Source organism: Alsobacter sp. R-9, from assembly GCF_054612375.1.
Genome location: NZ_JBTSWJ010000007.1, coordinates 147648 through 202948, shown reverse-complemented (window position 1 = coordinate 202948; position 55301 = coordinate 147648). Strand labels below are relative to the sequence as shown.

Sequence of the window (55301 nt, the reverse complement as noted above, 5' to 3'; positions counted from 1 at the left end):
GCGCCGAGCAGCTGGATGCCTCGGCGGCGCAGCTTGCGGCGGCCGGGCTCGACGTGCGGACCCGCGCCTTCGACCTCGCCGATCCCGACGCCTGCGTCGAGGCCATCGCCGCGATCGGTGCCGCTGAGGGACGCCTCGATATCCTCGTCAACAACGCGGGCATCAACGCGTGGGAGCCGCTGGCGCAGGCGACGACCGCCACCTGGGACCGGGTGATGAACACCAACGTGCGCGGCACCTACCTGCTGGCGCGCGAAGCCGCGCGGCTGATGATGCCGCGCCGCTACGGGCGCATCGTCAACGTCGGCTCTGCACTCGCCGTCGTGGGGCGGGAGAACATCGCCGCCTACGTCGCCAGCAAGCATGGCCTCGCGGGGATGACCCGGGCCATCGCAGCCGAAATGGGCCCGCACGGCATCACCTGCAACATGCTGGCGCCCGGCTACTTCGACACCGAGATCAACGCGCCGATCCTAGCGCGGCCCGGCTACGAGCGCGGCGTGTCGAATCGCATCCCGCTGCGCCGGTGGGGCCGGCCCGAGGAGGTGGGCGGCGTCGTCGCCTTCATGGTCTCGGGCGCGTCGAGCTACATGAACGGCCACGTCCTGATGGTGGACGGCGGCCTCACGGAAACCTTCGTCCTGCCGGTGGACACGATCGAGGAGAAGCGCTGATGGCGGACCGGGAAGTCGCCCTCGTCACCGGAGCCGCCCGCGGCATCGGCCTCGCCACCACCCGTCGGCTGCTGGAGGACGGGTTCCACGTCGTCATGGTGGATCGCAACGCCGAGACGCTGGAGACGGCCGCGAGGACGCTGGAACGCGACAGCAACGCCGTGCAACACCGCGCGCTGTCGATCACCGACCGGCCGGCGGTCGCCGAGCTCATGGCCTCGCTGCCGCGGCTCGACGTGCTGGTCAACAACGCTGCGATCTTCTGGGACGGCAAGTTCGACGCCGCGACGGAGAGCGACTTCCAGCAGATGTACGAGGTAAACGTCGTCGGCTCGTTCGTCATGGCGCAGGAGGCGATCAAGGTGATGGGCCGCGGCGGGCGGATCATCAACGTCGCCTCGCGCGCGTACCTCGCCGGCTACGCGCACGCGCCGTACATCACGTCCAAGGCTGGCGTCATCGGCCTGACCCGCGGCATGGCCATCGACCTCGCCGAGCGCGGCATCATGGTCAACGCGATTGCGCCGGGCCTGATCGAGACGGAGATGTTCCGCTCGCTCACCCCGGAACGTCAGCAGGAGCTCATCGCCAAGCAGCCGACGAAGGCCGTGGGCCAGCCCGAGGACATCGCCAACGGAATCGCCTTCTTCGCTAGCCCCCGCACGCGCAACGTCACCGGCCAGATCCTGACGCTGGACGGCGGAAGGTCGATGGGGATCGCGGTGTACTGAGGCTTGGGGATCGCCCAGCCGTTCGGCATTCGTCCCACGGGCCAGCCGAGTTCAGATCCGGATCGTCTCAGGCCCCCACCCCTAACCCCTCCCCGCAAGGGGGGGGGGCGCCAGTGTCGGCGACGGGTGCTCGCAACCCGACGCGGGTGGGCGATCCGGGTTCCTTGGCGTCCTGGCCGCCGCAACCTCTCCAACACCCCTCCCCCTTGTGGGGAGGGGTCGGGGGTGGGGTCCACAAGTCCTGGAAATCACGCCGCGCTTGCGCCGTCCCGCGTCTCCACGCCGAGGTAGAAGCGGCGGATGTCGCTGTCGGCGGAGAGCTGCTCGGTCGTGCCCTCCAGCACCGTGCGGCCGTTCTCGATGACGTAGCCGTAGCTCGCGTAGCGCAGCGCCATGACGGCGTTCTGCTCGACGAGGAGGATGGAGACCTTCTTCTCGCGGTTGATGCGGCCGATGATCTCGAAGATCTCGCGCACGATCAGCGGCGCGAGGCCGAGAGAGGGTTCGTCCAGCAGGATCATCGCCGGGTCGGCGACGAGGGCGCGGCCGATCGCCAGCATCTGCTGCTCGCCGCCCGAGAGGTAGCCTGCCGCCTGGTTACGCCGCTGGGAGAGGATCGGGAAGTAGTTGTAGACCTCGTCGAAGGCCTCCTTGCGCGAGCGCGCGGTCCGCTGCGCGAAGGTGGCGGCTACGAGGTTCTCCTCCACCGTCATCTCCTGAAAGACGTGGCGGCCCTCGCGGACGTGGAAGATGCCCCGCCGCACCACGTGGTGCGGCGGGATGTCGAGGATGCTCTCGCCCCCGAGGGTGATGGAGCCCCGGGTAACGCGGCCGTTCTCGAGCGGGAGGAAGTTGGAGATCGCCTTCAGCGTCGTCGTCTTGCCGGCGCCGTTGGCGCCGAGGAGCGCGACGATGCTGCCCTCCGGCACCGTGAGGCTGAGGCTCGCCAACGCCTGGATGACGCCCTGGTAGACGACTTCCAGATCCCTGACCTCAAGAGCGGCCGCCATGCCAGCCCGCCCTCAGCCGACCTGCAGCCAGTCCGTGACGTTGGTCACGAACTCGGCCTGGCCGGGGTTGAAGCGGATGACACGGCCGAGGCCGATCTGCTGGCCCATCATGCTGACCGGCACGTCGATGAGGCCGCCGGTGTCCCAGTTCTTCACGCTGCGCATCGCCTCGGCGAGGTTGTCACCGTTGATCGGCTTTCCGGCGTCGATGACCATCTCGAAGGCCTTCGTCGCCATCATGCCGCTGATCCAGGCGTCGAGGAACCCGAGGCGCACGTAGCCGCCCCACTTGGGATCCTTCTTGCGCAGGATCTCGCCGATGGTCTGCATCATCGGGCCGGCGGGCTTGTTCGTGTCGTCGTTCCAAACCTTGATGCCGATGAGGCCCTTCGACACATCCTTCATCTCGGCGACCTTGGCCCGCTCGCTCTGCCAGATCGTGCCGAGGAACGTGACGTCGTCCATGCCGTAGTCGCGCACGAGGCGCACGATCTCGGGCCACACGGCGAAGGAGTAGCCGTGGTGGATGACGTGCGTCGGCTTCGCCTGGCGGATGGCGAGCGCGAAGGCGCTGACGTCCGTCTCGACGAACTTGGTCTGCTGGACGAGCGCGACGTCGATGCCGGCTTCCTTGGCCGCCTTCACCGCGTCGTCGATGCCGTCGCGGCCCATCGCGGTGCTGGAGTGCACGACGACGAGCTTCGCCGGCTTGCCGGAGGCCTTGATGAACTGCACCAGCATCTTCAGCTGGGCGCCGTAGGTGGCGCCGGGGATGAAGTGGTACGGGTAGTTCTTCGCGTCCGCGAGCTCGGTGGCGAACGAACCCGACGTCATGAAGATCTTCGTGGTGGCGTTGTTCTCGGGCGTGATCGCCTGGATCATCCCGGTGCTTTCGCCGAAGAGGTAGTCGATCCGCCCCTTGGCGAGTTCCTTCTTCACGTTGGCGACGGCGACGTCGACCTTGAAGGTGGAGTCGTTGATCGAGAGGTTGATCTTGCGGCCGCGGATGCCGCCCTTGGCGTTGATCCAGTCCGCATAGGCCTGGAAGCCATCGCCCTGGAACTTGCCACCTTCGGCCGCGGGGCCGGTGAGGTCGCAGTGGATGCTCCAGTTGAGGTCGCCAGACGACTGGGCCTGACCCGTGCGGATGGCGAAGGTGGAGACGGCCGCCGCAGCGCCCGTCGTCTTCAGGAATTTACGTCTGCTGAACATCGTTTCCTCCGTTTCCCGGGCGGACGTCCGTCGCCGCCGCCCTTGTCTTGGACGTATGCCGTCACCGGGGCCGGTGGCGGTGCTTTTCTTGGCGCAGGCGCGTCCACAGATGGGCGAGCCCGCGCGGTTCGAGGATCAGGAAGCCTATGATGAGAAGGCCGAAGATCGTCTCGCGCAGCGGCACGAGGATGCCGCCGAGATCGACGCCCACCGTCCCGCCGATGGCCAGCGCGCCCTCGCGCAGCGCCTCCGGCAGAAGCGTCATGAAGCATGCGCCGAGGATGGCGCCGCGCATCGACCCCATGCCGCCCACGATCACCGCCGACAGGAAGAACACCGAGAGCAGCAGGCCGAACTGCTCCGGGTTCACGAAGCGGTTGAAGTAGGCGAGCAGCCCGCCGGCGACGCCTGCGTAGAAGGAGCCGAGCGCGAAGGCCGCGAGCTTGTAGCCGACGATCTCGACGCCCAGCACCTGCGCCGTGAGGTCTCGCTCGCGGATCGCGACGAAGGCGCGGCCCACGCGCGAGTTGATGACGTTGGAGGCGAAGACGGTCATCGCGACCGTCACCGCGAGGATGAGGTAGTAGACCCGCGTCTCGGTGTTGAGCGAGAAGCCGAACACGCTCGCGGGCTGGACGCTGAGCCCGACGTCGCCGTTGGTGACGCTCTGCCAGTGCACGAAGACGAAGTTCAGGATGAACTGCGCCGCCAGCGTCGCGATGACGAGGTAGAGGCCGCGGATGCGCAGCGACGGCAGGCCGAAGCCGACGCCGATCACCGCCGCGGAGAGGCCCGCCAGAGGGATGGTGATCCAGAACGGCAGGCCGAGGTGGATCTGCGCCAGCGCCACCGTATAGGCGCCCACGCCGAGGAAGGCGGCATGGCCGAGCGACAGGAGCCCGGTGTACCCCATCATGATGTTGAGGCCGTGCGTCGCGATGATGTTGATGCCGAGGAGCCCGGCAAAGAACACCCAGTAGCGCGGCACGAAGAGCGGCAGGCACAGCAGCACGGCGAGGCCCACGGCGAGCGGGAGCCACCGGGTGCCCAACCCGGGAGACGTCATGGCGCGGGGCGGGGTGCCGGCTTCGGACGTCATCAGATCCTCTCGATCCCGGCCGTGCCGAAGAGGCCCGTCGGCCGCACGAGCAGCACCAGCAGGGCCAGGATGTAGGGGGTGATCTCGCGGAACTCGGTGCCGAGCACGAGGCCGGTGACGGCCTCGAGCCAGCCGATGATCACGCCGGCGACGAGCACGCCGCCGATGGAGTTCATGCCGCCGAGGATGATGACCGACAGCACGTTGAGGGCGACGAGGCCGAGGTGCGGCGTGAGCGTGTTCACGTTGGCCATCAGCACGCCGCTGATGCAGCCGGTGATGGCCGCGATGACCCAGGTGAAGGCAACGACGCGGCGGACGTCGATGCCCATCGAGGCGGCCGTGATCGTGTCCGCCGCCGCGGCGCGCAGCGCCACGCCGGCACGCGAGTAGCGCAGGTAGAGGATCAGCGCGACGACGATGCACACCGCGATGGCCGAGGCGCGAGCGGTCTTCCCGGGAATGAAGAGATCGCCGATCAGGACCGGGCTGCGAGCCAGGATGGCCGGGATCTGCAGGTCGTTGGGGCCCCACACCATGCCGACGACGCCGCGGATGACCGAACCGACGCCGAAGGTCACCATGACGATGGCGATGAAGGGCCGGCCCATCATGGGCCGCAGCGCGAACCGCTCGATCAGCAGGGCGATCGCGACAGACCCAGCGAGGGCAGCGACGAACCCGCCGAGGATGCCGAACGAAAAGGTGACCGCGGCCGTGTAGAAGAAGTAGGCGGAGAGCATCATCATCTCGCCCATCGCGAAGTTGAACGTCCGCGACGACTTGAAGATCACGACGATGCCCAGCGCGATGAGCGCGTAGACGCCACCCGACGCGATGCCGACGATCGAGTATTCGAGGAAGAACTGGAACCAGCCCACCGCCGCCCCCTATGCCGCCCGTGGGGCGTCTGCTTCCTCGGCACCGCCGAGATAGGCCTTGATGACGTCCGGGTTGCGCCGCACCTCGTCGGGCGAGCCGGAGGCGATCGGCTTGCCGAAGGACAGCACGACGACGTGATCGGAAATGCCCATCACCATGCCCATGTCGTGCTCGATGAGGAGGACCGTGGTGTTCCACGTGGCGCGGACGTTGGTGATGAACCGGCTCATGTCCTGCTTCTCCTCGCGGTTCATGCCGGCGACGGGTTCGTCGAGGAGCAGGATCTTGGGCCGCATCACGAGGGCACGCGCGAGCTCGACCCGCTTCTGCAGGCCATAGGCAAGATCCTCGACAGGGTTGTGCTGGACGTGGTCGAGTTCCAGCAGGCCGATGATGCTGCGCTGGATCTCCGCGTCGAGTTCGGCTTCCTCCCGCCGCGCCCGCGGCAGCCGGAAGCCATTGGAGATCACGCCGCCCGTGAGGCGGGTATGGGCGCCGAGCTTGACGTTGTCGAGCACCGTCATCCCGGCGAAGAGCGCGATGTTCTGGAAGGTGCGCGACATCCCGCGGTAGGCGCGGGCATGCGGCTTCAGTCCGCTGATGTCCTCGCCGTCGAGGATCACGCGCCCGCTCTGGGGGCGGTAGAAGCCGGAGACGACGTTGAAGAGGCTGGTCTTGCCGGCGCCGTTCGGGCCGATCACAGCGGTGATCTGGCCGGTCGCAGCCTCGAGGCTGACGCCGGTGAGAGCCTTCACGCCGCCGAAGGCGAGCTGGATGTCCTCGACCTTCAGCACGGCCGCGCCATCCCCTCGAGGAGCCAAGGCCGGATCGGCGTCGGCGGCGGCGCTTTTGCGGTCACCGGTTCCTCCCATGACGCGGGAATCCTTGGGATCCCCTGCTTGTCGAAAACTCTAACAGCTGTTCGAAAGTTTGTCATCACGCCCTCGCAGCCCTCCCTTGCACTCAGCGGCCGGTGAACACCGGCGGGCGCTTTTCGAGGAAGGCGCGCATCGCCTCCCGCTTGTCCTGCGTGTCGAAGAGGAGGTAGGCGGCACGCCGCTCCAATTGCAGCGCCACGTCGAGCGGCGCGTCGAGCCCGGCATGCGTCACCCGCTTGATCTCGGCGACGGCCAGCGGCGGCATCGCCGCTATCGTCGTGGCGATGCCGACGGCCTCTTCCACCACTCGCTCATCGGCGCAGACCTTGCTCACCAGTCCTGCCGCGAACGCCTCGGCGGCGGTGAGGCTGTCGCCGGTGAGCAGCATCAGCATCGCACGGTAACGCCCGACGGCACGGGCCAGGCGCTGCGTGCCGCCGGCCCCCGGCATGATGCCGAGCTTCACCTCCGGCTGGCCGAAGCGGGCGCTCTCTCCCGCGACGATGATGTCGGCGTGCATGGCGAGTTCGCAGCCGCCTCCCAGCGCGAGCCCTCCGACGGCCGCGACGATGGGCTTGGGACAGGACCGGATCGCGGCCCAGTTCGCCTCGTCGCCCCTCTGCATCATCTCGCCGGGGCCGATGTCGACCATCGATCGTATGTCGGCGCCCGCGGAGAAGGCTCTCGTGTCACCGGTCAGGACCACGGCGCGCACGGCCTCGTCGCTCGCAAAGCCGAGGAACGTCTCCCGCAGCGTGGCGCGAAGTTCCGGGCTCAGGGCGTTGCGCGCCTCCGGGCGGTTGAGCCGGACCAGCGCCACGCCCGGTGCCGGGACTTCGACGATGACGAGCGACATGGGCCTTCCCGCGCTGGCGCTTCCCGACCGGCGAGGCCTCGTCGGGCCTCTTCCCGATTCATTGTTGCCCGCAATTGTTTCGAACGCTAGTTAGAATATGCGCGGCGAACGGTCCTCACGGGTCCGGGGCCGGACAAGGAGCCAACGGAGCGAGCGATGGCGGGCGGCCTGGACTACCCCTGGACGACGCCGCCGGCCGCCGACGAGATGCGCGAGGTTGCGCCGGGCCTGCACTGGATCCGGCTGCCGCTGCCGTTCCGGCTCAATCACGTCAACGTCTGGGCCCTCGAGGAGCCCGACGGCTGGACCGTCATCGACACCGGCTGCGACACGTCCACGATCCGCGCGATCTGGGAGGCCCACTTCGCCGGCGGGCTTCGCGGGCGCCCGGTGCGACGCGTCGTCGCGACCCACGGGCACGTGGACCACATCGGACTGTCCGGGTGGATCGCCGGACGGCACGGCGCTGCCTTCGTGTCGACACTGACCGAGTGGCTGTGGGCACGGCTGGTGCACGAGCCGGCAGTGGCGGGATCGGAGGAGGCCCACCGCGACTACCTCGTGGCCAACGGCTTCTCGCCCGACGAGACGGCCCGGCAACTCGAGGGACGGCGGGGCTTCCTCGATCTCGCGGTGCCCCTCCCCGGCGCGGTTGACGAGTTGCGCCATGGCGCGACGATCCGGATGGGCGGCCGGGACTGGGAGATCATCGTGAGCGGCGGCCACGCCTTCGCGCACGCTGCCTTCCATGACCCACGGTCCGGCCTGCTCATCGCCGGCGACCAGTTGCTGCCGGAGATATCCCCGGTGGTGGCGATCTACGAGACGACGCCCCGCTCCGACCTGCTGGCCGACTTTCTCGGCAGCTTCCCAGCCTTCGCCCACGTTGCGTCTGACACCCTCGTGCTGCCTTCCCACGGCATGCCGTACCGCGGCATCCACGAACGCATCGTCGCGCTTCGCCAGCATCACGTGGAGCGTCTCGACCAGACCCTGGGGCTGTTCTCGGAGCCGCGGACCGCGCGGGAGGTGGCGGCGCTGATGTTCCCCCGCGTGCATGACGTCGACGGCATCGGCTTCGCCGTCGGCGAGGTGCTGGCCCATGTGAACCACCTCGTCGCGCGCGGTCGGATGCGACGTCTGTCGGGGTCGGACGGCGTCGACCGCTACGTCGCCTGATCACGGGGTCGTGGGCTGCCTTGCGAAGGGCACACTCCCGGAGTGGGATGGCGTTTTCCCAAGCCGGGAGAACACGATGACGGCGGGTGCCGCACCCATTCCCTTCGAGAAGCATCGCTTCGCGACCGCGTCGGGCTTCTACGACGCCTACCGCGTCCCCTATGACCCCGCCGTGCTCGCATGGGCGCTGGCGCGGACCGGCGTCGACGGGACGTCGCGCGTCCTCGACCTCGGCTGCGGACCGGGGACGCTGGCGATCCCGATCGCCAGGGTGGCGGGTGCGGTCACGGCTCTGGATCCCGAGCCCTCGATGCTGGCGCGCGGCCGGCAGCGCGCGGCCGAGGCCGGCGTCAGCGTGGACTTCGTGGAAGGCAGTTCGAACGACCTCTCAGTCGTGAGCGGGCCGTTCCGGCTCGTGACGATGGGACGCTCGTTCCACTGGATGGATCGCCCGGCAACCCTTGCCGCCCTCGACGCCCTCGTTCAGCCGGAAGGCGCGCTGGCGCTGTTCGCCACGACGTCACCACGCTCATCCCCGTGGTGGGAGGCCGCGCGGACTGTGGCCGAGCGCTACGCCAGCGACGGCATGGCCGCGTCGCGCTGGCGCCGCCAGCCCGGCTGGCAGCCGCACGAGGCCATGCTGCTCGCCTCGCCCTTCCGCCACGTCGAGCGCTACGGCATCGTCGGCACCGAACGGATCACCGTGGACCACGCCCTCGGCCGGCTGTTCTCGATGTCCTCGACGTCGCCCGGCCGCCTCGGCGATGCCCGCGAAGCCTTCGAGGTCGAAGCGCGCGAGGCGCTCGCGGCTCATGCCGTGGACGGCTGGCTGGAGGGAATTGTCGAGACGCAGGTGCTGCTCGCAACACGGGGGCAATAGCCGCGCCAGAGGACGCGGCCGGAGCGGGTTCTCCGACGCCGGCTCGCTCCTCAGATCCCCAGCTTCGCCTTCAGGATATCGTTGACGGCCTGCGGGTTGGCCTTGCCGCCGGACTGCTTCATCACCTGGCCGACGAACCAGCCGATCATCGTGGGCTTGGCCTTGGCCTGCTCCACCTTGTCCGGGTTGGCGGCGATGACGGCGTCCACGGCGGCCTCGATGGCGCCGGTGTCTGTCACCTGCTTCATGCCGCGGCTCTCGACGAGCTGGCGCGGGTCGCCGCCCTCGGTCCAGACGATCTCGAAGAGGTCCTTGGCGATCTTGCCGGAGATGGTCCCCTCGCCGATAAGGTCGACGATGGCGCCGAGCTGGGCAGCGGAGACGGGCGACGTCGTGACGTCCTTGCCCTCCTTGTTCAGCCGGCCGAACAGCTCGTTGATGACCCAGTTGGCCGCGGCCTTGCCGTCGCGCCCCTTGGCCACCACCTCGAAGTAGTCGGCCTGGTCGCGCTCCATCGCCAGCACGCCGGCGTCGTATGGCGTGACACCGTAGTCGGCGACGAAGCGGGCCCGCTTGGCGTCGGGCAGTTCCGGCAGGTGCGCCGCGAGGGCGTCGACATAGGCCTGGTCGAACTCTAGCGGCAGCAGGTCGGGATCCGGGAAATAGCGGTAGTCGTGCGCCTCTTCCTTGGAGCGCATCGAGCGCGTCTCGCCCTTGCCGGGGTCGAACAGGCGGGTCTCCTGCACGATGGACCCGCCGTCCTCGAGGATGCCGATCTGCCGGCGCGCCTCGTACTCGATCGCCTGGCCGATGAACCGGATCGAGTTGACGTTCTTGATCTCGCAGCGCGTGCCGAACGGCTCGCCGGGACGGCGCACGGAGACGTTGACGTCGGCGCGCAGCGATCCCTCCTCCATGTTGCCGTCGCAGGTGCCGAGGTAGCGCAGGATCTGGCGCAGCTTGGTGACGTACGCGCGCGCCTCCTCCGACGATCGCAGGTCCGGCTTCGAGACGATCTCCATCAGCGCCACGCCCGACCGGTTGAGGTCGACGAAGCTCATGGTGGGGTGCTGGTCGTGCAGCGACTTTCCGGCGTCCTGCTCGAGGTGCAGGCGCTCGATGCCGACGGTGATCTGCCCGCCGCTCTCCGGCAGGTCGACGATGACCTCGCCCTCGCCCACGATGGGGCTCTTGTACTGGCTGATCTGGTAGCCCTGCGGAAGGTCCGGGTAGAAGTAGTTCTTGCGGTCGAACACCGAGCGCAGGTTGATCTGCGCCTTCAGGCCGAGGCCGGTGCGGATGGCCTGCTTCACGCATTCCTCGTTGATGACGGGCAGCATGCCGGGCATGGCCGCGTCGACCAGCGAGACGTGGTCGTTGGGCTCGCCGCCGAAGGCGGTGGAGGCGCCGGAGAACAGCTTCGACTTCGAGGTGACCTGTGCATGGATCTCCATGCCGATGATCACCTCCCAGTCGCCCGTCGCGCCCTTGATGAGCTTCTTCGGGTCCATGGTGCGGCTGTCGACGATGGCGTTCATGGCAGGCTCCGGCAGCGGCGGCCCGTCCAGGCCGCGGTGGTGGCTTCGCTTTTGGGTCGTCCGCCGGACAGGGTCAAGTCCCCGGCCCGGTGCAGACCCGAGCGGCAGCGTCAGGCGATCTCGTCCCGCCGCGGACCGCCGGGCGTGCGGTAGAAGAACGGAACCGGAAGCAGGGGCGAGAAACCGGCGTCGAGGCGGGCCTGGAGTTCGGCGAGGATGACGCGCGTGATCGGCGGCATCTTCAGGCTCGGCGTGTCCTTGAGATCGATCCAGGTGAGTTCGACCAGTTCGGCCTCCGGGCTCACCACGCCATCGATCCGCTGCGCGATGGCGTCCGCGTCGGCGACGAAGAAGCGCGTGTCGAAGCGGCGGGGCCGGCCGGTCGGCGTGATCGCGCGGGCGATGAAATGCAGGTTCTCCAGCACCGGGTAGACGCCGTGCCCGGCAAAGCGCGCCCACGGCCCCTCCCCGGACATCTCAGGGGCGCCGTGGTCGCCCGTGCCGAGCAGGATGCCCGTCTCCTCGAAGGTTTCCCGGATTGCAGCCATGGCGAGCGCGCGCGCCCGCTGCGCGCTGGGGCGCTGCACGCGTTCCATCAGCCGGCGCTCGACGAGCCCGTCGAGGGCGCCGGCCGCCACCATGCTCCGGTCGCCGGGCTCGATGCGGCCGCCGGGGAACACGAAAAGGCCCGGCATGAACTTCAGGCCCTCGTGCCGGCGGCCCATCAGCACCTTTGGCTCGCGCCTGGCTCGGTCGAGGATGATGAGCGTCGCGGCGTCCTTGGGGCGCTGGTAAGGCGCCGCCTGCCCGGGCGGCATCGGCGCCATGATCTGGTCGAGGGAGTAGTTCATCGACCCGCTCATGCGTCCTCGGCCCTCGGGCGCAGGGCCGGCATGTCGTCCCCGTCCGGGTGCGTGCCGAAGCCGTGCATGCGGAAAGCCCATTGCAGCGCCACCACCGCGCCCTTGATGGGCCGGATCATCCCCAGCGAGAGCGCGATCGTCAGGCTGGGCCACAGCACGACGTGCCACCACAGCGGCCACTCGGCGTAGGTCTCGGCCGACAGCATCCCGCCGACGACGACATGGCCGACAATGGCGATGACGATGTAGGCGGGCAGGTCGTCGGCGCGGTGGTGGTGGAACTCCGTGCCGCAGCGGTCGCAGGACGGCGCCACCGCCAGGAACCCGGCGAACAGATGCCCTTCCCCGCAATGCGGGCAGCGCCCGAGGGCACCGCGGCGCATGGCCTGCCAGACGTCGCGCGGGGCGTCGGCCGGCGAGGATGGGGTGTGGGTGGTGACGATCGGCATGGTCTCAGCGTCCCTTGCGTGTCTGGCTGCGGCCCGGGCGGCCGGCGAAGCCGCCGTCCCCGCCGCGTGCGCCGTCGCGATTGCGCGGGCCGGTCTTGCCCGCCTTCCGGGCGGAGAATCCCCGCCGCCCTCGGGGCGTGGTGGTGGCGCCCTCCGACAGGAGCTCGAAGCGAAGCGCCCCGGCCAGCGGCGCGGCCTCGACGAGGCGCACCGTCGCGGCGTCGCCCAGCCGGTGGGTCTCGCCGGTCCGGTCGCCGACGAGGGCGTGGGCGGCCTCGTCGTAGCGGTAGTAGTCCGCCCCGATCGTCGAAGCGGGAATGAATCCGTCCGCTCCGGTCTCGTTCAGCCTGACGAACAGGCCGGCGCGGGTGACGCCGGTGATGCGCCCCTCGAACGTGGCGCCGATGCGGTCGGCGAGATGATGGGCAATGAGCCGGTCCACCGTCTCGCGCTCGGCCGCCATGGAGCGGCGCTCCGCCGCGGAGATCTTGGCGGCGATCTCGGGAAGCTCCGGGATGGTCGCGTCCGGAAGGCCGTCGGCGCCGAGCTTGAGGGCGCGGATCAGCGCCCGGTGGACGATGAGGTCGGCGTAGCGGCGGATCGGCGAGGTGAAGTGGGCGTAGCGGCGCAGGTTCAGGCCGAAGTGCCCGTAGTTCTCGGGCGAGTACTCCGCCTGCGCCTGCGTGCGCAGGATGACCTCGTTGATCAGCGGCTCGTGGGCGGCGCCGGCCACCCGCTCGAGGATGCGGTTGAAGAAGTCCGAGCGCAGCGCGCCCTTGGCCGTCATCTTGATCCCGACGGAGGCCAGCACCTCGCCGAGCCCGCGCAGCTTCTCCAGAGAAGGCTCGTCGTGCACGCGGTAGACGAGCGGTGTGCGGCGGTCCTCCAGTGTCTCGGCGGCGGCAACGTTGGCGAGGATCATGAACTCCTCGATCAGCCGGTGCGCGTCGAGCCGCTCGGGCACGATGACCCTGTCGACCGTGCCGTCCTTCTTCAGCAGGATCTTGCGCTCGGGAAGGTCGAGCTCCAGCGGCCCGCGCTCGTTGCGCGCCTTGCGGGCGCAGGCATAGGCGGCCCAGAGCGGGCGCAGGACCGGCTCAAGGAGCGGCCCCGTCGTGTCGTCGGGGTTGCCGTCTATGGCGGCCTGCGCCTGCTGGTAGGCGAGCTTCGCCGCCGATCGCATCAGGATGCGGTGGAAGCTGTGGCGACGCTTCGCGCCCTCCCGGTCCAGCACCATCCGGACGGCGAGCGCCGGGCGCTCCTCCAGCGGCCGCAGCGAGCACAGGTCGTTGGAGATGCGCTCGGGCAGCATCGGCACGACGCGGTCCGGGAAATAGGTCGAGTTTCCGCGCTCCTCCGCCTCCCGGTCGAGCGCGCTGCCTGGGGTGACGTAGGCGGCGACGTCGGCGATGGCGACGGTGACGACGAAGCCGCCCTCGTTCTTCGGGTCGTCGTCCGGCGCGGCATGGACCGCGTCATCGTGGTCCTTGGCGTCGGCCGGGTCGATGGTGACAAGCGGCAGCGTCCGCCAATCCTCCCGGCCGGCGGGCGTCGCGGGCCTGGCCCGTTCCGCTTCCGCCAGGGCGGCGGGAGGGAACTCCATGCGGATGCCGTGGGTGTGGATCGCGACGAGGCTGATCGCCTTCTCGCTCTTCAGCGACCCGAGCCGCTCGATCACCTTGCCGAGCGTGAGGCCGAAGCGGCCGCGCTTCGAGAGGCTCACCGAGACGAGGTCGCCGTCGGCGGCCCCCTGTTCGTCGCCGACGGGGATCGGAATCTCGCGGCCTAGCGACTTCTTGTCGACCGGGGCGATGGAGCCACCGCCGCCCGGCAGGGCGCGGAAGACGCCGACGATCTGCGCCTTCGAGCGGTCGAGCACCTTCACAACGCGGCCGGAATAGGCGGCGCCGCCCTCGCCCGCCTCCTCGACGCGCAGCAGAACGCGGTCGCCGACGCCGGGCACGACGAGGCCGGGGCGGGGTTTGCGGGGCAGGTGGACGGCAATGCGCGGAGGACGACCATGGGCCGCCTCGTCCCACTCGACCGGCGTGGCGACGAGATCACCGTCGCGGTCGCGGCCGGTGACGTCCGCGAGCACGACCGGCGGCAGCCCGCCCGACTTGTGCAGCACCTTCCCCTTGCGGGACAGGACGCCCTCCTCCTCGAGGTCGCGGATCATCCGCTTCAACGCGATGCGGGCGCCGCCCTTGATGCCGAAGGCGCGCGCGATCTCGCGCTTGCCAATCTCGCCGGGCTCGCTGCGGATGAATGCGAGGATCTCTTCGCGCGACGGCAGCGTGTCGCCGCCGTGCATGGCGTGGGGGTCCTTGGCCACGGGGTTCCTTTCCGTTCTCCCCTATGTGGCCTTTTTGGCAGCCTGTTTCCACCGGGAAGTGGGCCACGGGCGGCATCGTCCCGACTTGACCCACACGCTGCACGCATGACAACGCTGCGCGCCATGAGCAACGAAGTGGTCCCGATGTCCATCGTCCAGTCGATCCGCAAGCAGTTCGTGCCCATCCACCGCGAGGGCTGGCCCTTCATCGCGATCTTCGCGGTGATCGCGCTGCTCCTCGGCTGGATCGCCCAGCCGCTCGGCTGGATCGGCTGGATCCTCACCGCGTGGTGCGCCTACTTCTTCCGCGATCCACCGCGGACGGTGCCGGTGCGCGAGGGGCTGGTCATCTCGCCGGCGGACGGGCGCGTGTCTTCGATCCTCACCTGCGTGCCGCCGCCCGAGCTCGGACTGTCCGACACGCCGCTGACCCGGGTGTCGATCTTCATGAACGTGTTCGACTGCCACGTGAACCGGGCCCCGGTCGCCGGCAAGGTCACCGCCATTGCCTACCGGCCTGGCCTGTTCCTCAACGCCGAATTGCACAAGGCGAGCGAGGACAACGAGCGCAACGGGCTGGTGATCGAGACGATCGGTGGCCAGCGCTACGGCGTCGTGCAGATCGCCGGCCTCGTGGCCCGGCGCATCGTCCCGTTCGTGCGGCAGAACGACACGCTGGCCGTCGGCGAGCGGTTCGGCCTGATCCGCTTCGGATCGCGGGTGGACGTCTACCTGCCGGAGGGTGTGCAGCCGCTGGTCGGCGAGGGCCAGACGGCCGTCGCCGGCGAGACCGTGATCGCCGCCGATGCCCGCGCCGGCGATGCGCCCCGGTCGTTCAGGACGTTCTGACCGGACCGGCGCGGCGTCAGGCGAGGCCCCTCGCCTCGCGGATCGACAGGTCGAGGCAGCGCAGCAGCCCCGCGACGACGTCGATGGTCGGGGTCGGGACGCCGAGTTCCCGGCCGAAGGCCTGCAGTTGGCCGAGGATCGCCTCGGTCTCGAGCGGCCGTCCGGCCTCGACGTCCTGCAGCATCGAGGATTTCCCACCGACGCGGCCTTCCGGGCGGACCATGGCGGCCGGGTCGACGTCGGCGCGGATGTCGAGGCCCAGCGCAAGGCCGACGGCCGTCAGTTCCTCCACCATCCGCCGGCCGACGTCGGCAATGCCCGTCTCGGGGTGGTTGGTCCAGCCGGGAAGCCGCGTCAGCGCGCTGATCGGGTTGCCGGCGACGTTGCGGGCGAGCTTTACAAGCACCTCGCGGCGGATGTCCGGCGTCGCGAAGGCGTTCAGGCCGATCCGCTTCAGCAGGCTCGCCAGTGCTTCCACCCGATTGGAGATGCGGCCATCCGGTTCCCCGACCGGCCAGCGGTCGCCACCGCGGTGCAGGATGCGACCCGGCCGGTCCATCTGGTTTCCGGAATAGATCACGCCGCCGAGCACCCGCTCCGGCCCGACGTGGCGCCACAGCCCGCCGCCGGGGTCGACGGCCTCGAGCGGAGCGGGATCATCCTGCCCGACTCGCCACCACCACGGGATGCCGTTGGCGAAGAAAGCTGCGGTTCCGTCCGGCTTCAGGAGCCGCCCCAGCGCCGGCGCCGCGGCGGTGGCGTCGTGCGCCTTGAGGGTCACCACGACCACGTCCTGCGGAGGGAGCGACGACGGATCGTCGGTGGCGGCGGCAGGTCGGCCCCCGATCTCGGTCCCGCCGGAGGAAACCCAGATGCCGCTCTCCTGGATGGCGGCGAGATGGGCGCCGCGCGCGACGACGGACACGGTCGCGCCGCTGGAGGCCACCAGCCGCGCCGCCATGTGCCCTCCGACGGCACCCGCCCCGTAGATGCAGATTCTCATGCCCGTCCCCTGCGATGGACCGGCCGGCACACTAGCGCGGATGGCGTCCGTGTCGCCCCCGTTGTCGCGCTTGTGAGCGGAAGCGCCCGCTTCTATGCTCCGCCGCCACGATGGAACCCCGATGACGGACCTGTTTCCGCCCTTCCAGCCCGGCGACGAGCCGCGCAGGCGCCGCTTCAAGCCGGTGCCGATGCGGGTTCTGCTGCCCAACCTCGTCACCCTGCTGTCGCTGTGCGCAGGCCTCACCGCCATGCGCCTTGCCATCGAGGGTCCGGACAAGCTCGACCGGGCGGTCTATGCGATCCTGATCGCTGCCGTCCTCGACGGGCTCGACGGCCGCCTCGCCCGGCTCCTGAAGGGAACATCGCGCTTCGGCGCGGAGCTCGACTCGCTCGCTGACTTCGTCAGCTTCGGCGTGGCGCCGGCCTTCATCCTCTACACCTTCGGGCTGCACGACATCGCGTCGCTGGGCTGGATCGTGGCGCTGCTCTTCGCGATGGCCTGCGCGCTTCGGCTGGCGCGGTTCAACGTCATGATCGACGATCCGAACCGCCCGGAGTGGCAGAAGAACTTCTTCGTCGGAATCCCCGCCCCGGCCGGCGCGCTGGCGGCGCTGCTGCCCGTCTACCTGCACCTCGTCGGGTTCGAGCGGCCGACGGGCTTTGCAGTGATCGAGGCCGGCTACGTGCTCTTCATCGCCCTGATGATGGTGAGCCGGATTCCGACCTACGCGGGCAAGACGCTCGGCACGCGCGTCCCGCGCGAGTGGGTCATCCCGCTCCTGCTGGCAGTGGCGCTGGCGATCGCGGTGCTGGTCCTGCACACCTTCGTGATGCTCGCGGCGATCACGGCGATCTATCTGGCACTCATTCCCGTCGGGGTGTCGAAGTTCCGGGCGATGGAACGTGCCGACCGGAGGCGGCGCGCGGAACTCCATGCGGCCGGCGCGGCACCGGACACCACGTCGGAGAGTTCAACCAGCTGATAAGCGGCTCAGAGCCCGCCGAGCAGGCGGCTCGCGTTGGCGCGGACACGGGCCCTGACGGGGCGAGCGGCGGCTGCGGCGACGTCGGCGAGGCCCATCGCGAGACCATTCGGGCCCTTGATGTCGCCGAAGGCGATGCGGGTCCACATGATCATGGTGGCGATCTGGGCGGCGCCGACGCTCTCGATCACCGCCTCGACCTTCTCCACCACCATCCGGCGCGCCTCCTCCCGCTCGCGGGCCGTTCGAGCGCCATTGACGAGCATGGGTGTTCTGGCGGCGATGGTCACGGCGGCGGCGAACGTCGTCTCCATCGCGATGACGGAGAGTTCGGCTGCGCGCAGGCTCGGTGTGGTCATGGGGTCGGATCCGGGTCCCGACGTCAGGCGGACCCATCCAATCGACGATCGGGATGTTCCGTTCCCTTACTTTATGGTCGAAACGTTACGGCAGTGTCAAAGCCCATTCCCCGCCCGTAGAAATTCGACACCGCTCGGCGACAGCCTTCTGGAGAAATCGCTTCCCACCGCCTCGTGGCTTGATCTAGCGTCCGAGCGCCCGGAAGCGGCCGATTCAAGGCTTCCGGCGCCCGGCCGCGGGGCCGGACCGTCGATGCGGCCGCCCTGGAGGTTCCGTGCCCGCCGAGTCTGACTGGCGTCCCAAGCTCGTGCTCGCCTCGGCATCGCCGCGGCGCCTCGCCCTCCTGCAGCAGATCGGCCTGGAGCCCGACGCGCTCCTGCCGAGCGACCTGGACGAAAGCCCGCTGAAGAACGAGCGGCCCAAGGCTCTCGCAAGACGCCTCGGTCGCGAGAAGGCCGAGCGCGCGCTGGCCGTGCTGAAGACGCGGCCCGAGCTGGAAGGCGCCTTCATCGTCGCGGCCGATACCGTCGTGGCGCGCGGCAACCGAATCCTGCCCAAGGCAGAGCACGTCGAGGAGGCTGCCGCCTGCCTGCGGCTGCTCTCCGGCCGCCAGCACCGTGTGTACACGGGGCTCGCCGTCGTGACGCCGCGCGGCGCCATCCGCGAGCGGGTGATCGAGACACGCGTGGTGTTCAAGCACCTGTCGCGCCCGGAGATCGAAGCCTACCTCGCCTCGGGCGAATGGCGCGGCAAGGCGGGTGGCTACGCGATCCAGGGGCGGGCCGGCAGCTTCGTGACGAAGCTCGTGGGTTCCTACTCCAACGTCGTCGGCCTGCCGCTCTACGAGTGCCAGGCGCTGCTGGGGGGCGAGGGCTTCCCCATCCACCTGAACTGGCTCAACACGGTCTGACGCCGGCCCGGACGCGGGACGCCGGATCACGGAGGCCCTGCCGATGAACATCGCCCTCTGGATGGAGCGGGCCGGCCGCAGCGCCCCGGACCTGAAGGCTCTCGCCCAGGGGTCCGTCGCCACGGCGACCTATGGCGAACTCGCCGCCTTCACCGCCTGCCGCGCCGGCGCCCTGCGCGCCACCTATGGCCTCGCACCCGGCGAACGGGTGGCCATCGTTGCCGACAATGACGTCCGCTACGTGAAGGCGCTGTTCGCCATCTGGCATGCCGGCTGCGTCGCCGTGCCGGTGAACGCGAAGCTCCATCCGGCCGAGATCGCCTGGATCCTCGAGCATTCGGGAGCCCGCCTTGCGATCGTCTCGGAACGCCTCTCCGGCGCCGTCGGTGCCCACGCGCCTGCCGGGCTGGAGCACGTCATCGTCCTCGCTTCCCCTGAATGGGGACGCCTGTCCCGGCACGATCCGATCGCCGTGACGGAGCGTGCCCCCGCTGATCCGGCGTGGCTGTTCTACACATCCGGCACCACCGGCCGCCCGAAGGGCGCCGTGCTGACCCATGGGGCCTTGGCCGCGATGTCTCAGGCCTATGCGCTGGAGGTCGATCCCGTCATGCCGGGCGACGCGCTGCTGCACGCCGCGCCGATGAGCCACGGCTCGGGGCTCTACATGATGGCGACCGTGCTGCGGCTGGGGGTCAACGTGGTGCCCGAGAGCGGCGGCTTCGAGGCCGCCGAGGTGCTCTCCCTCTTCGGCGCGTGGCGCAACACCTCGATGTTTGCCGCACCGACCATGATCAGGCGCCTGGTCGAGGCGCCCGGCGCGTGCGATCCCTCGGCCATCCGCACCATCGTGTGGGGCGGCGCACCGATGTACGTCGAGGACGCGGTGCGGGCCATCGACCGCTTCGGCCCCCGCTTCGCGCAGATTTACGGCCAGGGCGAGAGCCCGATGACGATCACCGTCCTGTCGAAGTCCGAGATCGCCGACCGCGACCACCCGCTCTGGCTGCATCGGCTCGCCAGCGCCGGCCGGCCGTTCGGCTGCATCGAGGTGCGGATCGCGGACGGCGACGACAGTCCCCTCCCCGACGGCGAGACCGGCGAGATCCTGTGCCGCGGCCCGACGTTGATGGCGGGCTACTGGCGCAACGAGGAGGCCAGCGCCCGCACGCTCGCCGGCGGCTGGCTTCACACCGGGGACGTCGGCTCGCTCGACGCGCACGGCTACCTGACGCTGCGCGATCGCTCCAAGGACGTCATCATCTCGGGCGGATCGAACATCTACCCCCGCGAGGTCGAGGAGGTGCTGCTGCGCCACCCCGGCGTCCGGGAGGTCTCGGTCATCGGCCGCCCCGATCCCGAGTGGGGCGAGGCCGTCGTGGCCTACGTGGTCGGCGAGGCCGACCGGGCCGAGCTCGACGCGCTGTGCCTCGGGGCCATCGCACGCTTCAAGCGCCCGAAGGACTACGTGTTCATCGCGGCGCTGCCGAAGAACAACTACGGCAAGATCCTGAAGACGGAGCTGCGAGAACGGGACCGTCTGCGGTCGCAGCCGGGCTGAACGGACGGCCGGCGGGTCGGGGAGATCGGGAGAGATGGGGATGGCTGGGCGTCTGGCGGGGAAAACGGCACTGGTTCTGGGCGCGGGTTCGTCGGGGCCGGGCTGGGGCAACGGCAAGGCGACGGCCGTGACGTTCGCCCGCGAGGGAGCCCGGGTCGCCTGTGCCGACATCAACCCCGCCGCCGCCGAGGAGACAGCGGCCCTCATCCGGGCCGAGGGCGGCGAGGCCGTCGCGCTTGCGGTCGACGTTGCCCGCGAAGCGGATGTGCAGGCCTCCGTCGCGGCGACGCTCGCGGCCTACGGCCGCATCGACGTGCTGGACAACAATGTCGGGATCGCCGTCACCGGCGGGGTCGTCGAGCTCGACGAGGCCGAGTGGGACCGCGTCTTCGCGATCAACCTGAAGAGCTGCTTCCTCGCCATGAAGCACGTCATCCCGGTGATGGAGCGGCAGGGAGGCGGGTCGATCATCAACATCTCGTCGATTGCGTCGATCCGCTACACGGGCGTGCCCTACGCCACCTACTACGCGACCAAGGCGGCGATGAACCACCTCACGCGCACGACGGCGGTGCAGTACGCGGCGCGCAGGATCCGGGTGAACGCCGTGCTGCCGGGCCTGATGAAGACCCCCATGGTCGAGCGCTCTGCCGGACTGGCGGCCGTCTATGCCGACGGCGACGTCGAGGCGATGTGGCGGGCCCGCGACGCGCAGGTGCCCATGGGCCACATGGGCGATGCATGGGACGTCGCCAACGCCGCACTGTTCCTCGCCAGCGACGAGTCGCGCTACGTCACCGGCATCGAGCTCGTCGTGGACGGCGGCATCACGCTGAAGATGAGCTGAGCCCCCTTTCCTTCTCCCCGCACGCGGGGAGAAGGGAGAACACGCCACTGAGAGCACGAACCGGGCAAGCCCGGAGCGTGCGCGCCACCGTCTCCCAGCACGCGGGGAGAACGCGCGATCGGATCAGATCGTCTTCGCCGACATCTCGCGGGCGATGAAGTCCGCCTGGCGGATGGCGAGCGCCACGATCGTCAGCGTCGGGTTCTCCGCGCCGCCGGTGGTGAACTGGCTGCCGTCCGAGATGAACAGGTTCTTGATGTCGTGCGTCTGGCCGAACTTGTTGACGACGCCGTCCCGCGGCTTCTCGCTCATCCGGTTCGTGCCCAGGTTGTGGGTCGACGGATAGGGCGTGGTCGGGAAGGTCCGCGTCGAGCCGACCGCTTCGTACAGGGCCCGGCCGCGCCCGTAGGCGTGGTTGCGCATGGCGATGTCGTTGGCGTGGTCGTCGAAGTGGACGTTCGCCACCGGCATGCCGTGCTTGTCCTTGGCCTCGGACAGGCTGATCCGGTTCGTCTCCTGCGGCATGTCCTCGCCCACGATCCACATGCCCGCCATCCGGTCATAGCCGTCCAGCGCGCTGGTGAACTCACGGCCCCAGGCGCCGGGATCGAGGAAGGCGGCCATGAAGGGCAGGCCGAGGGCGAGCGTCTCCATCTCGTAGCCGCCGACGAAGCCGCGCTTGGGATCGTGCTTGGCCTCATCCTGGATGATGCCCGCCATGGTCGTGCCGCGGTAGAAGTGCACCGGGCGGTCGAAGATGGCGTACACCGACCCGGTCATGTGGCGCATGTAGTTGCGTCCGACCTGGCCGGAGGAGTTGGCGAGGCCGTTCGGGAACAGGTTCGACGCCGAGTTGAGCAGGATGCGCGGGCTCTCGATGGAGTTGCCGGCGACGGCGACGATGCGGGCCTTCTGGCGCTGCAGCTTGCCGTCCTTGTCGGCATAGACGACGCCCGTGACCTTGCCCGAGCCGTCATGCTCGATCTTCAGCACGTGGCTCTGGGGGCGCACCTCGAGCTTGCCGGTGGCCTCGCCCTTCGGGATCTCGGTGTAGAGGGTCGACCACTTGGCGCCCCACTTGCAGCCCTGGAAGCAGAACCCGGTCTGCTGGCAGGAGTTGCGGCCGTCGCGCTCCACCGAATTGATGGCCATGTGGCCGGTATTGCACTCCTTGTAGCCGAGCTTGTCGGCGCCGGCCTTCAGGATCTTGAAGTTGTTGTTGCCGGGCAACCCGGGGCGGTTGCCCGTGCGGGTGACGCCCATCTTCTCCTCGGCCTTCTCGTACCATGGCGCGAGTTCGGCGAGCGAGATCGGCCAGTCGAGCAGGTTGGCGCCGGGGACGCGCCCGTAGGCGGTGAGCGTCTTGAACTCGTGCTCCTGGAAGCGCAGGGACGCGCCGGCCCAGTGCGTCGTCGAGCCGCCAACCGCCTTCACGATCCACGCCGGGAGGTTGGCGAAGTCCTTCGCAACGCGCCACGAGCCGGAGGTCGTGCGCATGTCGGTCCAGGCGAGCTGCGTGAAGCTCGCCCACTCGTCGTTGATGAACTCGTCATACTCGTGCCGGGCGCCGGCCTCGAGGATGACCGTCTTGATGCCCTTCTGGGCGAGCTCGTTGCCCAGCGTGCCGCCGCCGGCGCCGGAGCCGATGATGACGACGACGCTGTCGTCGTTAAGGTCGAAAGTGGCCATGGGTGTCTCTCTCCGTCGTCACGGTCTGTCGTTGTCCGGGGTGATCCGCGCCGGAGTCGTCAGAGCCAGTCGATGTCGTTGAAGCCGCGGTTGATGTAGCCGCCCTTGGAGTAGGACTCGCCCTCGTATCCAAAGATCGGCCAGATCTCCTGCTGGTTGTACAAGCTGACCACCAGCCCGGACCGAACGGTCTGGAAGAAGCCGGTCTGCTCGAACTTGCGCAGGATCGCGACGCGCTGGGCTTCCCAGCCCACCGCGAGATAGCCGCCCTTGCCGGACGCAGCGTCGATGGCGGCGACACCGCCCTCGATCATGGCCTTGTAGTCGGCGTCCTTCGCCGCCTTCTCGTCGTGCCCCTTCACCGCGATCGCATAGAAGCGATCCGGCACCTTGTCGTGCGGGTAGATGTCCCGCGCGATCTGGATCAGCGTCGTCATGGTCTGCGGCTTCACCGCCTTCACTTCCATGCCCCATGCTTCCGCCGTGTTGAGCAGGGCGCCGGCGGAGGTGACGGTGATGGCCGCGACGAGCGCCGTCTCGGACGAGCGCCGCAGGAAGGCGCGCCGGCTCATCGCCGGCCGGCGCGGATGGGGATGCTTATGCTCGTGGTCGTGATGATGGTCGCTCATCGGATGGTCCTCAGGCGTTCCTCGAAGGGTGGGCAGCGGCGCGCGAAGCGCTCTTCTTGGGCCGCCTGCGGCGGCCGGCGCCAAATGGTCAGCGGAAACGGCCGTGCTTCTGCAGGACCTCGATCTTGTAGCCGTCGGGGTCCTGGACGAAGAAGAAGCGGGCCAGAAGCTGGCCGTCGCGGTTGAAGGCGACGATGTCGCGCGGGGCGAACCCGGCCGCCACGAAGCGCGCGTGCTCGGCGTCGAGGTCGTCGACGACGAAGGCCACGTGGCCGTAGCCGGTACCGAGGTCGTAGGGGGTCGTGGTGCCCTTGTTGATCGTCAGCTCGACCTCGAAGTCCACCTCGGCATTGCGCAGGTAGACGAGGGTGAAGCTGTCGAAGTCGAGCCGCTCGGCCACGTCGAGGCCGAATGCCGCCTTGTAGAAGGCGACCGACCGGGCCTCGTCGAGGACCCGGATCATCATGTGGATGGCCTTCGCCATAAATCGTCTCCCCGTGCCGACGGTTGGGTCGGATCGTGGAGGCAGGTTTACGCCGGCCGGAAAGGGGGCGGGTGTTATTCCGCTACTACAGAGTAGCTTTCTTCGTCAGGCCGCCTGACGGGCGTCGAGCTCGGGCCCGACGAGGCCATTCTCCAGCGCAACCAGGCAGATGCAGCGCAGGTGCGACGTGAAGTTCGGCGCCTCGCCGCGCAGGACGAGGATCTCCCGGTGGAGCGTCGAGACGAAGCGGGGAACGGTCAGCCCTTCGCGCCGGGCGAGCTGCTCGAGAATGCCCCAGAACACCTTTTCCAGGCGCAGGCTGGTGCTCTGGCCGTTGAGACGGATGGACCGCGTCTCGAAGGCGTAGGTCGCGGGGGCCTGGCTGGCGAACAGGTGACACATGGTGGTCTCCTCCCGGGATCGGTGCCGTAATGCGGCATCGTTGTTGCACAAAGTGTGGGCTCAAAAGCCCCCCTTGGCAACGCGGCATTTCTGCGTGTCGCAGCCGTGGAATCCGGCGTAAACGCCGCCGCCGGGAACAAGACTTGTTCCAGAAACGGCAACTGCGCCTTTCGGAGGGGATCGGCGCGTGGTCGGCCCGCGAGCCGGGGGCCTTACTGTGCCGGTGCGGGAGCGGGTTCCTCGGCCGCGCGGGCACGTTCCAGCGTCTCGCGGGCCTCGTCAGCCTCGCGCTGGCGGTTCCACAACGCCGCATAGACGCCGTCGTGCTCAAGCAACTCCGAGTGGGTGCCACGCTCGACGATGACGCCCTTGTCGAGGACGATGATCTCGTCGGCGTTGATGACCGTCGACAACCGGTGAGCGATCACAAGAGTGGTGCGGTCGCGCGAAATCCGCTCCAGCGCATCCTGGATGTCCTTCTCGGTGAAGCTGTCGAGCGCCGAGGTCGCCTCGTCGAGCACGAGGATGGGCGGACCCTTCAGAATGGTGCGGGCAATGGCCACGCGCTGCTTCTCGCCGCCCGAGAGCTTCAGGCCGCGCTCTCCCACGCTGGTCTCGTAGCCTTCCGGCAGGGACTTCACGAAGCGGTCGATCTGCGCCAGCGCAGCGGCCTCCTGCACTTCGGCCTCGGACGCCTCCCAGCGGCCGTAGCGGATGTTGTAGCCGATGGTATCGTTGAAGAGCACGGTGTCCTGCGGGACCATGCCGATGGCGGCGCGCAGCGAGCCCTGCTGGACGGCGGTGATATCCTGACCGTCGATCAGGATCCGCCCGCCCTGAGGCTCGTAGAAGCGGAAAAGAAGCCGGGAGATGGTCGACTTGCCGGCACCCGAGGGGCCGACGATGGCGACCGTGCGTCCGGCCGGCACCTCGAAGGTGACGCCGCGCAGGATCGGGCGCTCGGGCACGTAGTGGAAGCGCACGTCCTCGAAGCGGACGGTCCCGGCCGTGACGGCGAGGCGTGGGGCGCCCGGCTTGTCGGCGATCTCGGGCTCGCGGTCGAGGATGTCGAACATCTGCTCGATGTCGGTGACCGCCTGCTTGATCTCCCGGTACACCATGCCCATGAAGTTCAACGGCTGGTACAGCTGGATCAGCATGGCGTTGATCATCACCAGGTCGCCGACCGTCTGCGTCCCGGCCTGGATCCCCGGCACCACCATGACCATGCAGGCGGTGAGCCCGGCGGTGAAGATGACGGCCTGTCCGGCGTTCAGCACGGCGAGCGAGGTATAGGCCTTCACGCTGGCCGTCTCGAACCGCTCCATCGAGCGGTCGTAGCGGGATGCCTCGCGCTCCTCGGCACCGAAGTACTTGACCGTCTCGTAGTTGAGCAGGCTGTCGATCGCCTTGACGTTGGCGTCGGTGTCGCTCTCGTTCATCTTCCGGCGGATGCCGATGCGCCATTCCGTGGCCTTGGTCGTGTAGACCATGTAGGCGACGATCATGGCGACCGTGACCGCCGCGTAGCGCCAGTCGAACTGCCACACGAGCACGCCGAGGATCATCACGAACTCGACGATGGTCGGGAAGCCCTGCAGCATCGTCATGCGGACGATGGTCTCGATGCCGTTACGCCCGCGCTCGAGGACGCGGGTAAGACCGCCCGTCTTCTTCTCGAGGTGGAAGCGCAGCGACAGTTGGTGCATGTGCTCGAACACCTCGTAGGCGAGGCGTCGCACGGCATGCATGCCGACGGCGGCGAACATGGCGTCGCGCCACTGCGTGAGCAGTGCCATCGTGGCCCGCGCCGCTCCGTAGATCAGCACCAGCGCGACAGGCACCGCCGCCAGCGCTGTCAGCGGGACGTTGTCCCGGTCGGCGGGCACCAGGCTGTCGGTCACCCACTTGAAGGTGAAGGGCACCGCGAGCGTCACCACCTTCGCGACCAGGAGGATGACGGTGGCGAGCACGATGCGACGCCGGAGGTCGGCGCGGTCGACGGGCCAGAGATAGGGCCACAGCCCCTTGAGGGTCCCCGTCAGCGCCCCCTTCTCCGCACTGACGCGCCTAGTGGCGGGCTTGGGCGTCAGGGACCGGGGCAGACGGGAATCGACGTGGTTCATGATCAGCGGGCCGTTGCGAAGGTTGCCTATATAGGCGGCAAGACGACCCGTTGCACCCTCGTAAAACGCCGGTCCGGACTGCCGAAGGCATCAAGCCTTCGGGAGCGAACGTCCCGCGCGGCGCCTAGTTCGGCCGTTCGCCGGGCAGCACGAAGATCTGGCCGGGATAGATGCGTGCCGGATCACGGATCTGCTGCTGGTTGGCCTCGTAGATGACCGTGTAGCGCACGCCCTTGCCGTAGACGCGCTTCGAGATGCGCCACAGGCTGTCGCCGCGGGTAACCGTGGCGCTGCGGATCTCCGGCACGAGCACGTCGGCCGACGAGCCGGCGACAGGGGCACCGCCAGCGACGGCAACCTGGCCCTGCGCCGCCGGGCGAACGGCCGGAGCGCCAGCGGGGCCGGCAGGCTGCGCGGCCGGGGCCGGCAACCCGCTGGATGACGATGCGGCCGGAGCGGTGCCCTGCGCCGCCGGGGGGGTGGCCGTAGCCGATGCCACGGCCGGGCGAGCCGTGTACTGGAACGGCACCTCGGCGCGGGAGAGCACGGTCCCGTTCGCGGGATCGACATCGTCCAGCCGCACCCGGTAGGCCCCCTGCTCCAGCCCCTTGCCGATGGTGAAGGACCAGCGGCCATCGGCGCCGGCGACGGCCGTCGCAAGGAAGGTGTCGTTGATGTAGAGGCGCACGGTGGCGCCCGGGTTCGCCTGCCCGCTGGCGAAGAGCTTGCCTCCGTCCTCGGCCTCCACCGTGGTCACGACCACGCGGGGGCGAGGGCCGGACGGCGCGGGGGCGGCTGCGGTCGGTGCGGCCGCGGCGGGAGGCGTGGCCGGCGGGGTCGCGACGCTTTTCGGCGCGCTCAACAGGCGCGTCGGCGCGTCCGGTGAGGTCAGCGCCACGATCACCTCGCCCGATGGCGAAGTCGGCACGGCAACGGTGACGCTCTGGCGAGAGTTCGCGGTCTGGCCGTCGGGCAGGGTGATGGAGAGCGTCAGCTCGTGGTTGCCCGGAGGCAGCGGACGGGGAACGAGCGCAAACTGGCCCGATCCATCGGCCACGACCGTCTCGTACGGCTCCCCGTTGCGCAGAAGCGTGATCCGGGCGCCGGGCAGCGTGCGGCCGGCGACGACCGTGTCGCCGGTCGGCTCTACGCGCACGATGTCGAAGGCCGGCGGCGGCGGCGCGTCCTTCGCAGCCGGCGCTGGCGCAGTCGCGGGCGCGGCGGCGGTGGGAGCGGGCTGCGCCGGAACGGCAGCCTGCTGCGCGGGTGCCGGAGCCGAAGGGGCGGCGGGCGCGGTCGCGGGGGCAGCGGGAGCAGCGGTCTGAGGAACGGCGGGCGAGGCGGGCACGGACGGCGTGGCCGGGGCCGCGGGAACGGCGGCCTCCTTCGCGGGTTGCTGGACCGGCAGCCCATAGCGATGGACGGCCGTGCCGATCCCCACGAGACCCGCGATCAGGATCGCGATCTTCACCCACACCGACATGCAAGACGCCCTTCGCCAGCCCCCGGGGCCGTCCTGCGGCCCCTTATTGGTCCAGACAGCTATAGTACGTTGCGGCGCCATGGCAATCAGCCCGCTTAGGACTTCGTTAACCGCCGCCGGCGCGATTGACCGCCAGAGTGCCGCAGTGCAACAAAGCGGCATGACCGACCTTCGCTCCGTCTGCGTGTATTGCGGCTCCGGCTTCGGGGCCGATCCCGTGTTCGCCCGCGCGGCCACCGCGCTCGGCCGGCGCCTCGCCGAGGAGAACATCAACCTCGTCTACGGGGGCGGGAACGTCGGATTGATGGGCACCGTGGCCCGGGCCGTCCTCGACCATGGCGGGCATGTCACGGGCATCATCCCGGAGTTCCTGCGGGCGCGCGAGCTGATGATCGCCGACGCGCAGGAACTCGTGGTCGTCCCGGACATGCACACCCGCAAGCGGCTGATGTTCGAGAAGGCGGACGCCTTCGTGGCGCTGCCGGGCGGCATCGGGACGCTGGAGGAACTCGTCGAGCAGATGACGTGGGCGCAGCTCGGCCAGCACCGAAAGCCGATCCTCGTCGCCAACGTCGCGAAGTTCTGGGACCCGCTGCTCGGTCTGCTGCAGCACATGAAGACCGCCGGATTCGTCCGGGAGGGCTTCGAGGTCAACTTCCTGCTGGCCGACGACGTCGAGGCGATCGTGCCGATGCTCCGCTCGGCGATCCGCGGTCTCTCGGAAGCCGCCCTCGAGGGTGAGGTCGAAGACAACTTCTGAGAGGTGCCAGGGCGCCTTTCGCCCTCGCCTGCAGTTCATGCCGGCCTGTCGTGCGGCCGGGGCCCGCCGCCCCCCGGGAGGCGACGGACCCCTGCCATCCGCAGATCGTTCCTCAGGGCTTGGGCGCGGTCGTCGTCGTGCCCGTCGTGTCGGTGGAAGCGGGCGGCGCGGCGGGAGCGGCCGGCGCAGGCGTGCCGGGCGCCGCGGGACGAGCCGGAGCGCTCGTCGTCGCCGTCGAGCTGCCATTCACGTTCGAGGTGGTCGCCGTGCCGGTCGAGGCGTCGTATCCGCGCCACACGAAGAAGACGATGGCGATGACGGCGAGGATGCCGACGATGGCGCCGATGACACCCGTGTTGCTGGCTCCGCGGACGGCGCCGCTGCGATAGCCGTCGCCGGTCGTGGTGGTCCGGTAGTCGTTGTCGGCGACGCGGCGGGTCGGATCGTTCGGATCGTAGGTCATGGCCTCACTCCTGTTGCGGACGAGTGAGGACTGAACGCCATGCGGCGAAGGGAGTTCCTGCCAAGCTGCGGGATGCGGCTCCCGCCGCACCCGGATCAGGGGCGCGCGCCCGCCTTCAGGAGACGATAGGTGATCGAGTCCGTCAGCGCCTGGAAGGACGCGTCGATGATGTTCGGCGACACGCCGACGGTCGTCCAGCGGTCGCCGGCCCCGTCGCCGCTCTCGATCAGGACGCGGGTCACAGCGTCCGATCCACCCTGGAAGATGCGGACCTTGTAGTCCAGCAGCTCCAGCGGGGCGATGATCGACTGGTACTTGCCGAGGTCCTTGCGCAGCGCGAGGTCCAGCGCGTTGACGGGGCCATTGCCCTCGGCTGCCGAGATCAGCACCTCGTCTCCGACCCGCACCTTGACGATGGCCTCGGCCACCGTGACCAGCTCGCCGATGGCGTTGTAGCGGCGCTCGACGTTCACCTTGAACCGCTCGACCGTGTAGAACTCCGGGACCTCGCCCAGCACCCGCCGCGCCAGCAGGAAGAACGAAGCGTCGGCTGCCTCGTAGGCGTAGCCCATCGCCTCGCGATCCTTCACCTCGTCGAGCAGGCGCCCGAGGCGGGGATCGTTGCGGTCGACCGTGATGCCGACGCGCTCGAGTTCGGCGGCGATGTTCGACTTGCCCGCCTGGTCGGAGACCAGCACCAGCCTCCGGTTGCCGGTGGCCTCAGGAGGCACGTGCTCGTAAGTGCGGGGATCCTTCAGCACCGCCGAGGCATGAATGCCCGCCTTGGTGGCAAAGGCCGAGGCGCCCACGTAGGGAGCGTGGCGGTTCGGCGCCCGGTTCAGAAGCTCGTCGAGGGCCCGCGAGACGTGCGTCAGCGAGGCCAGCGCCTCGTCGCTCACGCCGGTCTCGAAGCGCCCTGCAAACTCGTCCTTCAGCTTCAATGTCGGAATGAGGGTGACGAGGTTGGCGTTGCCGCAACGCTCGCCGAGGCCATTGAGCGTCCCCTGGATCTGCCGGGCGCCGGCCCGCACCGCGGCGAGCGAGTTCGCCACGGCGTTGCCGGTGTCATCGTGGGCGTGGATGCCGAGTGCAATTCCAGGAACGCCGTCCCTCACCTCGGCGACGATGCGCTCCACCTCGTGAGGCAGCGTGCCGCCGTTGGTGTCGCACAACACCACCCAGCGCGCGCCCGCCTCGTGGGCGGCGCGAGCGCAGGCGAGCGCGTAGGCGGGGTTCGCCTTGTAGCCGTCGAAGAAATGCTCGCAGTCGACCATGGCCTCGCGCCCGGCGTCGCGCGCCGCCGCGACGCTTTCCCGGATGCCGTCCAGGTTCTCCTCAAGCGTGCAGCCCAGGGCGACATGCACATGGTAGTCCCAGGACTTGGCGACGAAGCAGATGGCGTCGCACGCCGCCTCGAGCAGGGCAGCGATGCCCGGATCGTTCGCGGCGGACCGGCCGGCGCGCTTCGTCATGCCGAAGGCAGTGAAGCGCGCCTTGCGCGTCTGCCGCTCCGCGAAGAAGGCCGTGTCGAGCGGGTTGGCGCCGGGGTAGCCGCCCTCCACGTAGTCGACGCCGAGGCGGTCGAGCATCCCGGCGATCTGGCGCTTGTCCTCCAGCGAGAAGTCGACCCCCGTGGTCTGCGCGCCGTCGCGGAGCGTCGTGTCGAAGAGGTAGAGGCGTTCGCGCGACATCAGACCAGTCCGTAGAGGCGCAGTGCCACCAGCACGGCGAAGGCGAGGAGAGCGAGCTTCACCACCATGAGGATGAGCAGCCGGCGGGGGCCGAAGGGCGTCTTGCCATCGCTCATGGGCGGCATCCGGTGTGCAGGGGGCGCCCTCTTTCCCGTGAAGTGCGGAGAGGCAGGCGCGATCCCTCCCTCGCCGTTCGGAGAGGAGGACGCCGCGCCTCTCCCTGCGTCATCCCCGGCGGCAGGCGGAGCCTGCCGGGAAGGGGATCCAGACGGTGCCGCCGGAAGGCTGGATCCCCTTCCCGGCGCTTCGCGCCGCCGGGGATGACGGGGACGGGATGGAAAGAAGGAAGACCCCTCATCCGCCTCGTCGGGGCACCTTCTCCCCGCGGGCGGGGAGAAGGGAGGGGAGCGCGCCCTCTCCCCTTGCAGGAGAGGGACAGGGTGAGAAGCGCGGTCATCGCTTCAGCTCCCACGTCGTGACGGGGTTGCCGGCGGCGTCCTTGCCGTCCTTGATGGCGACGCCCATGGCGGCGAGCTCGTCGCGCAGCCGGTCGGACTCGGCCCAGTTCCGCGCCGCGCGGGCGGCGGTGCGGGCGGCGAGAAGCCGTTCCACCTCTGCCGTGTCGACCGAGATGGCCAAGCCCCGCACGGCGGCGTCATGTCCTGCCAACGCGTCGGCGGTCGCCGTGAACCCTAGCAGGGCGAGGGTTGAAGCCCGGGCCGCCGGGTCCGCCTGGTGCAGCCGCGCGATGGCGAGCGGGGTGTTCAGGTCGTCCGCCAACGCGTCCAGCACGGTCTCGTCCGGCGTACCCGCCGGGCCCCCCTCCCCCTTCCAGCGCAGCAAGGTCGCCTCGGCCTCCTCCAGCGCCCGAAGCGTCCAGTCGATGGGCTGGCGGTAGTGGCTGCGCAGCATGGCGAGGCGCAGCACTTCACCGTGCCACGCCCGGCCGCCGAAGCGGTCGCTGGCCCACAGCTCGCGGATCGTGACGAAGTTGCCGAGGCTCTTCGACATTTTCTCGCCTTCCACCTGCAGGAAGCCGTTGTGCATCCACACGCGCGCCATGACGTCGTGGCCAAAGGCGCAGCGCGTCTGGGCGACCTCGTTCTCGTGGTGCGGGAAAACGAGGTCGATCCCGCCGCCGTGGATGTCGAACACCTCGCCGAGGTGCTTCCAGCTCATGGCGGAGCACTCGATATGCCATCCGGGGCGTCCCCTCCCCCACGGCGACACCCAGCCGGGCTCGTGGTTGGCGGAAGGCTTCCACAGCACGAAGTCCATCGGGTCGCGCTTGTACGGCGCCACGTCGACGCGGGCGCCGGCCTCCATCTCGTCGAGCGAACGACGCGAAAGACGGCCATAGTCAGGCATCGACGGCACGTTGAAGAGCACGTGGCCCTGCGCGGCATAGGCGTGGCCGGTCGCTATCAGGCGCTCGATGATCTCGATCATCTCCGAGATGTGCTCGGTGGCCCGCGGCTCGACCGTGGGCGCGAGGCAGCCCAGCGCCTTCACGTCCTCGGAGAAGATCGCCGCCGTGCCCTCGGTCAGCCGCCGGATCGCCGCGTTCAGCGGCTCGCCGGGAAAGTCCCGGGCGGCGCGTTCGTTGATCTTGTCGTCGACGTCCGTGATGTTGCGGACATAGGTGACATGGCCCGGCCCGTAGACATGGCGGAGCAGCCGGAACAGCACGTCGAAGACGATGACAGGCCGCGCATTGCCGATGTGGGCGAAGTCGTAGACCGTCGGCCCGCACACGTAGAGGCGCACGTTCCCCGGGTCGAGGGGGATGAAGTCTTCCTTCGTGCGCGACAGCGTATTGTAGAGCTTCAGCGACATGCGGTTCACCCTCGCCTGGCTGGCCGGGGATCCGCTCCGATCGAGTTCAGAGAAAGTCGGTTCCAGCCAGCGATAGCGCTAGCTGCAAATGTTGACGGTCCGGATAATGGCGGGGCCGGTCTTCGACATGGCGCGCACCATGCTCCGGTATCCCCCCACGGTCAAGGACACAGGCCGCTCCCACGCCCTCACCGGGGCCTGTCTGCGCCTCTTGCCATCAAGTGTGGCGCGATCTCCACAGCGGCCCCCGAACCGCCGCGGCAACGGTGCTCGCGGTTGAAGCGGCGTAACGGCCCGGGTAACACGGCGTCCCGCATGTGCGCCGGCGCACGGCGAATGGAAACCGAACCCTTATTCTCGCCATTAACCCGATCGTTACGAGACCCTGAACATTCTCGGTCAAGTTTTCGCCTCTCGCCGCCGGATCGCCCCATGACGACTCGCCTGACGATTGCCGCTGCTGCACTCCTCGCCAGCCTCGCCGCTGCCCCGGCGGTCGCCGCCGACCGGTCCTTCATCATCCCCGCCAACGACGGCTACGGCATCGCCGACTGTCTCGGCGAGGGCGGCCCGTGTGCCCGCGTCGTCGCCGATGCATGGTGCGCCGCCCAGGGCCTCGGCAAGGCTGTGACGTTCGGTCCCGCCGACGCCTCCGAGATGACCGCCTCCCTCAGGGGCGGCGCGCGTGCGTCCGTCCAGGCCTACACGGTCACCTGCAACGAATAAGCCCCGCGGGCGGACCGGCATCCGCCCGATGGCTGCAGCCGACGCCGGCCGGCCCTGCCCGCCGGCGTCGCCGTTTCCAGGTTCAGCCGCTGACGAAGTCGGCGCAGCGCTGCGCCTCGCCGGAGTTCCCCCAGGGCATCAGCGGGACGGCAGAGGTCGAGTTCTTCGGCGAACCCTCGATGATCCGGTCCGAATAGACCAGATATACCAGCACGTTGCGCTTCACGTCGCAGCCACGGACGATCTGCATCTTCTTGAAGAAGAGCGAGCGGGACTGGCGGAAGACGACGGTCCCCTGCTCGAACTTTTCCTTGATGCGGATGGGCCCGACCTGACGGCAGGCCAGCGACACGTCCGAGACCTCCTCGGCGACGCCCAGCATGCCCTTCACGCCGCCGCGCTCGGGCGCGGTGAAATAGCAGGCCACTCCCTCGACCCCTGGATCGTCGACGGCGTAGGTGACGAGCTTGTCGTCGGGCGTGAGCATCTTCCAGACGGTCGACTTCTTGAAGATCACGTCGGGTTCCTGCGCCTGGGCCGGCACAGCCGCCACCATGGCGGCGGCAGCGAGGATGGCGGCACACGCGGCGCGGATCGAGGTCGTCCTGGTCATCTGCGCATCTCCTTCGCTCCCCATATGGCCCCTCCTGCCGCCCCGCGCCAGTCGTGGAGGGTTAAGGCGGGGTCAACGCAGCCTCTTCGACACCAGAGGCTGCGTTAAGGCGAAAAGAAACTCAGCGGTTGTATCAAATGCTGCACAAGGGGTGTGCAGACGGAAATGCCGCACGTGTCCAGTGTCCTGTCGAAGTGGCGGCCCCCGCTTCGCGCGCTCAACCACAGTTCGACGTGGCTCGGCGTCGGGATCGTCGTGCTCATCTGGCTGAGCATGAGCTATCACCTGCGGGCCGACCTGCAGGCCACGCGGGACGGGGCCCAGAGAAACGCTCAGAACATCGCGCGTGCCGTGGAGGCCTTCACCAACCACGCCATCACCGAGATCGACCACATGCTGGTCTTTCTCCGCGCCGCCTACGAGCGCGATCCGGAGGCGTTCCGCCTTTCCGACTTCCTCCGCGACGGCAAGCTCGCGGGCGACCTCACGCTCCAGGTCGCGACGATCGACGCCAGCGGCTTCCTGTCCTCCTCGAACCTCGCGGGGGGGAGCCCGCGCGTCGACCTCTCCGACCGTGAGCACTTCCGCGTCCACACCGAGGGGCGCGGCGACTTCCTGTTCGTCAGCAAGCCGGTGTTCGGCCGCGTGTCCGGAAAGCCGTCCGTGCAGCTGACCCGGCCGCTGAGGGGGCCCGACGGGACCTTCGGGGGCGTGATCGTCGCCTCCATGGACCCGCTGCAGCTCTCCGAGTTCTACGACGCGATCGACTTCGGCAATGCGGCGGCCATCACGCTCATCGGCGCGGACGGCGTCGTCCGGGCGCTGGGCGGCCATGCGGCCGATCAGGAGGCTCTCGGCCACAACGTGGGCGATTTCCTCGGCCGCATGCAGCGCGAGCCGAAGGGCTACATCTACGACGCGACGGGCCCGACCGAGCGACTGATCGCCTGGAGCGCGGTCGACGATCAGCCCCTCTACGTCAAGGTGACGGTGCCGATGGACGGCGTTCTCGCGCCCTACAGGGCCAAGGTCGTCCGCTTCCGCGCCGCGGCCCTTGCGTTCTGCGGGCTGGTCCTGCTGTTCGTCGGGTACGGCGTCAGGCGCAATGCCCGCCTGCTGCAGGCCGAGGAGGCGCTCAGGCACAGCGAGGCCAACGCCCGCCGCACGTCACATGACCTGCAGGTGACCCTCGAGCACATGAGCCAGGGCATCATGATGGTCGACCGCGACGGCCAGGTGCAGGTCATGAACCGGCGTGCGACACGCCTCCTCGACTTGCCGGACGCTTTCGTCGACGAGCGCCCTCCGTTCGGCGCCATCCTGCGCTACCAGTGGGAGCGCGGCGAGTTCGGCTCGGGCGGCGAGCAACTCGACCCGAACGTCCGCGACTACATCCTGTCGGGCGGCCTTTCGAACAAGATGGAGGTCTACGAGCGGCGCCGGCCGAACGGCACCGTGCTCGAGGTGCGCAACACGCCGCTTCAGGACGGCGGCATCGTCCGCACCTACACCGACATCACCGAGCGGAGCAACACGGCGGCGGCCCTCGCTGCGGCGAGGGACGCGGCGGAGGCGGCCGGGCGGGCCCGCTCGTCCTTCCTCGCGATGATGAGCCACGAGATCCGCACGCCGCTCAACGGCATCATCGGCATGGCCGACCTGATCCTCGAGACCTCGCTGAACGAGGAGCAGCGGCGCTATGCGGGGACGCTTCGGACCTCGGCGGAACACCTCCTGCAGATCATCAACGACGTGCTCGACTTCTCGAAGCTCGAGGCGGACCGCGTCGAGTTCGAGGACGTCACGTTCGACCTCGAGGAGACGGTGGACGCCGTCCTGGACATCGTCGCGCCGAGGGCGGCGGAGAAAGGCCTGTTCGTCGGCGCCATCGTCGATCCCTCGCTTCCGACCCAGGTCAGCGGCGACCCGGCGGCGTTCCGGCAGATCCTGCTGAACCTGGCCGGCAACGCCGTGAAGTTCACCGCGAAGGGGCACGTCTCGATCACGGTCGAGCCGAGGCCGGGGGCACCGGCGGACGACCAGACGCACATCGTCGTGAAGGTCCGCGACACGGGAATCGGCATTCCCGAGTCGGCCATCGGGTCCCTGTTCCGCGAGTTCGCCCAGGTCGACGGGAGCATTTCACGCCGCTTCGGCGGCACGGGCCTCGGCCTCGCCATCTGCCGCCAGCTGGTCGAGCGCATGGGGGGCCGCATCGCCGTTTCCAGTGTCGAGGGCGAGGGCAGCACCTTCACCTTCGAGCTCGCCTTCAGGCGTGTCCCCGGCACCCAGCCCATCGGGCGCGAGGAGCTTGCCGACCGGCGCATCCTCGTCATGGCGACGGATCCGGTCGTCCGCGGGCACTATGTCCAGCTCCTGCACCGGCTGGGCGCCTGGATCGAGCCGACGGGGCGGGCCGCGGACGCCGTCGCCCGGCTCCGTCGTGCCGGAGCGAGGCCGTTCGATGCCGTCGTCGTCGACGAGGCGACCGGCGGGCAGGATTCCGCTGCCCTCGCCGAGGCCGTCCGGACGGATCTCCAGTTCGCCGGGCTCCGGCTCGTGCTGGCGACCAATGCGTCGCACAGGCTGGCGGAGGGGTCCATCCACCGCATGGCCTTCGACCGGGTGCTTGGAAAGCCGGTGCGCCGCAAGGAACTGGTCGACGCCCTGACCCAGCGCATCGAACCCACCCTCGACGACCGGCCCGACGAGGCCCAGAGCCCCGTTCCGGCGAGCAGTCGCGGCATGATCCTGCTGGCCGAGGACAACCCCACCAACCGGCTGGTCATCGGCACCCTGCTCCAGAAGCTCGGATACGCCTGCCACGCGGTGACGAACGGCATCGAGGCCGTGGAGGCCGTCCAGCGGTCCCGCTACGACCTCGTGCTGATGGACGTGATGATGCCCGACATGGACGGGTATGCGGCGACGAAGGCGATCCGCAAGCTCCCCGGCGAGACCGCGCGCATCCCGATCGTCGCCCTTACGGCCAACGTCCTGACATCCGACATCAAGGCCGCCCTGGCGGCAGGAATGGACGACTACGCCACCAAGCCGATCGGCCGGGACAGGCTCGAGCACGTCATCCAGAAGGCGCTGGACCGTTCGCGCCCCCGGCAGGAGCGCCCGCGCACCGACCCGGCCGCTCCGGCGCCGGTCGAGTTCGACGGGGGCATGCTGCAGACGCTGCTCGACGAGGTCGAGCCGGACAGCGCGCGGATGATCCTGGACGTCTTCATCGAGGACACCCGCGAGCGGCTCGCGGCGATGGCCGTGGCGACCGACCGCACCGCGACGGCCCGGCAGGCCCACGCCATCAAGTCCGCCGCGGCGACCTTCGGCCTGATGGCGGTGTCGGCGAAGGCCGCGGCCCTGGAACACTCCGCCTCCCACCTCGACGACGACGCCTTCGCCCGCGCCGTCTCCGACCTCACCCAGGCCTTCGAGACCGGCCTCACCCACCTCCCGCGAGCGGAGCGCCTGCCCGATGTCGCCTGAGCGCCTGCTCGCCGTCCCGCCGCTGGCCGAGAGACAGCCCGAACTGCTCGTCGTGGACGACGACCGCATGCAGCGCATGCTCATCGCCGAGACGGCCAAGCGGTGCGGCTACTCCGTCGCCCTCGCGGCCTCGCTCGGCGAGGCCGTCGAGAAGCTTTCCGAGCGGCGGTTCACCACGCTGGTCCTCGACCTGAGCCTCGGCGACCATGACGGGGTGGAAGTGATCCGGCACCTCGCCGGGACCTCGCAGCGGCCGACGGTCCTCGTCATCTCGGGCTTCGACGAGCGCATCCGGGACGCGGCCGTCCGCCTCGCCCGGGGCGTGGGGCTGGGCACGCTGGGGACGCTGCACAAGCCCCTCAGCCTCGGGGCCCTCCGCCAGCACCTCATCGACGCCGCGACCATGCAGCCCGGCGCCCTCGGGCGCGCCGACTCGGGGGTGGCCGTGACGGCGGACGAGGTCGCCGAGGCGATCGAGACCGGGGCGATCCGCCCCGTCTACCAGCCCAAGGTGGACTTGCGGACCGGGCGCATCGTCGGCGTGGAGACGCTGGCGCGCTGGGAAAGCGAGGTCCACGGGACCGTGCCGCCCGACGTCTTCGTGCCCGTGGCGGAGGACGCGGGGCTCGCCGGCGCCCTGACCCGGCTGATGATGGCGGTCGCCATCCGGGACGCCGGAGTCTGGCGCGCCACCGCGTCCGACGTCGGCGTGGCGGTCAACGTGCCGCCGAGCGCCCTCGACGACGTGGCGTGGCCGGACCTCGTGGAGGTGCAGCTCTGGCAGGCAAGTCTGCCGCCCGAGGTGCTGACGGTCGAGATCACCGAGTCGACGGCGATGTCGGACAACGCGCTCGTCTCCGACGTCCTCACGCGCTTGCGCATCAAGGGCGTCAACCTGTCGCTCGACGACTTCGGCACGGGCTACTCCTCGCTGCGGACCCTCCTGAGCCTTCCGTTCAGCGAGCTCAAGCTCGACCGCTCCTTCGTCCAGCGCTGCGACCAGGATGCCTATGCCTGGAAGATCGTCCGCGCGAGCCTGTCGCTCGCTCACGAATTCGGGATGCGGACGGTGGCCGAGGGCGTCGAGACTGCCGCGGTTGCGGCCCTGCTCGCGGACGCGGACTGCGACGTGGCGCAGGGCTACTTCTTCAGCCGCCCCCTGTCGCTGGGGGATCTTGTCGCCCGCCTCGCGGAAGGACCGGCCGGCGTTCCCGGCGACCCACTTCCGCGTGTATCGGTCGCCTGACGGGCGATCTGGCCGAATCCCATCGGTTTCCTTAGATTTGTCGCGATCTGGCACCAGTCGTGGTGCGGAACCGCGCGCCTTCCTCCGTGTTCCACGGTGGCGGCGCGCGGACGAGGGCCGGTCTGCCGGATTCGGGGAGTGCATGAGAATCCTCAGGGGCGGATGGCTTGCGATCGCGATCATGGCGGCCTCGGCCGGAGCCGCGGCGGCGCAGAGCGCCTATTGCGACCGGTTGCGCGGCGACATCGCGGCGCTGGAGAGGGCCGGCGGCGGCCGCTCGCCGCAGATGGCGGCGGAGTTGCGCCGGCAGCAGTTGGAACTCGACCGGACCGTTTCTTATGCGCGGTCGATCGGCTGTCAGCGTCAGCGGTTCCTCATGTTCGGCGAACCGCCGCCGCCCCAGTGCGGGCCGCTGCAGGCCCAGATCAACCGGATGGAATCCAACCTCGCGGCCTTGGAAAGCCAGGCTGACCGCTACGCGGGCGGGGCCATCGAGGCGCAGCGCGCGGCGTTGGTGGCAGCCTATGATACGAATTGCCGCGGCCTCCCGCCGCAGCCGGCACGGTCCACCCCCGGTCTCTTCGAGCGGCTCTTCGGCGGCCAGCAGGAGAGCGATCCGGTGACGGAGATGGATCCCGGCGGCGCGCCCTTCGACGAGTTCGGCGGCGGCGCGATCAAGACGCTCTGCGTGCGCAAGTGCGACGGCTACTACTTCCCCATCAGCACGCGCACGTCCCGGGGTGCCTTCGAGAACGATTCGGCCATTTGCCAGGCGTCCTGCCCCGCAGCCGAGGTCGAGCTCTTCATGCAGCCGGCCGACGGCTCGGCGGACCAGGCGATCTCGGCCGACGGAACGCCCTATTCCTCGCTGCCGAACGCCTTCCGCTATCGGCAGACCTACGACAACACCTGCTCCTGCCGCCGGCCCGGCCAAAGCTGGTCCGAGGCGCTCGCCGACGCCGAGCGCCTTGTCAGCACGCGCAAGACCGACATCATCGTGACGGAACAGAAGTCGCAGGAGATGTCGCGCCCCAGGGAGGCGACGCCAGCCGCGCCTGCCGCCACGCAACGGGGCAATCAGCAGCAGCGGCCCGCCGCCCGCAGCGGCAACCAGGCCGCTCCCGCAGCCACCGCCACTCCGGCCGCTCCCCCGGCAGCGGCCCCCGCGGCCACCGCGACGGGGCGGTCGCCGGCCGCGCCCGCTCCCTCGGCGGAAACCATCCGGCCGGACGGGAGCCGCGTGCGCGTGGTGGCGCCGACGCTGGGACCGGCCCCGACGACGCCGCGCCAGTAACCGGGGTCAGGCCTCGCGACCAGCAAGGCGCGCCGAGGCGCGTTCCCGTCCGATGAGAGGCAGCAGGCCCCGCAATTCGGGCCCGTGGTCGAGGCCCGTCAGCGCGAGCCGCAGCGGCATGAAAAGGGACCGTCCCTTCCGGCCGGTCGCCTGTTTCACCGCGTCCGTCCACACGCCCCAGGTGGCATCGGTCCACGGCTCGGCCGGCAGCAGGGCGCCCGCCTGCGCGACGAAGTCGCCGTCCTCGATCACGGACGCCACCGGTCCTGCGACCACCTGCCACCATGCCGCGGCATCGGCGAGGCGCTCGAGATTGCCCCGCACCGCGAGCCAGAATGGCTCACCGCCCCCGATGCCGAGGGCCGCCAGTCTGTCCCGAACGGCGTCGAACGGCAGGTGATGCAGGATCTTCGCGTTGAGCGCCGCGAGTTCCGCCTCGTCGAACCGCGCCGGCGCACGGGAGAGGCGGGAGAGGTCGACCAGCCCGGCGAGTTCGTCGAGCGACGCAACCGGACGCACCGCCTCGGCGGAGCCCACCAGCACAGCGAGCGTGGCGACGGCGAGGCTTTCGAGCCCCTGCTCGCGCAGGGCGCCCAGACCCAGATGGCCGAGACGCTTGGACAGGCCTTCACCGCTGGCGGTCGTCAGCAGGTTGTGGTGCCCGAACAGGGGGACCCTCCCCTCCCCGAGCAGTTCGAAAAGCTGGATCTGCACCGCCGTGTTGGTGACGTGGTCCTCGCCCCGGATCACGTGGGTGATGCCGAGGTCGACGTCGTCGACGACGGACGGCAGCGTGTAGAGGTAGGTGCCGTCGGCCCGGACGAGCACCGGATCGGACAGAGATGCGCAGTCGATGTGCGAGGGGCCGCGCACGAGGTCGTCCCACTCCACCACCCGGTGGTCGAGGAGGAAGCGCCAGTGCGGGCGCCGGCCCTCTGCCTCGAGGACGGCCTTCTGCTCTTCGGTCAGGGCCAGGGCCGCGCGGTCGTAGATCGGCGGCAGACCGCGCGCCGCCTGCCGCTTGCGACGACGCTCGAGTTCGTCCTCGGTCTCGTAGCACGGGTAGAGCCGGCCCGCGGCCTTGAGGCTTGCGACGGCGGAATCATAGAGGGCGAACCGCTGCGACTGGCGCACCTCGAGGTCGGGCACGATGCCGAGCCAGCCCAGATCCTCCCGTATGGCCGCAACGAACTCCTCCCGCGAGCGGGCGACGTCGGTATCGTCGAAGCGCAGCACGAAGCGGCCGCCGTGCCGGCGGGCGAAGAGCGCGTTCAGCAAGGCCGGCCGGGCGTTGCCGATGTGCAGGCGGCCCGTCGGGGACGGGGCGAAGCGGACGACTGGCGCGCTCAAAAGTCGACGACCTCGGTGCGGCTCGCGGTCGGCGTGCGCAACAGGCTCTCGTCGGGCGCCGCGGCCGGGCGGCCGGGATCGCGGAAGCGGTTCACGATCGGGTAGCGCCGGTCGCGGCCGAAGTTCTTCTGCGTCACCTTAACGCCCGGGGCCGATTGCCGGCGCTTGTATTCGGCCAGATAGAGCAGCCGCTCCACCTTCTTCACGGTCGCCTCGTCATAGCCCATGGCCACGATGTCGGAGACCCGCATCTCCCGCTCCACCAGCGCCTCAAGGATGGCGTCAAGCACATCGTAGGGCGGGAGCGAGTCCTGGTCCGTCTGGTTCTCGCGCAGTTCGGCGCTCGGCGGGCGGACGATGATGCTGGTGGGGATCACCTCGCCGTCCGGGCCCAGGGCGCCGGCCGGCTTCCAGCGATTGCGCAATTCGCAGAGGCGGTAGACCTGCGTCTTGTAGAGGTCCTTGATCGGGTTGAAGCCGCCGTTCATGTCGCCGTAGAGCGTGGCGTAGCCCACCGACATCTCCGACTTGTTGCCCGTGGTGACCACCATCGGGCCGAACTTGTTGGAGATCGACATGAGGATCGTGCCGCGCACGCGGCTCTGGAGGTTCTCCTCCGTGACGTCGGGATCCCGCCCCCTGAAGAGGTCGGCGAGGGCGCCGGTCATGGCCTCGACCGGCCCGCCGATCGGGACGACGTCGTAGCGCACGCCAAGCGCACGGGCGCAGGCGGCCGCATCGTCGAGGCTGCGCTGGGCCGTGTAGCGGTAGGGCAGCATGATGCAGTGGACCCGCTCGGCGCCGAGGGCATCGACTGCCATCGCCGCGCAGAGTGCCGAGTCGATGCCGCCGGAGAGTCCGAGGACCACGCCGGGGAAGCGGTTCTTCTCCACGTAGTGACGCAGGCCGAGCACGCAGGCGGCGTAGTCCGCCTCGTCCCCCTCCTCCCACACGGCGCGGGGTCCTTCAGTGCAGCGCCAGACGCCGCCATCCAGCGTCCAGCGGGTCAGGGCGACGACCTCGCGGAAGGCGGGCAGCTGCGCCGCCAGCGAACCGTCCGCATTCAGCGCGAAGGACGCGCCGTCGAACACGAGTTCGTCCTGGCCGCTCACCTGGTTCAGGTAGACAAGCGGCAGGCCGCTCTCCTTGACCCGGGCCACAGCCACGTTGATGCGGGTGTCGTTCTTGTCGCGCCAGTAGGGCGAGCCGTTCGGCACGAGCAGGATCTCCCCGCCGGTCTCGGCGAGGCACTCGACGACGCTCTCGCCCCAGATGTCCTCGCAGATCGGAATGCCGATCCGGATGCCGCGGAAGGCGATCGGACCGGGCATCGGGCCGGGCGCGAAGACGCGCTTCTCGTCGAACACTCCGTAGTTGGGCAGGTCGACCTTGAATCGCACCGCATCGATGCGACCGGCGTCGAGGAGCACGTAGGCGTTATAGAGCTTGCCCCGCTCCAGCCAGGGCAGGCCGACGAGGACGGCGGGGCCGCCGTCGGCGGTCTCGCGGGCCAGCGCCTCGCAGGCGGTGCGGCACGCCTCCTGGAAGGCAGGCTTGAGTACGAGGTCCTCCGGCGGATAGCCGGCCAGGAAGAGCTCGGGGAACATGACGAGATCGGCGCCCAGCCCGGCAGCCTCGGCGCGGGCGCGCCGCACCTTCGCGGCATTGCCCTCGACATCGCCGACCGTGGGGTCGAGCTGCGCGAGCGCGATGGCGATCGTGGTGGGGCTCGAACTCATGGGGGTCCCTCGCAAGGCTGAGGCGGGTTTAGCGCGCCCCGCCCCCCGCGACAATGGACGCGCGTCGACCGGCGCGTTTCCGTCCCACGGCCCGTGCGGCCGACCGTGCCATTTCGGGGCGATACAAGCACCGATTGCAATTGGGCGTTTAACGGCGCGGTAAGGTTACTTCTTTACCAATGGGTCATCTCCCAGCGCGGCGCATGCCGCCTTGAAGGGGCCCAGCCCGATGCGTCTGTCCGCCACACTCGCCGTCTCCGCCGCCGCCCTCGCGGCCGTTGCAGCCGCCCCAGCGGGCGCCGCCGACTACCGGCTGCCGCCGCCGCCGCCGCTCTACGACGGCCCGCCCGGCGCGGCTGCCGAGTTCAACTGGGGCGGCCTCTATGGGGGCATCCACGGCGGCTATGCCACGGGCACGATCGAGTTCTCCCAGTATGGCCTGAGCACCGCTGCGACCCGGGCGGGCAATGCCGTGGGCGGCGTCGCGCTGATTTCAGGCCTTCCCGATGCCACCGACGAGGCGCCGTTCTTCGGCGGCTATGTCGGCATGAACTGGCTGTGGGACGACGTCGTCCTCGGCGTCGAGGCGAGCTACACCACTTTCAACGGCGGCTTCAAGGCGTATGGCTATGCCGACCCCAGCGCCACCGTGCCCCAGGCCTACCAGCGCTTCTCGTTCCAGGACTACGCGGTCCTCGGCGTCCGCGCCGGCTTCCCCATCGGCCGGTTCATGCCCTATGCAGGCCTCGGGTTCGCCTTCGGCCGCGGCTCCGACTCGACCTACGTCCTCGCGCAGAACGGCGGAACGCTGGGCTGGGGCGGCCAGTACAAGAATGGCTGGCTGTGGGGCGGCGCGGCGAGCCTGGGCCTCGAATACGCCCTCCTGGACAACGTGATCCTGCGCACCGAATACCAGTGGGTCGGCTTCACCAACTTCAACGGCACCAGCTCGCAGGACGGCGCGACGCCGACCCTGCAGACCATCAAGGCCGGCCTCGCCATCAAGTACTGATCCGCGCCGCCCGGCAGACCCTTCATGCAAAAGCCCCGGCCTTTCGGCCGGGGCTTTTCCTTTTCGCGGTCGGCTGACCCGTCCGCAGTGCCTACTCGGCCGCCTCGACGTTCGGACGGCCGCGCGCCTGCCGCTCCTTCTTGAGCAGCTCGGCGATGAGGAAGGCGAGCTCGAGCGCCTGCTCGGCGTTGAGCCGCGGGTCGCAGTGCGTGTGGTAGCGATCCTGCAGGTCCGAATCCGAGATGGCGCGGGCGCCGCCCGTGCACTCGGTCACGTTCTTGCCCGTCATCTCCAGGTGCACGCCGCCGGCGAAGGTGCCCTCTGCCGCATGCACGGCGAAGAAGTCCCGCACCTCCGACAGGATCAGGTCGAACGGCCGGGTTTTGTAGCCCGACCCCGCCTTCACCGTGTTGCCGTGCATCGGGTCGCAGGACCACACGACCGTGCGGCCTTCCCGCTGCACCGCCCGCACCAGCGCCGGGAGGTGGTCGCCGATCTTCTCCGCGCCGAAGCGCGCGATCAGGGTCAGGCGGCCGGCCTCGTTCGCGGGATTGAGGGCGTCGATCAGGCGGATCAGCTCGTCCGGCTTCAGCGACGGCCCGCACTTGAGGCCGATCGGGTTCTTGATGCCGCGGCAGTACTCGATGTGCGCATGGTCGGGCTGGCGCGTGCGGTCGCCGATCCAGATCATGTGGCCGGAGGTGCCGTACCAGTCGCCCGTCGTCGAGTCGACGCGGGTCATCGCCTGCTCGTAGCCGAGCAGGAGCGCCTCGTGAGAGGTGTAGAAGTCCGTCGAGCGCATTTCGGGATGCGCCTCCGGGTCGAGGCCGATGGCCCGCATGAAGTCCAGCGTCTCGGTGATGCGCTCGCTGAGCTCACGGTATCGACCGCTCTGGGGGCTGTCCTTCACGAATCCCAGCATCCAGCGGTGCGCGTTCTCGAGGTTGGCATATCCACCCGTCGCGAAGGCGCGGAGCAGGTTCAGCGTCGCGGCCGACTGGCGGTAGGCCATCAGCTGGCGGCGCGGATCCGGCGTGCGGGACTCCGTCGTGAACTCGATGCCGTTGATGATGTCGCCGCGGTAGGAGGGCAGCTCCACCCCGTCGATGGTCTCGGTCGGCGCCGAGCGCGGCTTGGCGAACTGGCCGGCGACGCGGCCCACCTTCACCACGGGCGAAGAGCCCGCGAAGGTCAGCACGACGGCCATCTGCAGGAACAGGCGGAAGAAATCGCGGATGTTGTCCGCGCTGTGCTCGGCGAAGCTCTCGGCGCAATCGCCGCCCTGGAGCAGGAACGCCTCGCCCGCCGCCACCTTGCCCAACGCCCGCTTGAGCTTGCGCGCCTCGCCCGCAAAAACGAGCGGCGGAAACCCGGCGAGCTGCGCCTCGACGGCCGAGAGCGCCTCGGCGTCCGGATAGCTCGGGACCTGCTGGATCGGCTTGTCGCGCCAGCTGGAAGGTGTCCAACGCTCACTCATCACGGTTTCCCCCTCGCCCCTCGCCGTCCCACCGGCTGCGGGCGCACGTGGCCTTCAGGAACCGCGCCTCTTAGCAGAAGCGCCGCGCCAGGGCCAGCGATGCACCCCTAACGGGCATCCGAAGCGCGCGACCATGTCGCGGCTGCAACGGCGGGAGGCGCTGCGGCGGTGGCGCCCGGACGCCAACGGCCCTATGCAAGGCGAGGCAGCGGCGAGTCGCAGGGGGCGCGGCGCGCGGCGGCCTGCCTTGGCGTGCGGCCCTGCCGCCGCATCCTTCTCCCCTGCCGTCGAGACACCGGCCGTGCCCTCGCTCGTCCAAGCCCTCCTGCCCGTCCTGGTCGCGTTGTTCATCCTGATCGCCGGCAACGGCATCGTGAGCACGCTCACGCCGCTGCGTGCCAGCCTCGAGGGCTTCAGCCAGACCGACATCGGGACCGTCGGTTCCTTCTACTTCGCCGGCATGCTGGCGGGGACGTTCCTGACGCCCGGGATCGTGCGCCGCGCCGGCCACGTGCGCGCCTTCGCGGCCTACGCGGCCGGGGCGGCGGTCGCGACGCTCGCGATGGCCATCGTCGTCTCTCCGTGGGTCTGGTCACCGCTGCGCGCCGTCTTCGGCTTCTGCTTCGCCGGCCTCTACGCGATCATGGAGAGCTGGATCACGGCGAAGGCGGACCGGAGCAACCGGGGCCGCATGCTGGCCCTCTACAACGTCGTGCACTTCGCCGGTTCGGCGACCGGCCAGCAGATGCTGCGCTTCGTCAATCCGAAGGGTTTCGAGCTGTTCTCCGCCGCCGCCTCGTTCCTCGTCCTGGCGCTCGTGCCGATGGCGATGACGCGCGCGGAACCGCCGCCGCTGCCGCCGAAGGGCCGGCTGGAGATCATGCCGCTGCTTCGGGGGGCGCCCGTCGCGGCCATCGGCATCGGCCTCGTGGGCTGGGGCAACGGTGCCTTCTGGTCGCTGGTGCCCGCCTTCGTCGAGCGGCTCGACATGGGCGTCGGCACGGTGGCGAGCTTCATGACCGCGGTAATCCTGGGGTCCGCCGCCGGCCCCTATCCGCTGGGAAGGCTCTCGGACCGCCGCGACCGTCGTCTCGTCATCGCCGGCACGGCCGCCGCCGCCGCGGTCATCGAGGGCGCGCTCGTGCTCCTGGGCACGCCGTCGACGGCGCTGCTCTATGCCTTCGGCTTCCTGCTCGGGGTCACGACCCCCGTGCTGTACCCGCTGATGACGGCGCACGCCGTGGACCGGCTGGGAACGGAGAAGGCGGTGGCCATCTCGTCGACCCTGCTGTTCCTCTACTGTCTCGGTGCCATCGCGGGACCGATCATCGCCGCGAGCCTGATGGCGCGCTATGGCGACATCATGCTCTTCGTGCACAACGGGTTCGTGCACGTGCTGATGGTGGCGTTCGTGGCCTGGCGCATCGTGGTGCGCGCGCCGGCGATCCAGGTCGACAAGCCCGAGGACGCCGAATCCCGCCCCCCGGCCCTCGGCTGAACAGACTCGCTCAGCCCGCGACGGGCGTGCGCAGCGTGACGAGTTCCTCGGCCGCGGTCGGGTGCACGGCCATCGTCATGTCGAAGTCGCGCTTGGTGGCGCCCATCCGGACGGCGATCCCGATGCACTGGATCATCTCGCCCGCCCCCTCGCCCAGGATGTGGACTCCGAGCATGCGGTCCGTCGTCTTGTCGACGACGAGCTTCATCAGCGTGCGCGACGTCGATCCGGAGAGCGTCGCCTTCATGGGGCGGAAGCTCGTGCGGTAGATCGTGACCTCGCCGCGGGCGCGGGCCTGCGCCTCGGTGAGCCCCACCGTCCCGATCTCCGGCGTCGAGAACACGGCCGACGCCACGTTGGCGTGGTCGACCTCCACCGGCCGGTTGCCGAACACCGTGTCGGCGAACGCATGCCCTTCCCGGATTGCGACCGGCGTGAGGTTGAGCCGGTTCGTCACGTCGCCGACCGCGTAGATCGAGGGGACGGAGCTCTGCGAGAAGCGGTCGACGCGGACGGCACCCTCCGCGTCGAGCTCGACGCCGGCTTCCTCCAGCCCGAGGCCCGCCGTGTTCGGCACGCGCCCGGTGGCATAGACGACGTGGTCCGCGGAGAGCCCCTCCCCGTTCATGAGCGTGGCGGCGACATAGCCGGGACGGCCGTCGAGGGCGACGATGTCCGTGTCCGTGACGATGCGGACGCCGGCCTGGATCATCTCGTTCTGAAGCGCTTCGCGCAGGTCGTCGTCGAACCCGCGCAGGACGCGGTCGCGGCGGATGACGAGGGTGACGTTGGAGCCCATCCGCGACAGGGCGCAGGCGAACTCGACCGCGATGTAGCCGCCGCCGACGATGATCACGCTGTGCGGCAGCGCCGACCACTCGAGGATGTCGTTGGACGTCTCGGCGAGATGGATGCCCGGGATGACCGGCAGGTAGGGCCGTGCGCCCGTCGCCACGAGGATCCGTCCTGCCGTGACGGTGCGGCCGTCGGCAAGGCGGACGGCGTTGGGACCGGCCACGGTGGCGCGGCTCTCGACGAGGTCCACCCCGGCATTGCGCAGCGTGTTGCGGTAGGCGCCCTCGAGCCGGTCGATCTCCTTGTCCTTCGCCGCCTTGAGGGCGCCGAAGTCGAAGCGCGGCTCGCCCGCCGACCAGCCGAACCCCGCGGCCTCCTCGAATTCATCGGCAAAGCGGGACGCGTAGACGTACAGCTTCTTGGGAACGCACCCACGGATGACGCAGGTGCCGCCGACACGGTACTCCTCCGCCACCATCACGCGGGCGCCGTAGCCCGCGGCGATGCGTCCGGCGCGGACGCCGCCGGAGCCGGCCCCGATGACGAAGAGATCGACGTCGTAATCGGCCATGGTGGTCTCCGTAGCGTCGGGCTGGCGGGCGGCGGGCCGCTCGCCGCGGCTCACATGTCGATGTTCTTCTTCTTCATCTCGGCGCGCACGCGCGACATCATGAACTCGGAGAGGCGGCGGCTCCACGCCTGCATCTCGCCGAAGAGGTCTTCCATCACCTGCGGCTGGGCGGACACGTAGCGGCTGCCGGCCGGGCTCTTGAAGAACGCGGCGATCTCCTTGAGGTCCGCCTCGTTGATGCGCCCGGCGAAGACGCGGGCGGCCGCGTTCAGGATGTCGTTGCGCTGGGCCTCGAACTCGGGCCGCAGGTCCTGCAGCGTCTTGTCGAGGTCCTTCATGATCTCCGGGCGCGTCGTGGCAAAGGTCGCCTTGAGCTGCTCGGAGTACTGCGGGACGATGAACTCGAACGAGCGCGACAGGCCCGACAACTGGACCACGTCCCTGGCGATCGCGAGGTGCGAGGCCGTGGGACCCGCGGGCGACGTCGCCGAAGGCGCGGGCTGGGCCGGCGCGGGAGCCGCCTGGGCCGTCTGGGCGGGCGCGGTGGGGCGCAGCGCGGGCGCGGCCTGCTGGGCCAGGGCGATGCCGGTTCCGGCAAGGAGCACGATGCTGGCGGTAATGCTGCGGACCATGGCGGGTCTCCTTCGGGTCGTTCGCTGCGGGGCGACGCCGTCGCTCGGCCGCATGATGGCTGATGTCGTGGCTCGGTCGTCGCGGATCAATCGGTCTTTCCGATGACGACCACGCCGGAGGCGGTGGCGATGTAGGCGCGCTCGGCGAGGCCGAGGAACAGGCCGTGCTCGACGAGGCCCGTCACGCCGTCGAGGGCGGCGGCGAGTGTCTCGGGGTCGGGAATGCGGCCGAGGCGGGCGTCGATCACGACGTTGCCGCTGTCGGTGAGGACCGGCTCCCCGTCGGGACGGCGACGCAGGATCAGGTCGCCCCTGCAACCGGATGACGTTATGGCCGCCTCGATGCGCCGCAGGGTGGCGGCAAGGCCGAACCGCACGACCTCGAGCGGCAGCGGGAAGCGGCCGAGCATGGCGACATGCTTCGTCTCGTCCGCGATGACGACCATGCGCGAGGAGGCACTGGCGACGATCTTCTCGCGAAGATGCGCCGCACCGCCGCCCTTGATGAGCCGCAGGTCATCGTCGAGTTCGTCCGCGCCATCGACCGTCAGGTCGAGTTCGGGCGTCTCGTCGAGGGTGGTCAGGGGAATGCCCAGCGATTCGGCCTGCTGGCGCGTCGCCTCGGAGGTCGGCACGCACAGGACGTCGAGGCCGTCCGCCACGCGCTCGCCGAGCAGGTCGACGAAGTGCCGTGCCGTGGAACCGGTGCCCAGCCCGAGCCGCATGCCGGGCTCGACGAGCGCCAGGGCGTGGCGCGCCGCCTCGCGCTTGAGGGCTTCGAGGCTCATCGCGGGTCTCCGGCGAGGAGCTGGGAGATGGGCATGCGGACCGTCCGGTTCGGGTTCAAAAATCCGAAAGCCCGGTCCGCGAACGCGGCCGGGGGCGGTCAGGCCTTAGCACGGGGAGGAGGCCGGCGGGAAGCCGCGCTACCTCCGGGCAGGCCGGTCAGGGCTTGCGGATGGTGCCCGTGACGTCGGGAGCGGGCGTCTGGGCCACGGTCGCGAGCGCACCCTTTTCGGGCGGCGTGCAGACGACGCGCTCGTCGAAGACGTAGCAGATGCTCATGGCGCCGGTGCGCATGTCGACGCGGAACACGCCGCCTTCGCGCTCGTGGCGGGAGGCGACGAGGCCGTACTCGGACGGCTCCTGCTTGCCGGCGCCGTCGCCGGCCGGGAAGCACAGCGTGACGCCGAAGGTACCCTCCTTCTGGCCATACTGGCAGGCGCCCACCTCGCCGGTGACGCGGTCGATCCGGTAGATGCGGTTGAGGTCCGTCTGCGGTGCGGGGACGAACTCGAACTGGCCGGCAACCGCGGGGCCCGCAAGGGCGACGAGGACGGCCGACGCGGACAGGAAGCGCGAAGCGGACTTCGGCATGGCACGGACTCCACGGTGGTCACGGGGGCGGCCGGCGGCGGTCCGGCGCGACATGGGACGACTGTGGAGGCCCCATGGTTAACGGTCCGTAAGCGCGAATCAGCGAGTTGACGCAGTACCGCGGCTCAGTCACACAGGGCGGCATCGGCTGCCCGAGCGCCCGCGAAACGAGGCCCCATGACCCTGTCCCGCAGCGATCTCCGGCCCACCGTCGTCTTCGACCTGGACGGCACCCTTGCCGATACCGCGGCCGACCTCATCGACACCCTCAACGTCATCCTCGCCCGCGAGAACGTCGCCCCCGTGCCGGCGGAGCGGATCCGCCCCGTGGTGGGCGCCGGCGCCAAGGCCATGATCCAGTACGGCATGGCGCTGGACGGTCGCAGCGTCAGCGAGGCGCGGCTCGCCGAGCTTTTCCGGGATTTCCTCGACCACTACAGCGCCAACCTGGCCGTCCGCACGCGGCTGTTCCCGGGGGCGGAGTCGTCCCTGCGGCGCCTTGCGGCCTCCGGGCACCGGCTCGCCGTGTGCACGAACAAGGTCGAGGCCCACGCGGTACAGTTGCTGGAGGCGCTGGGCGTCGCGCCGCTCTTCGGCGCCATCTGCGGGCGCGACAGCTTCCCGTGGACCAAGCCTGACGCCCGCCACCTCACCGGCACCGTGGAGAAGGCCGGCGGCAATCCGCGCCACGCGGTGATGGTCGGCGACAGCCGGACCGACATCGACACCGCCCGAAATGCGGGCCTTCCCGTGATTGCGGTGACCTTCGGCTACACCGAGGTTCCGGTGACCCAACTCGGTCCCGACGTGGTCATCGATCACTTCGACGCGCTGGAGGGGGCGCTGGGCTCGCTCGCCGCCCCGCGGGCCGCCGTCGCCTGAGGCGCCGCCGCCCCTCTCGGACGGTCAGTGGGCGTGCTCGCTCGCCTTGGGCTGGGCGCCGATCGGCAGGACCGGAAAGGTCACGTCGACCTTGCCGGCCTTCTCGAACACCAGCGTCGCCTTCACTGCCTCGCCCACCTTCAGCTGGCGGGTGATCGACGTGAACATGATGTGCAGCCCGCCCGGCTTCAGCTCGACCTTGCCGTTGGCCGGCACTTCGATGCCGCCCTCCATGGGGCGCATGATCATCGTGCCCTTGTCCATCTTCATCTCGTGAAGTTCCGAGCGCGGCGAAATGTCCGCCGTGAGCGAGACGAGCCGGTCCGGCGCGGCGCCCGCATTGGAGATGACGATGTAACCGCCTGCGACCTGCGCGCCGGGAGGCGTGGCCCGGGTGAACGCCCCCGAGATCGTCAGCGCGCCCAGCTTGGCGTCCTGGGCGCCGGCAGGGACGGCGGCGAGTACAACGGCGGCGGAGAGGACGGCGGCGGCGGCGAGGCGGGACATGGCAGGCTCCTGCGGTCTGGACCCGGCTCCCATGGCACGGAGGCCGTGGGAAGCCAAGACGGCGCGACGCCGCCGTCCGCACCCATGAGACGCTGCAATGATGGAATGATCGTTGTCGAGACGCGAGTCCGGAGAGGAAATGGTGGGCGCGACAGGGATTGAACCTGTGACCCCTCCCGTGTGAAGGGAGTGCTCTCCCGCTGAGCTACGCGCCCCCCGGACGGGCCGCTTCTAGGCAGACCGCCGGGGCCTGTCAAGGCGCGCCTCCCTCGGGCGACGACCGGGGCAAGCGCGAACCGTGGCCCTCGCTGTGTGGCCGGACGGACACAGGGTGGCGATTACGCGCTTGTGTGATGCAACACCGACCAGGGTCCGTTGAATTGATCGGTGAGGAGACGGTAACCACCTCGTGGTTTCCTGACCGCGTCCACGACTCAACCTTCCCAGCGAGGCTCCACCGATGCGCCGTACGGCTATCGCGTTCGCCAGCGCCGCTGCCGGGCTCTTCGCCCTGGCCGGAGCGGCTCATGCGTACCAGATCGATCCCCTGACCCGTCAGCCCATCGCCGACGCCCCCGTCATCGAGAGCCGCCCCGCCGCGACGGCCGTGCCGCGCGAGACGGTGAGCTACAACGGCAGCTACGGGCCCGGCACGATCGTCGTCTCGACGACCGAGCGGCGCATGTACCTCATCCTCGGCAACGGCCAGGCGATCCGCTACGGCGTCGGCGTCGGCCGCCCCGGCTTCGAGTGGGGCGGGGTGAAGACCATCACCGCCAAGCGCGAGTGGCCCGACTGGCGTCCGCCGGCGCAGATGCTGAAGCGCCGTCCCGATCTGCCCCGCTACATGCCGGGCGGCCCGGACAACCCGCTGGGAGCGCGCGCCCTCTATCTCGGCTCGTCGCTGTACCGCATCCACGGCTCCAACGAGCCGGAGACGATCGGCCAGGCCGTGTCCTCGGGCTGCATCCGCATGCTCAACGAGGACGTCGAGGACCTCTACAGCCGTGTCCGCGTCGGCACGAAGGTTGTCGTCCTGCGCTGAACCGCGCCTTGGCCGGGCGTAGAGCGCCCGAGCCGCGGCACCGAAGCAAACAAAAAGCCGGGCGGCACGCGTGCCGCCCGGCTTTCTTTTTCAGGCCCGTCGATCAGTCGACGAGGATGTTCACCTTGAAGTACTTGTCCATGATCTTCTTGTGCGTGCCGTCCTTGATCGTCTCCTCGATCGCCTTGTTGAACATGGCGATGAGGGCCGTGTCCTCCTTGCGGGTGGCGGCGGCAACGCCCGGACCGTGGATGGTCGGGTCACGCTTCACGTCGGCGACGAACTTGCAGCAGTCCTTGCCCTGGCCGTCGATGAAGTCCTGCAGGGCGAGCTTGTCCGCGATGATGTAGTCGAGCCGGCCGTTCTTCAGGTCGAGGTTGGCCTCTTCCTGCGTCGGGTACAGCTTGATCTGCGCGTCCTTGTAGTACTTCTCGAGGTAGTTCGCGTGGATCGTGGACCCCTGGGCCCCGATCGCCTTGCCCTTCAGCGCCGCCGGCGAGATGTCGGTCGAAGCCTGCGACTTCGGGCCGATCATCGAGATGGGCGTGCGGCTGTAGGTGTTGGTGAACGCGACGCGCTTGGCGCGCTCCTCGGTGGCGTTCATGCCGGCCATGATCACGTCGTACTTGCCCGCGAGCAGCGCCGGGATGATGCCGTCCCAGTCCTGCGCGACCCAGGTGCACTTCACCTTCATCTTCTCGCAGAGCGCGTTGCCGTAATCGATCTCGAAGCCCTCGAGCTTGCCGGCGGAGTTGAGGTTGTTCCAGGGAGGATAGGCGCCCTCCGTGCCGATGCGGACCTCTTTCCACTCCTTCTGCTGCGCCTGGGCGAGACCCGCCCCGGCGAGCATCGCCGCCACCGTCGCGGCGATCAGACCGACACTCTTCTTCACGTCCTTATCCCTCCAGGATGACCCGCGTTCGCGGGGTTCGTGCGTCCGGACCGCCTCGCGACGCCTGAAGCGGGCGGTTTCCGATGCCGCATTGGACACCGCCGTCTTCGCGAGTGCAACACCGGGGGCGGCGCAAACTGCACCGCTTTCGCCGTCCGACAGGCTCGAGAAATTCACACTCAACGCACGTCGAACGGGAAATAGCGGGCCCGGATCGCGTCGTAGGTCCCGTCGGCCATGATCGCGTCGAGGGCGGCGTCGAGGTGCTGCCGCAGGGACGTGTCGTCCTTTCTCACCCCGATGCCGTAGCCGAGGCCGAACACGGCGGGATCGGCCGGGGCATCAGCGACGAAGACGCAGCAGTCGGCCTCCTTGCCGCGCTTCAGCCATTCCTGCAGCGCGATCTTGTCGCCGAGGACGAGGTCGATACGCCCGAGCGCGAGGTCGAGGCTCGCCTCGTCCTGGTTGGCATAGAGCCGCACCTGCCCCTCTGGCCCCACCTTCTGGAGCAGCCAGTTCGCGTAGGGCGTGCCCGCCATCGCCCCCACCCGCAGCGTGCGGAGGGTCGCTGGGTCGGTTCCGGGGACGGCATCGCCCTTTCGCCCCATGAAGACGGCCGGCGTCCGGTAGTACGGCTTGCTGAAGGCAATGCGCTGTTGCCGCTCGGGCGTGATCTCGAGCGAGGCGACGATGGCGTCGAAGTGCCCGTGGCGCAGGCCGGGGATAAGGCGCTCCCAGTCTTCCGTCGTGAAGGTGCAGGTCGCGGCCATGCGATCGCAGAGCGCGCGGGCGAGGTCGATCTCGAACCCCTGCAGTTGCCCCGCCGCATCCGTGTAGTTGAAGGGCGGGTAGGCCCCCTCGGTGGCGATGCGCAGCGGTCCACGCTCCTGTGCGCCGGCGCCCATGGCGGCACCGAGGACGAAGACGGCGATGGCACAGCGCAGGGCGGGGGCGAAACGCACGCGGCAATCCCGGAACGGCACGACGGGTAGCCTACCACGCCGGGACGTTGTCCCGCGAGACGGCGAACGGCCGGGCACGACGGCCGTTGACCGGTTGTGCGGCCTCTTTACATAGAGCGCACTGCCCGATGCAGGTCGCATCCGGCGCCCGCAGCGGCGCCGAACCGTCCGAGGAAGCCCGCGTGATCACCGAGAAAGACGTCCTTGCCGCCCTCGCCAACGTCCGCGGCCCCGACGGGAAGCCCGTCACCGGGGCTCTGAGCGGGGTCACCGTCAACGCGGGCAAGGTCTACGTGTCCGTCTCCGCCGACCCGCAACGTCCGCAGGCGGCGGAGCCGGTGCGGCAGGCGGTCGAGGCGGCGGTGAAGGCGATCCCGGGCGTGGCGGGCGTCATCGCCACGCTCACGGCCGAGCGTCCGGCGGGATCCGGTCCGGGGCCGGCTGCGCCCGGCCCTCGCGCCCAGGCGGCGACGTCGAAGGCGGGCGTGCCGGGCGTGAAGCACATCATCGCCGTGGCCTCC

General features: G+C 69.7%; 51 protein-coding genes and 1 tRNA gene (1 of these 52 only partly in view). 19 read left to right on the top strand and 33 right to left on the bottom strand.

What is annotated here, in order from left to right; all coding sequences use genetic code 11:
* Window positions 1–674 carry the 3' portion of an SDR family NAD(P)-dependent oxidoreductase gene (locus ACX9GQ_RS13410; RefSeq protein ID WP_459630056.1) on the top strand. The gene continues 124 nt to the left of window position 1, outside the view, so 674 of the gene's 798 nt are visible here — the last part of the coding sequence; its start codon lies beyond the left edge, outside the window; its stop codon occupies window positions 672–674.
* Complete coding sequence (locus tag ACX9GQ_RS13405; RefSeq protein WP_459630055.1) at window positions 674–1405, top strand: SDR family NAD(P)-dependent oxidoreductase; 732 nt, start codon at window positions 674–676, stop codon at window positions 1403–1405. Before ACX9GQ_RS13410 ends, ACX9GQ_RS13405 begins: the two co-directional genes overlap by 1 nt.
* 248 nt (window positions 1406–1653) lie before the next feature.
* Here the strand turns inward: ACX9GQ_RS13405 and ACX9GQ_RS13400 are convergent, their stop codons facing one another.
* From ACX9GQ_RS13400 to ACX9GQ_RS13375, 6 genes are all read right to left on the bottom strand, one after another.
* Window positions 1654–2415 carry an ABC transporter ATP-binding protein gene (locus tag ACX9GQ_RS13400; RefSeq protein WP_459630054.1) on the bottom strand — a complete coding sequence of 254 codons (762 nt, stop codon included), beginning with the start codon at window positions 2413–2415 and terminating at the stop codon, window positions 1654–1656.
* A gap of 12 nt (window positions 2416–2427) precedes the next feature.
* On the bottom strand, window positions 2428–3627 hold the full coding sequence (locus ACX9GQ_RS13395) for an ABC transporter substrate-binding protein (RefSeq protein ID WP_459630053.1): 1200 nt from the start codon (window positions 3625–3627) through the stop codon (window positions 2428–2430).
* 61 nt (window positions 3628–3688) lie between these two features.
* Entirely contained in the window at window positions 3689–4726 is a 1038-nt protein-coding gene (locus tag ACX9GQ_RS13390) for a branched-chain amino acid ABC transporter permease (protein WP_459630052.1), read from the bottom strand.
* Window positions 4726–5607: a branched-chain amino acid ABC transporter permease gene (locus ACX9GQ_RS13385; RefSeq protein ID WP_459630051.1), complete on the bottom strand. Its 882-nt coding sequence runs from the start codon at window positions 5605–5607 to the stop codon at window positions 4726–4728. The genes ACX9GQ_RS13390 and ACX9GQ_RS13385 overlap by 1 nt, the downstream gene beginning before the upstream one ends.
* 9 nt (window positions 5608–5616) lie before the next feature.
* Window positions 5617–6402 carry an ABC transporter ATP-binding protein gene (locus ACX9GQ_RS13380; RefSeq protein WP_459630050.1) on the bottom strand — a complete coding sequence of 262 codons (786 nt, stop codon included), beginning with the start codon at window positions 6400–6402 and terminating at the stop codon, window positions 5617–5619.
* Between the two features lie 169 nt (window positions 6403–6571).
* Window positions 6572–7342 (bottom strand): enoyl-CoA hydratase-related protein, encoded by a 771-nt coding sequence (locus ACX9GQ_RS13375; RefSeq protein WP_459630049.1) that lies wholly within the window; start codon window positions 7340–7342, stop codon window positions 6572–6574.
* A 156-nt stretch (window positions 7343–7498) separates the two neighbouring features.
* On the opposite strand from ACX9GQ_RS13375, the gene ACX9GQ_RS13370 reads away from it, so the two are divergent.
* A complete protein-coding gene (locus ACX9GQ_RS13370; RefSeq protein WP_459630048.1) occupies window positions 7499–8521 on the top strand; it encodes an MBL fold metallo-hydrolase in 1023 nt (340 codons plus the stop codon).
* A 76-nt stretch (window positions 8522–8597) separates the two neighbouring features.
* Window positions 8598–9401 carry a class I SAM-dependent methyltransferase gene (locus tag ACX9GQ_RS13365; protein WP_459630047.1) on the top strand — a complete coding sequence of 268 codons (804 nt, stop codon included), beginning with the start codon at window positions 8598–8600 and terminating at the stop codon, window positions 9399–9401.
* 50 nt (window positions 9402–9451) lie between these two features.
* Here ACX9GQ_RS13365 and gatB read toward each other — a convergent pair whose 3' ends face one another.
* The 4 genes from gatB to rnr form a co-directional block, all read right to left on the bottom strand.
* A complete protein-coding gene (gene gatB / locus ACX9GQ_RS13360; protein ID WP_459630046.1) occupies window positions 9452–10939 on the bottom strand; it encodes an Asp-tRNA(Asn)/Glu-tRNA(Gln) amidotransferase subunit GatB in 1488 nt (495 codons plus the stop codon).
* Between the two features lie 110 nt (window positions 10940–11049).
* Entirely contained in the window at window positions 11050–11802 is a 753-nt protein-coding gene (locus tag ACX9GQ_RS13355) for an NUDIX hydrolase (protein WP_459630045.1), read from the bottom strand.
* Window positions 11799–12251, bottom strand: a complete 453-nt coding sequence (locus tag ACX9GQ_RS13350) for a DUF983 domain-containing protein (RefSeq protein ID WP_459630044.1) — start codon at window positions 12249–12251, stop codon at window positions 11799–11801. Before ACX9GQ_RS13350 ends, ACX9GQ_RS13355 begins: the two co-directional genes overlap by 4 nt.
* A 4-nt stretch (window positions 12252–12255) precedes the next feature.
* The gene (rnr, locus tag ACX9GQ_RS13345; RefSeq protein ID WP_459630123.1) at window positions 12256–14565 is read right to left on the bottom strand and encodes a ribonuclease R; all 2310 of its coding nucleotides are present in this window, start codon (window positions 14563–14565) and stop codon (window positions 12256–12258) included.
* Window positions 14566–14709: 144 nt separating this feature from the next.
* On the opposite strand from rnr, the gene ACX9GQ_RS13340 reads away from it, so the two are divergent.
* A complete protein-coding gene (locus ACX9GQ_RS13340; protein ID WP_459630043.1) occupies window positions 14710–15435 on the top strand; it encodes a phosphatidylserine decarboxylase in 726 nt (241 codons plus the stop codon).
* A gap of 16 nt (window positions 15436–15451) precedes the next feature.
* Here ACX9GQ_RS13340 and ACX9GQ_RS13335 read toward each other — a convergent pair whose 3' ends face one another.
* Entirely contained in the window at window positions 15452–16438 is a 987-nt protein-coding gene (locus ACX9GQ_RS13335; protein WP_459630042.1) for a ketopantoate reductase family protein, read from the bottom strand.
* Window positions 16439–16559: 121 nt separating this feature from the next.
* Between ACX9GQ_RS13335 and pssA the strand changes: the two genes are divergently transcribed.
* On the top strand, window positions 16560–17423 hold the full coding sequence (gene pssA, locus ACX9GQ_RS13330; RefSeq protein WP_459630041.1) for a CDP-diacylglycerol--serine O-phosphatidyltransferase: 864 nt from the start codon (window positions 16560–16562) through the stop codon (window positions 17421–17423).
* A gap of 8 nt (window positions 17424–17431) precedes the next feature.
* On the opposite strand, the gene ACX9GQ_RS13325 is transcribed toward pssA, so the two are convergent.
* Window positions 17432–17782, bottom strand: a complete 351-nt coding sequence (locus ACX9GQ_RS13325) for a hypothetical protein (RefSeq protein WP_459630040.1) — start codon at window positions 17780–17782, stop codon at window positions 17432–17434.
* Window positions 17783–18057: 275 nt separating this feature from the next.
* Here ACX9GQ_RS13325 and ACX9GQ_RS13320 point away from each other — a divergent pair, with 275 nt between their 5' ends.
* From ACX9GQ_RS13320 to ACX9GQ_RS13310, 3 genes are read left to right on the top strand one after another with little or no spacing between them, the layout of a single operon-like run.
* Window positions 18058–18693 (top strand): Maf-like protein, encoded by a 636-nt coding sequence (locus ACX9GQ_RS13320; RefSeq protein WP_459630039.1) that lies wholly within the window; start codon window positions 18058–18060, stop codon window positions 18691–18693.
* Window positions 18694–18736: 43 nt separating this feature from the next.
* Window positions 18737–20254 (top strand): AMP-binding protein, encoded by a 1518-nt coding sequence (locus ACX9GQ_RS13315; RefSeq protein WP_459630038.1) that lies wholly within the window; start codon window positions 18737–18739, stop codon window positions 20252–20254.
* A 40-nt stretch (window positions 20255–20294) separates the two neighbouring features.
* Entirely contained in the window at window positions 20295–21101 is an 807-nt protein-coding gene (locus ACX9GQ_RS13310) for an SDR family NAD(P)-dependent oxidoreductase (RefSeq protein ID WP_459630037.1), read from the top strand.
* A 123-nt stretch (window positions 21102–21224) separates the two neighbouring features.
* On the opposite strand, the gene ACX9GQ_RS13305 is transcribed toward ACX9GQ_RS13310, so the two are convergent.
* From ACX9GQ_RS13305 to ACX9GQ_RS13280, 6 genes are all read right to left on the bottom strand, one after another.
* Complete coding sequence (locus ACX9GQ_RS13305; RefSeq protein WP_459630036.1) at window positions 21225–22790, bottom strand: GMC family oxidoreductase; 1566 nt, start codon at window positions 22788–22790, stop codon at window positions 21225–21227.
* A gap of 59 nt (window positions 22791–22849) precedes the next feature.
* Window positions 22850–23419 carry a gluconate 2-dehydrogenase subunit 3 family protein gene (locus ACX9GQ_RS13300; RefSeq protein WP_459630035.1) on the bottom strand — a complete coding sequence of 190 codons (570 nt, stop codon included), beginning with the start codon at window positions 23417–23419 and terminating at the stop codon, window positions 22850–22852.
* 88 nt (window positions 23420–23507) lie between these two features.
* The gene (locus ACX9GQ_RS13295; protein WP_459630034.1) at window positions 23508–23903 is read right to left on the bottom strand and encodes a VOC family protein; all 396 of its coding nucleotides are present in this window, start codon (window positions 23901–23903) and stop codon (window positions 23508–23510) included.
* Window positions 23904–24008: 105 nt separating this feature from the next.
* Window positions 24009–24305 carry a ribbon-helix-helix domain-containing protein gene (locus ACX9GQ_RS13290; protein WP_459630033.1) on the bottom strand — a complete coding sequence of 99 codons (297 nt, stop codon included), beginning with the start codon at window positions 24303–24305 and terminating at the stop codon, window positions 24009–24011.
* Window positions 24306–24517: 212 nt separating this feature from the next.
* The gene (locus tag ACX9GQ_RS13285) at window positions 24518–26431 is read right to left on the bottom strand and encodes an ABCB family ABC transporter ATP-binding protein/permease (RefSeq protein ID WP_459630032.1); all 1914 of its coding nucleotides are present in this window, start codon (window positions 26429–26431) and stop codon (window positions 24518–24520) included.
* A gap of 124 nt (window positions 26432–26555) precedes the next feature.
* On the bottom strand, window positions 26556–27914 hold the full coding sequence (locus ACX9GQ_RS13280) for a LysM peptidoglycan-binding domain-containing protein (RefSeq protein ID WP_459630031.1): 1359 nt from the start codon (window positions 27912–27914) through the stop codon (window positions 26556–26558).
* Window positions 27915–28074: 160 nt separating this feature from the next.
* Between ACX9GQ_RS13280 and ACX9GQ_RS13275 the strand changes: the two genes are divergently transcribed.
* Window positions 28075–28674: an LOG family protein gene (locus ACX9GQ_RS13275; RefSeq protein ID WP_459630030.1), complete on the top strand. Its 600-nt coding sequence runs from the start codon at window positions 28075–28077 to the stop codon at window positions 28672–28674.
* Window positions 28675–28786: 112 nt separating this feature from the next.
* Here ACX9GQ_RS13275 and ACX9GQ_RS13270 read toward each other — a convergent pair whose 3' ends face one another.
* From ACX9GQ_RS13270 to cysS, 3 genes are all read right to left on the bottom strand, one after another.
* Window positions 28787–29137 (bottom strand): hypothetical protein, encoded by a 351-nt coding sequence (locus ACX9GQ_RS13270; protein ID WP_459630029.1) that lies wholly within the window; start codon window positions 29135–29137, stop codon window positions 28787–28789.
* Between the two features lie 95 nt (window positions 29138–29232).
* A complete protein-coding gene (gene cimA, locus ACX9GQ_RS13265) occupies window positions 29233–30828 on the bottom strand; it encodes a citramalate synthase (protein ID WP_459630028.1) in 1596 nt (531 codons plus the stop codon).
* A gap of 453 nt (window positions 30829–31281) precedes the next feature.
* Window positions 31282–32664, bottom strand: a complete 1383-nt coding sequence (gene cysS / locus ACX9GQ_RS13260; RefSeq protein ID WP_459630027.1) for a cysteine--tRNA ligase — start codon at window positions 32662–32664, stop codon at window positions 31282–31284.
* A 432-nt stretch (window positions 32665–33096) separates the two neighbouring features.
* Between cysS and ACX9GQ_RS13255 the strand changes: the two genes are divergently transcribed.
* Window positions 33097–33390: a hypothetical protein gene (locus ACX9GQ_RS13255; protein ID WP_459630026.1), complete on the top strand. Its 294-nt coding sequence runs from the start codon at window positions 33097–33099 to the stop codon at window positions 33388–33390.
* A gap of 82 nt (window positions 33391–33472) precedes the next feature.
* On the opposite strand, the gene ACX9GQ_RS13250 is transcribed toward ACX9GQ_RS13255, so the two are convergent.
* A complete protein-coding gene (locus ACX9GQ_RS13250; protein WP_459630025.1) occupies window positions 33473–34003 on the bottom strand; it encodes a CreA family protein in 531 nt (176 codons plus the stop codon).
* A 174-nt stretch (window positions 34004–34177) separates the two neighbouring features.
* On the opposite strand from ACX9GQ_RS13250, the gene ACX9GQ_RS13245 reads away from it, so the two are divergent.
* The 3 genes from ACX9GQ_RS13245 to ACX9GQ_RS13235 all read left to right on the top strand — a co-directional run bounded on the left by ACX9GQ_RS13245 (window position 34178) and on the right by ACX9GQ_RS13235 (window position 40041).
* Window positions 34178–37501: a response regulator gene (locus tag ACX9GQ_RS13245; protein WP_459630024.1), complete on the top strand. Its 3324-nt coding sequence runs from the start codon at window positions 34178–34180 to the stop codon at window positions 37499–37501.
* Window positions 37491–38747, top strand: a complete 1257-nt coding sequence (locus ACX9GQ_RS13240) for an EAL domain-containing response regulator (protein WP_459630023.1) — start codon at window positions 37491–37493, stop codon at window positions 38745–38747. The genes ACX9GQ_RS13245 and ACX9GQ_RS13240 overlap by 11 nt, the downstream gene beginning before the upstream one ends.
* 142 nt (window positions 38748–38889) lie before the next feature.
* Window positions 38890–40041, top strand: a complete 1152-nt coding sequence (locus ACX9GQ_RS13235; RefSeq protein ID WP_459630022.1) for a DUF2865 domain-containing protein — start codon at window positions 38890–38892, stop codon at window positions 40039–40041.
* Window positions 40042–40047: 6 nt separating this feature from the next.
* Here ACX9GQ_RS13235 and ACX9GQ_RS13230 read toward each other — a convergent pair whose 3' ends face one another.
* Window positions 40048–41391 carry a glutamate--tRNA ligase gene (locus ACX9GQ_RS13230; RefSeq protein ID WP_459630021.1) on the bottom strand — a complete coding sequence of 448 codons (1344 nt, stop codon included), beginning with the start codon at window positions 41389–41391 and terminating at the stop codon, window positions 40048–40050.
* Window positions 41388–43130: an NAD+ synthase gene (locus ACX9GQ_RS13225; RefSeq protein ID WP_459630020.1), complete on the bottom strand. Its 1743-nt coding sequence runs from the start codon at window positions 43128–43130 to the stop codon at window positions 41388–41390. The genes ACX9GQ_RS13230 and ACX9GQ_RS13225 overlap by 4 nt, the downstream gene beginning before the upstream one ends.
* 229 nt (window positions 43131–43359) lie before the next feature.
* Here ACX9GQ_RS13225 and ACX9GQ_RS13220 point away from each other — a divergent pair, with 229 nt between their 5' ends.
* On the top strand, window positions 43360–44142 hold the full coding sequence (locus ACX9GQ_RS13220) for an outer membrane protein (RefSeq protein ID WP_459630019.1): 783 nt from the start codon (window positions 43360–43362) through the stop codon (window positions 44140–44142).
* A 91-nt stretch (window positions 44143–44233) separates the two neighbouring features.
* Here ACX9GQ_RS13220 and ACX9GQ_RS13215 read toward each other — a convergent pair whose 3' ends face one another.
* Entirely contained in the window at window positions 44234–45619 is a 1386-nt protein-coding gene (locus ACX9GQ_RS13215; RefSeq protein ID WP_459630018.1) for a class II 3-deoxy-7-phosphoheptulonate synthase, read from the bottom strand.
* A 301-nt stretch (window positions 45620–45920) separates the two neighbouring features.
* Here ACX9GQ_RS13215 and ACX9GQ_RS13210 point away from each other — a divergent pair, with 301 nt between their 5' ends.
* Window positions 45921–47117, top strand: a complete 1197-nt coding sequence (locus tag ACX9GQ_RS13210; protein ID WP_459630017.1) for an MFS transporter — start codon at window positions 45921–45923, stop codon at window positions 47115–47117.
* A gap of 10 nt (window positions 47118–47127) precedes the next feature.
* Here ACX9GQ_RS13210 and gor read toward each other — a convergent pair whose 3' ends face one another.
* The 4 genes from gor to ACX9GQ_RS13190 all read right to left on the bottom strand — a co-directional run bounded on the left by gor (window position 47128) and on the right by ACX9GQ_RS13190 (window position 50492).
* Window positions 47128–48483 carry a glutathione-disulfide reductase gene (gene gor / locus ACX9GQ_RS13205; protein WP_459630016.1) on the bottom strand — a complete coding sequence of 452 codons (1356 nt, stop codon included), beginning with the start codon at window positions 48481–48483 and terminating at the stop codon, window positions 47128–47130.
* A 50-nt stretch (window positions 48484–48533) separates the two neighbouring features.
* Window positions 48534–49115, bottom strand: a complete 582-nt coding sequence (locus ACX9GQ_RS13200; protein WP_459630015.1) for a DUF2059 domain-containing protein — start codon at window positions 49113–49115, stop codon at window positions 48534–48536.
* 86 nt (window positions 49116–49201) lie between these two features.
* Window positions 49202–49903 (bottom strand): ribose-5-phosphate isomerase RpiA, encoded by a 702-nt coding sequence (gene rpiA / locus ACX9GQ_RS13195; protein WP_459630014.1) that lies wholly within the window; start codon window positions 49901–49903, stop codon window positions 49202–49204.
* Window positions 49904–50060: 157 nt separating this feature from the next.
* On the bottom strand, window positions 50061–50492 hold the full coding sequence (locus ACX9GQ_RS13190; RefSeq protein WP_459630013.1) for a hypothetical protein: 432 nt from the start codon (window positions 50490–50492) through the stop codon (window positions 50061–50063).
* A 177-nt stretch (window positions 50493–50669) separates the two neighbouring features.
* On the opposite strand from ACX9GQ_RS13190, the gene ACX9GQ_RS13185 reads away from it, so the two are divergent.
* Complete coding sequence (locus tag ACX9GQ_RS13185; protein ID WP_459630012.1) at window positions 50670–51374, top strand: HAD-IA family hydrolase; 705 nt, start codon at window positions 50670–50672, stop codon at window positions 51372–51374.
* A 24-nt stretch (window positions 51375–51398) separates the two neighbouring features.
* On the opposite strand, the gene ACX9GQ_RS13180 is transcribed toward ACX9GQ_RS13185, so the two are convergent.
* Together ACX9GQ_RS13180 and ACX9GQ_RS13175 are read right to left on the bottom strand one after the other, a co-directional pair.
* The gene (locus tag ACX9GQ_RS13180; RefSeq protein WP_459630011.1) at window positions 51399–51881 is read right to left on the bottom strand and encodes a copper chaperone PCu(A)C; all 483 of its coding nucleotides are present in this window, start codon (window positions 51879–51881) and stop codon (window positions 51399–51401) included.
* 140 nt (window positions 51882–52021) lie between these two features.
* A tRNA-Val gene (locus ACX9GQ_RS13175) sits at window positions 52022–52096 on the bottom strand.
* 245 nt (window positions 52097–52341) lie between these two features.
* On the opposite strand from ACX9GQ_RS13175, the gene ACX9GQ_RS13170 reads away from it, so the two are divergent.
* On the top strand, window positions 52342–52926 hold the full coding sequence (locus ACX9GQ_RS13170) for a L,D-transpeptidase (RefSeq protein ID WP_459630010.1): 585 nt from the start codon (window positions 52342–52344) through the stop codon (window positions 52924–52926).
* Window positions 52927–53029: 103 nt separating this feature from the next.
* On the opposite strand, the gene ACX9GQ_RS13165 is transcribed toward ACX9GQ_RS13170, so the two are convergent.
* On the bottom strand, window positions 53030–53818 hold the full coding sequence (locus ACX9GQ_RS13165) for a transporter substrate-binding domain-containing protein (RefSeq protein WP_459630009.1): 789 nt from the start codon (window positions 53816–53818) through the stop codon (window positions 53030–53032).
* A gap of 179 nt (window positions 53819–53997) precedes the next feature.
* Entirely contained in the window at window positions 53998–54780 is a 783-nt protein-coding gene (locus ACX9GQ_RS13160) for a transporter substrate-binding domain-containing protein (RefSeq protein WP_459630008.1), read from the bottom strand.
* A 182-nt stretch (window positions 54781–54962) separates the two neighbouring features.
* On the opposite strand from ACX9GQ_RS13160, the gene ACX9GQ_RS13155 reads away from it, so the two are divergent.
* The coding region (locus ACX9GQ_RS13155; protein ID WP_459630007.1) for an iron-sulfur cluster assembly protein at window positions 54963–55301 on the top strand (339 nt) is incomplete at its 3' end.

Excerpts from the sequence above, each read along its gene's own strand:
- ACX9GQ_RS13405 (WP_459630055.1), top strand. The coding sequence starts at position 674 with ATGGCGGACCGGGAAGTCGCCCTCGTCACCGGAGCCGCCCGCGGCATC.
- ACX9GQ_RS13400 (WP_459630054.1), bottom strand. The coding sequence starts at position 2,415 with ATGGCGGCCGCTCTTGAGGTCAGGGATCTGGAAGTCGTCTACCAGGGC.
- ACX9GQ_RS13395 (WP_459630053.1), bottom strand. The coding sequence starts at position 3,627 with ATGTTCAGCAGACGTAAATTCCTGAAGACGACGGGCGCTGCGGCGGCC.
- ACX9GQ_RS13390 (WP_459630052.1), bottom strand. The coding sequence starts at position 4,726 with ATGACGTCCGAAGCCGGCACCCCGCCCCGCGCCATGACGTCTCCCGGG.
- ACX9GQ_RS13375 (WP_459630049.1), bottom strand. The coding sequence starts at position 7,342 with ATGTCGCTCGTCATCGTCGAAGTCCCGGCACCGGGCGTGGCGCTGGTC.
- ACX9GQ_RS13370 (WP_459630048.1), top strand. The coding sequence starts at position 7,499 with ATGGCGGGCGGCCTGGACTACCCCTGGACGACGCCGCCGGCCGCCGAC.
- ACX9GQ_RS13365 (WP_459630047.1), top strand. The coding sequence starts at position 8,598 with ATGACGGCGGGTGCCGCACCCATTCCCTTCGAGAAGCATCGCTTCGCG.
- gatB (WP_459630046.1), bottom strand. The coding sequence starts at position 10,939 with ATGAACGCCATCGTCGACAGCCGCACCATGGACCCGAAGAAGCTCATC.
- ACX9GQ_RS13355 (WP_459630045.1), bottom strand. The coding sequence starts at position 11,802 with ATGAGCGGGTCGATGAACTACTCCCTCGACCAGATCATGGCGCCGATG.
- ACX9GQ_RS13350 (WP_459630044.1), bottom strand. The coding sequence starts at position 12,251 with ATGCCGATCGTCACCACCCACACCCCATCCTCGCCGGCCGACGCCCCG.
- rnr (WP_459630123.1), bottom strand. The coding sequence starts at position 14,565 with ATGCACGGCGGCGACACGCTGCCGTCGCGCGAAGAGATCCTCGCATTC.
- ACX9GQ_RS13340 (WP_459630043.1), top strand. The coding sequence starts at position 14,710 with ATGAGCAACGAAGTGGTCCCGATGTCCATCGTCCAGTCGATCCGCAAG.
- ACX9GQ_RS13335 (WP_459630042.1), bottom strand. The coding sequence starts at position 16,438 with ATGAGAATCTGCATCTACGGGGCGGGTGCCGTCGGAGGGCACATGGCG.
- pssA (WP_459630041.1), top strand. The coding sequence starts at position 16,560 with ATGACGGACCTGTTTCCGCCCTTCCAGCCCGGCGACGAGCCGCGCAGG.
- ACX9GQ_RS13325 (WP_459630040.1), bottom strand. The coding sequence starts at position 17,782 with ATGACCACACCGAGCCTGCGCGCAGCCGAACTCTCCGTCATCGCGATG.
- ACX9GQ_RS13315 (WP_459630038.1), top strand. The coding sequence starts at position 18,737 with ATGAACATCGCCCTCTGGATGGAGCGGGCCGGCCGCAGCGCCCCGGAC.
- ACX9GQ_RS13310 (WP_459630037.1), top strand. The coding sequence starts at position 20,295 with ATGGCTGGGCGTCTGGCGGGGAAAACGGCACTGGTTCTGGGCGCGGGT.
- ACX9GQ_RS13305 (WP_459630036.1), bottom strand. The coding sequence starts at position 22,790 with ATGGCCACTTTCGACCTTAACGACGACAGCGTCGTCGTCATCATCGGC.
- ACX9GQ_RS13300 (WP_459630035.1), bottom strand. The coding sequence starts at position 23,419 with ATGAGCGACCATCATCACGACCACGAGCATAAGCATCCCCATCCGCGC.
- ACX9GQ_RS13295 (WP_459630034.1), bottom strand. The coding sequence starts at position 23,903 with ATGGCGAAGGCCATCCACATGATGATCCGGGTCCTCGACGAGGCCCGG.
- ACX9GQ_RS13290 (WP_459630033.1), bottom strand. The coding sequence starts at position 24,305 with ATGTGTCACCTGTTCGCCAGCCAGGCCCCCGCGACCTACGCCTTCGAG.
- ACX9GQ_RS13285 (WP_459630032.1), bottom strand. The coding sequence starts at position 26,431 with ATGAACCACGTCGATTCCCGTCTGCCCCGGTCCCTGACGCCCAAGCCC.
- ACX9GQ_RS13280 (WP_459630031.1), bottom strand. The coding sequence starts at position 27,914 with ATGTCGGTGTGGGTGAAGATCGCGATCCTGATCGCGGGTCTCGTGGGG.
- ACX9GQ_RS13275 (WP_459630030.1), top strand. The coding sequence starts at position 28,075 with ATGACCGACCTTCGCTCCGTCTGCGTGTATTGCGGCTCCGGCTTCGGG.
- ACX9GQ_RS13270 (WP_459630029.1), bottom strand. The coding sequence starts at position 29,137 with ATGACCTACGATCCGAACGATCCGACCCGCCGCGTCGCCGACAACGAC.
- cimA (WP_459630028.1), bottom strand. The coding sequence starts at position 30,828 with ATGTCGCGCGAACGCCTCTACCTCTTCGACACGACGCTCCGCGACGGC.
- cysS (WP_459630027.1), bottom strand. The coding sequence starts at position 32,664 with ATGTCGCTGAAGCTCTACAATACGCTGTCGCGCACGAAGGAAGACTTC.
- ACX9GQ_RS13255 (WP_459630026.1), top strand. The coding sequence starts at position 33,097 with ATGACGACTCGCCTGACGATTGCCGCTGCTGCACTCCTCGCCAGCCTC.
- ACX9GQ_RS13250 (WP_459630025.1), bottom strand. The coding sequence starts at position 34,003 with ATGACCAGGACGACCTCGATCCGCGCCGCGTGTGCCGCCATCCTCGCT.
- ACX9GQ_RS13240 (WP_459630023.1), top strand. The coding sequence starts at position 37,491 with ATGTCGCCTGAGCGCCTGCTCGCCGTCCCGCCGCTGGCCGAGAGACAG.
- ACX9GQ_RS13235 (WP_459630022.1), top strand. The coding sequence starts at position 38,890 with ATGAGAATCCTCAGGGGCGGATGGCTTGCGATCGCGATCATGGCGGCC.
- ACX9GQ_RS13225 (WP_459630020.1), bottom strand. The coding sequence starts at position 43,130 with ATGAGTTCGAGCCCCACCACGATCGCCATCGCGCTCGCGCAGCTCGAC.
- ACX9GQ_RS13220 (WP_459630019.1), top strand. The coding sequence starts at position 43,360 with ATGCGTCTGTCCGCCACACTCGCCGTCTCCGCCGCCGCCCTCGCGGCC.
- ACX9GQ_RS13215 (WP_459630018.1), bottom strand. The coding sequence starts at position 45,619 with ATGAGTGAGCGTTGGACACCTTCCAGCTGGCGCGACAAGCCGATCCAG.
- gor (WP_459630016.1), bottom strand. The coding sequence starts at position 48,483 with ATGGCCGATTACGACGTCGATCTCTTCGTCATCGGGGCCGGCTCCGGC.
- ACX9GQ_RS13200 (WP_459630015.1), bottom strand. The coding sequence starts at position 49,115 with ATGGTCCGCAGCATTACCGCCAGCATCGTGCTCCTTGCCGGAACCGGC.
- rpiA (WP_459630014.1), bottom strand. The coding sequence starts at position 49,903 with ATGAGCCTCGAAGCCCTCAAGCGCGAGGCGGCGCGCCACGCCCTGGCG.
- ACX9GQ_RS13190 (WP_459630013.1), bottom strand. The coding sequence starts at position 50,492 with ATGCCGAAGTCCGCTTCGCGCTTCCTGTCCGCGTCGGCCGTCCTCGTC.
- ACX9GQ_RS13185 (WP_459630012.1), top strand. The coding sequence starts at position 50,670 with ATGACCCTGTCCCGCAGCGATCTCCGGCCCACCGTCGTCTTCGACCTG.
- ACX9GQ_RS13180 (WP_459630011.1), bottom strand. The coding sequence starts at position 51,881 with ATGTCCCGCCTCGCCGCCGCCGCCGTCCTCTCCGCCGCCGTTGTACTC.
- ACX9GQ_RS13170 (WP_459630010.1), top strand. The coding sequence starts at position 52,342 with ATGCGCCGTACGGCTATCGCGTTCGCCAGCGCCGCTGCCGGGCTCTTC.